The sequence below is a fragment of the Xanthobacteraceae bacterium genome (genome assembly GCA_019454205.1).
Taxonomy (GTDB): Bacteria; Pseudomonadota; Alphaproteobacteria; order Rhizobiales; family Xanthobacteraceae.
The window spans coordinates 1,478,797-1,535,185 of sequence record CP075369.1 but is presented as its reverse complement, the minus strand read 5'-3'; the positions used below and the strand labels follow the sequence as shown (position 1 = coordinate 1,535,185).

General features: G+C 61.9%; 56 protein-coding genes and 3 tRNA genes (2 of these 59 running past the window's edge). 50 read left to right on the top strand and 9 right to left on the bottom strand.

The features are described from left to right. A protein-coding gene (locus KF794_07535) for a DNA methyltransferase (GenBank protein QYK46510.1) crosses the window boundary here: on the top strand, positions 1 to 1,664 show its 3' portion. It extends 1,510 nt beyond the left edge of the window; 1,664 of the gene's 3,174 nt are visible here — the last part of the coding sequence; its start codon lies off the left edge, out of view; it ends in the stop codon at positions 1,662 to 1,664. A 5-nt stretch (positions 1,665 to 1,669) separates the two neighbouring features. Here the strand turns inward: KF794_07535 and KF794_07530 are convergent, their stop codons facing one another. From KF794_07530 to KF794_07520, 3 genes are read right to left on the bottom strand one after another with little or no spacing between them, the layout of a single operon-like run. Next, complete coding sequence (locus KF794_07530) at positions 1,670 to 2,209, bottom strand: CoA-binding protein (GenBank protein ID QYK46509.1); 540 nt, start codon at positions 2,207 to 2,209, stop codon at positions 1,670 to 1,672. Further along, a complete protein-coding gene (locus tag KF794_07525) occupies positions 2,206 to 2,841 on the bottom strand; it encodes a pyridoxamine 5'-phosphate oxidase family protein (GenBank protein ID QYK46508.1) in 636 nt (211 codons plus the stop codon). Before KF794_07525 ends, KF794_07530 begins: the two co-directional genes overlap by 4 nt. A gap of 44 nt (positions 2,842 to 2,885) precedes the next feature. Beyond that, entirely contained in the window at positions 2,886 to 3,713 is an 828-nt protein-coding gene (locus KF794_07520; GenBank protein ID QYK46507.1) for an enoyl-CoA hydratase, read from the bottom strand. Between the two features lie 98 nt (positions 3,714 to 3,811). Between KF794_07520 and KF794_07515 the strand changes: the two genes are divergently transcribed. The 6 genes from KF794_07515 (at position 3,812) to KF794_07490 (ending at position 8,424) form a co-directional block, all read left to right on the top strand. Continuing rightward, positions 3,812 to 4,237: a PaaI family thioesterase gene (locus KF794_07515; protein ID QYK46632.1), complete on the top strand. Its 426-nt coding sequence runs from the start codon at positions 3,812 to 3,814 to the stop codon at positions 4,235 to 4,237. A 139-nt stretch (positions 4,238 to 4,376) separates the two neighbouring features. Further along, positions 4,377 to 4,841 carry a 50S ribosomal protein L13 gene (gene rplM, locus KF794_07510; protein ID QYK46506.1) on the top strand — a complete coding sequence of 155 codons (465 nt, stop codon included), beginning with the start codon at positions 4,377 to 4,379 and terminating at the stop codon, positions 4,839 to 4,841. Then, entirely contained in the window at positions 4,841 to 5,317 is a 477-nt protein-coding gene (gene rpsI / locus KF794_07505; protein ID QYK46505.1) for a 30S ribosomal protein S9, read from the top strand. The genes rplM and rpsI overlap by 1 nt, the downstream gene beginning before the upstream one ends. A 182-nt stretch (positions 5,318 to 5,499) precedes the next feature. Further along, positions 5,500 to 6,840, top strand: a complete 1,341-nt coding sequence (locus KF794_07500) for a GGDEF domain-containing protein (protein ID QYK46504.1) — start codon at positions 5,500 to 5,502, stop codon at positions 6,838 to 6,840. Between the two features lie 104 nt (positions 6,841 to 6,944). Further along, entirely contained in the window at positions 6,945 to 8,180 is a 1,236-nt protein-coding gene (locus tag KF794_07495) for a GGDEF domain-containing protein (GenBank protein QYK46503.1), read from the top strand. Positions 8,181 to 8,217: 37 nt separating this feature from the next. Beyond that, a complete protein-coding gene (locus KF794_07490; protein ID QYK46502.1) occupies positions 8,218 to 8,424 on the top strand; it encodes a hypothetical protein in 207 nt (68 codons plus the stop codon). 170 nt (positions 8,425 to 8,594) lie between these two features. Here KF794_07490 and glnA read toward each other — a convergent pair whose 3' ends face one another. Together glnA and KF794_07480 are read right to left on the bottom strand one after the other, a co-directional pair. Next, positions 8,595 to 10,004 (bottom strand): type I glutamate--ammonia ligase, encoded by a 1,410-nt coding sequence (glnA, locus tag KF794_07485; protein ID QYK46501.1) that lies wholly within the window; start codon positions 10,002 to 10,004, stop codon positions 8,595 to 8,597. Positions 10,005 to 10,074: 70 nt separating this feature from the next. Next, positions 10,075 to 10,413: a P-II family nitrogen regulator gene (locus KF794_07480; GenBank protein QYK46500.1), complete on the bottom strand. Its 339-nt coding sequence runs from the start codon at positions 10,411 to 10,413 to the stop codon at positions 10,075 to 10,077. A 288-nt stretch (positions 10,414 to 10,701) separates the two neighbouring features. On the opposite strand from KF794_07480, the gene KF794_07475 reads away from it, so the two are divergent. Then, entirely contained in the window at positions 10,702 to 12,204 is a 1,503-nt protein-coding gene (locus tag KF794_07475; GenBank protein QYK46499.1) for an NAD(P)H-hydrate dehydratase, read from the top strand. Here the strand turns inward: KF794_07475 and KF794_07470 are convergent. Further along, the gene (locus KF794_07470; protein QYK46498.1) at positions 12,183 to 12,602 is read right to left on the bottom strand and encodes an NUDIX hydrolase; all 420 of its coding nucleotides are present in this window, start codon (positions 12,600 to 12,602) and stop codon (positions 12,183 to 12,185) included. The genes KF794_07475 and KF794_07470 overlap by 22 nt on opposite strands. A gap of 90 nt (positions 12,603 to 12,692) precedes the next feature. Between KF794_07470 and KF794_07465 the strand changes: the two genes are divergently transcribed. From KF794_07465 to KF794_07450, 4 genes are all read left to right on the top strand, one after another. Continuing rightward, positions 12,693 to 12,777, top strand: a tRNA-Leu gene (locus KF794_07465). A 46-nt stretch (positions 12,778 to 12,823) separates the two neighbouring features. Continuing rightward, complete coding sequence (tig, locus tag KF794_07460; protein ID QYK46497.1) at positions 12,824 to 14,224, top strand: trigger factor; 1,401 nt, start codon at positions 12,824 to 12,826, stop codon at positions 14,222 to 14,224. A gap of 65 nt (positions 14,225 to 14,289) precedes the next feature. After that, positions 14,290 to 14,925, top strand: a complete 636-nt coding sequence (locus KF794_07455; protein QYK46496.1) for an ATP-dependent Clp protease proteolytic subunit — start codon at positions 14,290 to 14,292, stop codon at positions 14,923 to 14,925. A gap of 106 nt (positions 14,926 to 15,031) precedes the next feature. Continuing rightward, positions 15,032 to 16,798: a cation:proton antiporter gene (locus tag KF794_07450; GenBank protein QYK46495.1), complete on the top strand. Its 1,767-nt coding sequence runs from the start codon at positions 15,032 to 15,034 to the stop codon at positions 16,796 to 16,798. A gap of 68 nt (positions 16,799 to 16,866) precedes the next feature. Here the strand turns inward: KF794_07450 and KF794_07445 are convergent, their stop codons facing one another. Then, positions 16,867 to 17,283 carry an FHA domain-containing protein gene (locus KF794_07445; protein QYK46494.1) on the bottom strand — a complete coding sequence of 139 codons (417 nt, stop codon included), beginning with the start codon at positions 17,281 to 17,283 and terminating at the stop codon, positions 16,867 to 16,869. A gap of 478 nt (positions 17,284 to 17,761) precedes the next feature. Between KF794_07445 and clpX the strand changes: the two genes are divergently transcribed. The 5 genes from clpX (at position 17,762) to KF794_07420 (ending at position 22,522) form a co-directional block, all read left to right on the top strand. Further along, the gene (gene clpX / locus KF794_07440) at positions 17,762 to 19,033 is read left to right on the top strand and encodes an ATP-dependent Clp protease ATP-binding subunit ClpX (protein QYK46493.1); all 1,272 of its coding nucleotides are present in this window, start codon (positions 17,762 to 17,764) and stop codon (positions 19,031 to 19,033) included. Positions 19,034 to 19,279: 246 nt separating this feature from the next. Beyond that, on the top strand, positions 19,280 to 21,712 hold the full coding sequence (gene lon, locus KF794_07435) for an endopeptidase La (protein QYK46492.1): 2,433 nt from the start codon (positions 19,280 to 19,282) through the stop codon (positions 21,710 to 21,712). Between the two features lie 175 nt (positions 21,713 to 21,887). Next, entirely contained in the window at positions 21,888 to 22,169 is a 282-nt protein-coding gene (locus tag KF794_07430) for an HU family DNA-binding protein (GenBank protein ID QYK46491.1), read from the top strand. Between the two features lie 46 nt (positions 22,170 to 22,215). After that, a tRNA-Val gene (locus tag KF794_07425) sits at positions 22,216 to 22,291 on the top strand. Positions 22,292 to 22,309: 18 nt separating this feature from the next. Continuing rightward, positions 22,310 to 22,522 (top strand): hypothetical protein, encoded by a 213-nt coding sequence (locus KF794_07420; GenBank protein ID QYK46490.1) that lies wholly within the window; start codon positions 22,310 to 22,312, stop codon positions 22,520 to 22,522. A 64-nt stretch (positions 22,523 to 22,586) separates the two neighbouring features. Here the strand turns inward: KF794_07420 and KF794_07415 are convergent, their stop codons facing one another. Further along, positions 22,587 to 22,889 (bottom strand): HU family DNA-binding protein, encoded by a 303-nt coding sequence (locus KF794_07415; GenBank protein ID QYK46489.1) that lies wholly within the window; start codon positions 22,887 to 22,889, stop codon positions 22,587 to 22,589. Between the two features lie 172 nt (positions 22,890 to 23,061). On the opposite strand from KF794_07415, the gene KF794_07410 reads away from it, so the two are divergent. The 3 genes from KF794_07410 to KF794_07400 all read left to right on the top strand — a co-directional run bounded on the left by KF794_07410 (position 23,062) and on the right by KF794_07400 (position 24,904). Then, positions 23,062 to 23,138 (top strand) — tRNA-Asp (locus KF794_07410). Positions 23,139 to 23,256: 118 nt separating this feature from the next. Further along, positions 23,257 to 23,877, top strand: a complete 621-nt coding sequence (locus tag KF794_07405; GenBank protein QYK46488.1) for a L,D-transpeptidase — start codon at positions 23,257 to 23,259, stop codon at positions 23,875 to 23,877. Further along, positions 23,861 to 24,904 carry an amino acid ABC transporter substrate-binding protein gene (locus KF794_07400; GenBank protein ID QYK46487.1) on the top strand — a complete coding sequence of 348 codons (1,044 nt, stop codon included), beginning with the start codon at positions 23,861 to 23,863 and terminating at the stop codon, positions 24,902 to 24,904. Before KF794_07405 ends, KF794_07400 begins: the two co-directional genes overlap by 17 nt. On the opposite strand, the gene KF794_07395 is transcribed toward KF794_07400, so the two are convergent. Continuing rightward, the gene (locus tag KF794_07395; GenBank protein ID QYK46486.1) at positions 24,901 to 25,527 is read right to left on the bottom strand and encodes a hypothetical protein; all 627 of its coding nucleotides are present in this window, start codon (positions 25,525 to 25,527) and stop codon (positions 24,901 to 24,903) included. The two genes, KF794_07400 and KF794_07395, sit on opposite strands and share 4 nt — an antisense overlap. 213 nt (positions 25,528 to 25,740) lie before the next feature. Here KF794_07395 and KF794_07390 point away from each other — a divergent pair, with 213 nt between their 5' ends. The 30 genes from KF794_07390 to KF794_07245 all read left to right on the top strand — a co-directional run. Next, positions 25,741 to 26,106, top strand: a complete 366-nt coding sequence (locus tag KF794_07390) for an NADH-quinone oxidoreductase subunit A (protein QYK46485.1) — start codon at positions 25,741 to 25,743, stop codon at positions 26,104 to 26,106. Between the two features lie 7 nt (positions 26,107 to 26,113). Beyond that, on the top strand, positions 26,114 to 26,674 hold the full coding sequence (locus KF794_07385; protein QYK46484.1) for an NADH-quinone oxidoreductase subunit B: 561 nt from the start codon (positions 26,114 to 26,116) through the stop codon (positions 26,672 to 26,674). Positions 26,675 to 26,682: 8 nt separating this feature from the next. Then, entirely contained in the window at positions 26,683 to 27,300 is a 618-nt protein-coding gene (locus KF794_07380; GenBank protein ID QYK46483.1) for an NADH-quinone oxidoreductase subunit C, read from the top strand. Next, on the top strand, positions 27,297 to 27,722 hold the full coding sequence (locus KF794_07375; protein ID QYK46482.1) for a thioesterase family protein: 426 nt from the start codon (positions 27,297 to 27,299) through the stop codon (positions 27,720 to 27,722). Before KF794_07380 ends, KF794_07375 begins: the two co-directional genes overlap by 4 nt. After that, positions 27,719 to 28,906, top strand: a complete 1,188-nt coding sequence (locus KF794_07370; protein QYK46481.1) for an NADH-quinone oxidoreductase subunit D — start codon at positions 27,719 to 27,721, stop codon at positions 28,904 to 28,906. The genes KF794_07375 and KF794_07370 overlap by 4 nt, the downstream gene beginning before the upstream one ends. Further along, positions 28,906 to 29,508 (top strand): NADH-quinone oxidoreductase subunit NuoE, encoded by a 603-nt coding sequence (gene nuoE, locus KF794_07365; GenBank protein QYK46480.1) that lies wholly within the window; start codon positions 28,906 to 28,908, stop codon positions 29,506 to 29,508. Before KF794_07370 ends, nuoE begins: the two co-directional genes overlap by 1 nt. 1 nt (position 29,509) lies before the next feature. Further along, positions 29,510 to 30,814: an NADH-quinone oxidoreductase subunit NuoF gene (nuoF, locus tag KF794_07360; protein ID QYK46479.1), complete on the top strand. Its 1,305-nt coding sequence runs from the start codon at positions 29,510 to 29,512 to the stop codon at positions 30,812 to 30,814. A 5-nt stretch (positions 30,815 to 30,819) separates the two neighbouring features. Further along, entirely contained in the window at positions 30,820 to 32,880 is a 2,061-nt protein-coding gene (nuoG, locus tag KF794_07355; protein ID QYK46478.1) for an NADH-quinone oxidoreductase subunit NuoG, read from the top strand. 12 nt (positions 32,881 to 32,892) lie between these two features. Further along, positions 32,893 to 33,918: an NADH-quinone oxidoreductase subunit NuoH gene (gene nuoH, locus KF794_07350; protein QYK46631.1), complete on the top strand. Its 1,026-nt coding sequence runs from the start codon at positions 32,893 to 32,895 to the stop codon at positions 33,916 to 33,918. Beyond that, on the top strand, positions 33,915 to 34,403 hold the full coding sequence (gene nuoI, locus KF794_07345; GenBank protein ID QYK46477.1) for an NADH-quinone oxidoreductase subunit NuoI: 489 nt from the start codon (positions 33,915 to 33,917) through the stop codon (positions 34,401 to 34,403). Before nuoH ends, nuoI begins: the two co-directional genes overlap by 4 nt. Positions 34,404 to 34,408: 5 nt before the next feature. Then, a complete protein-coding gene (locus KF794_07340) occupies positions 34,409 to 35,023 on the top strand; it encodes an NADH-quinone oxidoreductase subunit J (protein QYK46476.1) in 615 nt (204 codons plus the stop codon). A 2-nt stretch (positions 35,024 to 35,025) separates the two neighbouring features. Then, complete coding sequence (nuoK, locus tag KF794_07335) at positions 35,026 to 35,334, top strand: NADH-quinone oxidoreductase subunit NuoK (GenBank protein ID QYK46475.1); 309 nt, start codon at positions 35,026 to 35,028, stop codon at positions 35,332 to 35,334. 9 nt (positions 35,335 to 35,343) lie between these two features. Further along, the gene (nuoL, locus tag KF794_07330) at positions 35,344 to 37,284 is read left to right on the top strand and encodes an NADH-quinone oxidoreductase subunit L (GenBank protein QYK46474.1); all 1,941 of its coding nucleotides are present in this window, start codon (positions 35,344 to 35,346) and stop codon (positions 37,282 to 37,284) included. After that, positions 37,284 to 38,795 (top strand): NADH-quinone oxidoreductase subunit M, encoded by a 1,512-nt coding sequence (locus tag KF794_07325; protein QYK46473.1) that lies wholly within the window; start codon positions 37,284 to 37,286, stop codon positions 38,793 to 38,795. The genes nuoL and KF794_07325 overlap by 1 nt, the downstream gene beginning before the upstream one ends. Before the next feature lie 12 nt (positions 38,796 to 38,807). Further along, positions 38,808 to 40,232, top strand: a complete 1,425-nt coding sequence (gene nuoN / locus KF794_07320; protein ID QYK46472.1) for an NADH-quinone oxidoreductase subunit NuoN — start codon at positions 38,808 to 38,810, stop codon at positions 40,230 to 40,232. After that, a complete protein-coding gene (locus KF794_07315; protein ID QYK46471.1) occupies positions 40,232 to 40,996 on the top strand; it encodes a biotin--[acetyl-CoA-carboxylase] ligase in 765 nt (254 codons plus the stop codon). The genes nuoN and KF794_07315 overlap by 1 nt, the downstream gene beginning before the upstream one ends. 2 nt (positions 40,997 to 40,998) lie before the next feature. Further along, positions 40,999 to 42,669 carry a ribonuclease J gene (locus KF794_07310; GenBank protein QYK46470.1) on the top strand — a complete coding sequence of 557 codons (1,671 nt, stop codon included), beginning with the start codon at positions 40,999 to 41,001 and terminating at the stop codon, positions 42,667 to 42,669. 21 nt (positions 42,670 to 42,690) lie between these two features. Then, positions 42,691 to 43,095, top strand: coding sequence for a methylmalonyl-CoA epimerase (gene mce / locus KF794_07305; GenBank protein QYK46469.1), 405 nt, complete (start codon positions 42,691 to 42,693; stop codon positions 43,093 to 43,095). Between the two features lie 4 nt (positions 43,096 to 43,099). After that, entirely contained in the window at positions 43,100 to 43,375 is a 276-nt protein-coding gene (locus KF794_07300) for a DUF1467 family protein (GenBank protein QYK46468.1), read from the top strand. Positions 43,376 to 43,683: 308 nt separating this feature from the next. Then, entirely contained in the window at positions 43,684 to 45,006 is a 1,323-nt protein-coding gene (locus KF794_07295) for a proline--tRNA ligase (protein ID QYK46467.1), read from the top strand. Between the two features lie 26 nt (positions 45,007 to 45,032). After that, on the top strand, positions 45,033 to 46,301 hold the full coding sequence (locus tag KF794_07290) for a lipoprotein-releasing ABC transporter permease subunit (protein ID QYK46466.1): 1,269 nt from the start codon (positions 45,033 to 45,035) through the stop codon (positions 46,299 to 46,301). A gap of 5 nt (positions 46,302 to 46,306) precedes the next feature. Further along, positions 46,307 to 46,996, top strand: a complete 690-nt coding sequence (locus KF794_07285; protein QYK46465.1) for an ABC transporter ATP-binding protein — start codon at positions 46,307 to 46,309, stop codon at positions 46,994 to 46,996. Between the two features lie 84 nt (positions 46,997 to 47,080). Further along, complete coding sequence (gene dnaE / locus KF794_07280; GenBank protein QYK46464.1) at positions 47,081 to 50,545, top strand: DNA polymerase III subunit alpha; 3,465 nt, start codon at positions 47,081 to 47,083, stop codon at positions 50,543 to 50,545. 174 nt (positions 50,546 to 50,719) lie between these two features. Beyond that, complete coding sequence (locus tag KF794_07275) at positions 50,720 to 51,718, top strand: 30S ribosomal protein S2 (GenBank protein ID QYK46463.1); 999 nt, start codon at positions 50,720 to 50,722, stop codon at positions 51,716 to 51,718. Between the two features lie 30 nt (positions 51,719 to 51,748). After that, positions 51,749 to 52,672 (top strand): elongation factor Ts, encoded by a 924-nt coding sequence (locus KF794_07270; GenBank protein ID QYK46462.1) that lies wholly within the window; start codon positions 51,749 to 51,751, stop codon positions 52,670 to 52,672. A gap of 12 nt (positions 52,673 to 52,684) precedes the next feature. After that, positions 52,685 to 53,401, top strand: coding sequence for a UMP kinase (pyrH, locus tag KF794_07265; GenBank protein QYK46461.1), 717 nt, complete (start codon positions 52,685 to 52,687; stop codon positions 53,399 to 53,401). A gap of 49 nt (positions 53,402 to 53,450) precedes the next feature. Further along, positions 53,451 to 54,014 carry a ribosome recycling factor gene (gene frr / locus KF794_07260; GenBank protein ID QYK46460.1) on the top strand — a complete coding sequence of 188 codons (564 nt, stop codon included), beginning with the start codon at positions 53,451 to 53,453 and terminating at the stop codon, positions 54,012 to 54,014. A 12-nt stretch (positions 54,015 to 54,026) separates the two neighbouring features. Further along, on the top strand, positions 54,027 to 54,785 hold the full coding sequence (locus tag KF794_07255; protein ID QYK46459.1) for an isoprenyl transferase: 759 nt from the start codon (positions 54,027 to 54,029) through the stop codon (positions 54,783 to 54,785). Between the two features lie 2 nt (positions 54,786 to 54,787). After that, the gene (locus tag KF794_07250) at positions 54,788 to 55,624 is read left to right on the top strand and encodes a phosphatidate cytidylyltransferase (protein ID QYK46458.1); all 837 of its coding nucleotides are present in this window, start codon (positions 54,788 to 54,790) and stop codon (positions 55,622 to 55,624) included. Continuing rightward, a protein-coding gene (locus KF794_07245; GenBank protein ID QYK46457.1) for a 1-deoxy-D-xylulose-5-phosphate reductoisomerase crosses the window boundary here: on the top strand, positions 55,618 to 56,389 show its 5' portion. 410 nt of this gene lie beyond the right edge of the window; 772 of the gene's 1,182 nt are visible here — the first part of the coding sequence; its start codon is at positions 55,618 to 55,620; its stop codon lies off the right edge, out of view. Before KF794_07250 ends, KF794_07245 begins: the two co-directional genes overlap by 7 nt.

Below are 56,389 nucleotides of genomic sequence, written 5' to 3'. Positions count from 1 at the left end.
TGTGCGTGATCGGCAATCCGCCTTACAGTGGGATATCGCAAAATAGAGGCGCTTGGATTGAGAATTTAGTTGCAGCTTACAAAGTTGAACCCGGCGGAAGTGAGCGGCTCCAAGAACGGAAACATTGGCTCAACGACGACTACGTAAAATTCATTCGTATGTCTGAGGCTTTGATTGAGAGAAACGGCAGCGGCGTCTTAGGCTTCATCACCAATCATGGATATCTAGACAACCCGACATTCCGGGGTATGCGTTGGCGTCTCGCTACCACCTTCGACAAAATTTTTGTTATCGATCTTCACGGCAACTCCAATAAGCGCGAAGTCAGTCCGGACGGGCGACCAGATAAGAATGTCTTCGATATTCAGCAGGGCGTAGCGATTGTCGTAGCGATCAAACGGCCTGTTGAAAAACCGTCGTCACCGAGACTGGCGCAGATTTCGCACACTGAGCTTTGGGGGGATCGGCAATCAAAGTATGACTGGTTGTGGAACTCCTCACTTCAGGTGACCGATAAATCCCAGCTTGAAGATCTGAAGCCACCCTATTTTATGTTTGGAGGCGAAGACACGGGGCGAGCGGAGTATGAACGCGGCTTCGCTCTAAACGAGTTCTTTAATGTCTCTTGCACTGGAATCATCAGTGCGAGGGACGACTTAACTGTCGATTTTTCGTCGACCGATCTCCTAGCAAAATTGCAGCGTTTCCTCAGGGCCGACCGCAATCATGCTGACGTTCGACGTGAATTTTTCAGCGACCGAAAAGCAGGCAGCTACGCGCCTGGAGATAGCAGAGGATGGAAACTTGAACTGAAGCGCCCAATTCTTCAGCGACGAGGTGTAGGGGGGATCGAACTGCGTCCAATTTTGTATAGACCGTTTGATATGCGGGCTATTGCGTACGACGATGATATTGTTGATTGGCCGCGACGTGATCTTATGGGCTCGTTCGCATCGGGGCAGGATATTGCTTTGCTTAGTCCACGCATGACGTCGGATGACTATAGCCCGCTGGTTACCGACGCTTTGATAAGCAATAAAGCGGGCTCCCGGTACGATCAAACCTATTTCTTTCCGCTTCACATTGCGCCGCAGGGACTAGATCAAACGCGCCGCGTCAATTTCGACGAAAAACTTTATTCAAAGCTCCGCAAGATTGCGACGCGTGAAAAATCTAGCGAACCGGACGAAGTCGCCGTGTTCGACTACATCTACGGCGTGCTGCATTGCCCCGCCTATCGCGAAACTTATGCCGAGTTTCTGAAAATCGATTTCCCGCGCATTGCGTGGCCCGCGAGCGCGGACGTGTTCTGGGATGTCTCGGACAAGGGCGGGCAGCTTCGCCGCCTGCATCTCATGGAGGCGGAAGCCATCGGCGACACGTCTTATCCCTTCACCGGCGACGAGGGCGAGGGAAAAAGCAAAATCGAGAAGCCAGAATATCGCGGCGGCGCGGTCTGGATCAACAAGCACCAGCGCTTCGAGAACGCGCCGGAAGTCTCATGGAGTTTTTATATCGGCGGCTATCAGCCCGCGCAGAAATGGCTAAAGGACCGCAAGGGCCGCACGCTGGATTATAACGATGTGCAGCACTATCAGCGGATTTTAAAAATCCTCGCCGAGACCGACCGCATCATGAAAACAATCGAGATGCCGCTGGAATAATGCCGTCACCCCTTCGGCTCGATCTTCTGACCAATCGACAGCCGCTGCACGCCGCCTTCGAGACGTTTCGGGCGCTTTGACGAGAGTTTGCGCGTGTTGACGCCGGCCCAGTTGATCTCGCCGGAGAGGCGGCCGTATTCGATCTTCGGGCAACGGTCCATGACCACGCGCATGCCTGCTTCTTCCGCGCGCTGCGCCGCTTCGTCGTTGCGCACGCTCAACTGCATCCAGAACACCTTGGGGAGAGGCGAGAGCTTGAGCGCTTCGTCGAGCACGGCGGGTACTGCGTCGCTTGAGCGGAACACGTCGATCATGTCGATCGGCTCCGGCACGTCCGCAAGCCTCGCGTAGGCCTTAATGCCCGCGATCTCGCCGCCGCCCTGACCGGGATTGATCGGAAATACCTTGTAGCCGCGCTCGGCGAGATACTTCACGACGAAATGGCTGGGCCGGTTGTCCTTCGGAGACGCCCCGACAATCGCGACCGATTTCACGTCGTGCAGGATCGAACGGATGTAACTGTCGTCGTACTTGTCGTGGTTCATTGGTCTTCGAATTTCTTTCCGAGCGCCTCGTTAAGCGCTGCCCGTAATTGCTGGTTCTCGGTTTCCAGCGCAACGATTTTTTGCTGGATCTGGGCTATCGCAGCCTGAATCTCTTCTTTCGTGTACCGCTCGGCAATGTGCTGCGAGCAGTTCACGTCCCATGCTTCCACGGTAAACAACAACGCGCGCTCTGGCTTTGCTTTGTAGCCCTTGTCGAACAGCTTTTCGATCAGCGCGGCGTCGCCTTCGACGGCTTTCAGGCGGCCCCAAATCTTGATGCGGGCACGTGCCGCCGGGTCGAGCAGAAACAGAAACGCGCGGTCGTTGTTCTCGATGTTCGAGATCGTGATGTATTGGCGGTTGCCGCGATAATCCGCGAAGCCCAGCGTTTTCTCATCGACGATCTTGATGAAGCCGCGCGGCCCGCCGCGATGCTGGATGTAGGGCGAGCCATTTTCGGTGACGGTTCCGAGGAACGCCGTATCGATGCGCGCAATAAACTGAGCGAGATCGGCGGTAATGACGTCGGGAAAACCTTGCTCCACGCGGCCTGCATAGGCTCTGGCAGAACCGCGCTGTTCCTGTGCGCGCCGGGCGGCAGGAGGGAAAACCAGATCGCTGTTGTTGCTCATACCAACCTAAGTGGGCGCGTGTGGCAGTCCGCGCCAGTCACGGTTCAGCGATCTTCCCATTTCGGCGTGCGTTTCTCGACGAATGCGCCGATGCCTTCCTCGGCGTCGCGCGCCAGCATGTTTTCCGTCATCACCTGCGCGGTGTAGCGATACGCGCTTTCGAGGTCGAGTTCGCGCTGGCGGTAGAAGGCTTCCTTGCCGATTTTCAGCGTATGCGCGGACTTGGACGCAATCTGGTTCGCGAGTTCGAGCGCGCCGTGCCGTTCGCTGTCCGGATCGACCACGCGATTGACCAGCCCGATTTCATACGCGCGCTGCGCGGAGATCAGGTCGCCGGTGAGCAGCATTTCCATCGCGTGCTTGTTCGTGACGTTGCGCGAGAGCGCGACCATCGGAGTCGAGCAGAACAAGCCGATGTCCACGCCGGGCGTCGCGAAGCGCGCTTCCTTCGAGGCGACGGCGAGATCGCAGGAAGCGACCAGCTGGCAGCCCGCCGCGCTTGCCGCACCGCCGACCGCCGCGATCACCGGCTTCGGCAGGTTGACGATAGACATCATCATCGCGGCGCAACTCTTGAACATGTGTTCGAAGAAGGCGCGTCCGCGGTCGCTGTCCGTGCGGCGCGCGGTCATTTCCTTCATGTCGTGGCCCGCGCAAAAGCCGGGGCCGTTCGCGGCAATGATGAGCGCGCGCACGGCCTTGTCGTCGCGCACCTTTGCGATTTCCGCCGTAAGGGTGTCGATCATCGCCTGCGAGAGCGAGTTTCGCGCAGCGGGACGATTGAGAACGAGCATCGCGACCGGGCCGTGATCCTCGCGAAGTATGATGGGGGCGGCGTCAGGCTTCTGGGCGAGGGCGGTTTGCGGGGTCATTTGGCGTTTTGATTTGTCAGGTTGGCGGCTTCTCGTTTCCTGCTTCGCATTGTATCCGAAAAGAAAAGTCCGGGTGAGGAGGCAAGTTCGTGGCTGCCATGCAACTCAAAATGACGGTCGAGGAACTGCGCGAATACCTCGCGAAGGAGTTTCCGCAGGCCTATGGCCCAAGCAAGCCGAACAAGATCGTCTCGGTGGGGCCGGGGACTGCGGTGGTGCAGTTCACGGCGGGCGAACGCCACCTGCGTCCCGGCGGCACGGTATCGGGACCGACCATGATGGGCCTTGCGGACGGCGCGATCTATGTCGCGATCCTCGCCGTGATCGGGCCGGTCGCGCTGGCGGTGACGACCAGTTTTACATGCAATTTCCTCTCGAAGCCGCAGCCGGGCGATCTCCTCTGCGAGGTCAAGATCCTCAAGCTCGGCAAGCGCCTGGTGGTGGCCGAGGCCGTTATCCGGGGCGTCAACGACGAGGACCCGGCAGCGCATGTGGTCGCGACCTATTCGATTCCGCCGCGATAAGGCACTTAGCGGCAGGTATCAAAATACCATATTTATAAGCCATTGGAATTAAATAGCTTTATTTAATTCCTGCGCTTGACGCTGCCGCGCGACTTTCCTAGAACCCGCGCCAACGAATTCCCATCCAAGGAAGAACGTCATGACCACCTTTGTGGCGAAGCCCGCCGAGGTCGAGAAGAAATGGGTGCTGATCGATGCATCCGGTCTCGTCGTCGGCCGTCTCGCGACCATCATCGCCATGCGCCTGAAGGGCAAGCATAAGGCGATCTACACGCCGCACGTCGATTGCGGCGACAACGTCATCGTCATCAACGCCGAGAAGGTCGTCCTCACCGGCAAGAAACTGCAGGACAAGGTGTATTACCACCACACCGGCTTCCCCGGCGGCATCAAGGAACGCACCGCCAAGATGATCATCGAAGGCCGCTTCCCCGAGCGCGTGCTCGAAAAGGCGGTCGAGCGCATGCTCAAGCGCGGCCCGCTTCATCGCAAGATCATGGGCAACCTGCGCGTCTATAAGGGCGACAAGCACCCGCACGAAGCGCAGAACCCGGTGAAGCTCGACATCGCAAAACTCAACCGCAAGAATGTGAGGGCCGCGTGATGGCCGAGTCCGTTCAGTCTCTCGAAGGCCTCTCGGCGCTCAAGGGCGTGCAGCCGGAAGCGCCGGTTCACGTTCAGAAGCTCGACAAGCAGGGCCGCGCCTACGCGACCGGCAAGCGCAAGGACGCGGTTGCCCGCGTCTGGCTGAAGCGCGGCTCGGGCAAGATCCTCGTCAACGAGCGTACCGTCGAAGTCTACTTCGCGCGTCCGGTGCTGCGCATGATGATCCAGCAGCCGCTGGTCGCATCGAACCGCTCCGGCCAGTACGACGTGGTGTGCACCGTTTCCGGCGGCGGCCTTTCCGGCCAGGCCGGCGCGCTGCGCCATGGCCTGTCGCGTGCGCTCACCTTCTTCGAACCGGAGCTGCGTGGCGTGCTCAAGAAGGGCGGCTTCCTGACCCGCGACAGCCGCGTGGTCGAGCGCAAGAAGTACGGCAAGAAGAAAGCCCGCCGCAGCTTCCAGTTCTCGAAGCGCTAAGGCGAACCGGCAGGAAAGAGAATATGCGAGGGCGGGAGCGATCCCGCCCTCGGCTTATTTGGGAGTTCCGAGATGTTGCGCTCCCCGCCGTGAACCCTCAAATTTTAGGCATTGGGAGAGCGGTTCGGTAGGAGCTTCTGCTTAAGAGTGGCAGCCGCAAAAAATGCGGGAAGGCCGCGCCGGTGCAGTTTCTCGACCTCGACATCCGCACGCTTTTCATCGTGTCGATCTCCGTCACGATGGTTCTCGGCTTTCTGCTGTTGTTCGCGTGGTATCAGAACCGCGAAATCCGTGCGCTCGGCTGGTGGAGCACCAGCCATTTCGTCATGTGCGCGGGTGCGGCGTTGCTTGGCGCGCGCGGGCTAATTCCCGATGTGCTTTCCATCGACATCGCCACCGCGTTGATTCTAACCGCGGCTGGCATCGGTTGGGGTGGCGCGCGTCTGTTCGATGACCGCACCGTGCCGCTTTCCGGCGTGCTCGCCGGCGCAATCCTGTGGCTCCTCGCTTGCCAGCTTCCGGTCCTGAGCGACTCCGTCAACGCGCGGATTATGCTCTCGTCCGTCATCATCGCGGTCTATACGATCGGTACGGGTTGCGAAGTCTGGCGCGGACGTTCGATCGAGCCGCTGATTTCGCGCTGGCCGCTGAGCGCTACCTTGTTCGTGCATGGCTTTGTTTATGCGCTTCGGGTCTGGCTGGTGTTCGCGTTCCCGCTCGCACCGGGCGCTTCGTTCTTCTCGACGGCGTGGTTCAGCATCATCGGACTCGAGTCGCTGCTCTACCTGATCGTGTCGTCGTTCATGATCCTAGCGATGGCGAAAGAGCGGAGCGAACTGGTCCACAAGACCAATGCAATGCTCGATCCGCTGACCAACATTCCCAATCGCCGCGCGTTCCTCGACTCGGCGATGCGTCGGATGCGCCAGCGTTCGCGTACCAATGAGCCGGTCACCGCGCTGCTGTTCGATCTCGATTACTTCAAGTCGATCAACGACCGCTTCGGCCATGCGCTTGGCGACGAAGTGCTGCGGATCTTCACGATGAAGGCGGGCGCGGAATTCCGCTCGACCGACCTGATCGGCCGGCTCGGCGGGGAGGAATTCGGCGCGCTCCTGTTCGGCGCAGGCGAGAGCACTGCCGTGTCCACCGCGGAACGTATCCGCCGCGCGCTGATGGTCGCGACCGCCGAGATCGACGGAAAGCACGTCGATGCCACGGTAAGCGTCGGCGTCGCCGTGGCATCCGCCGAAGGCGACGAAGATGTTGCCGGATTGCTCGCGCGCGCCGACGAAGCGCTCTATGCAGCAAAGAAGAACGGCCGTAACCGCGTGGAAATAGCAGGCAAACTTTCGACTGCGGTACGCGCGGAAGTGCCTGCGCTGGGGGAACCCGTTATCGCAGGCGCGCAACTACGTGTCGTCAGTCCGGCGACGCAGCCGGATATGGATCCGTTCCGTGCCGGCGACGACCCCCGCAAGCTGTGGAATGCCCAGCCGCGCGTCCGTCCGGCAAGCGCATGAGCGGAACCGGTTTCTCAATTTTAAATAATGCGTCGAGGCTTCCGTAGGAAGATCGCGTCATACTCGGCGACTGAAAAGCGGCTCATAAGCAACAAGTAACGGCAATGGTTCTGGATATTCCGACGCTGGTCGTCGTCTCGATCTTCGTGACGGCGGTCCTTGGTGTTCTGCTCATCTTCGCCTGGTATCAGGACCGGAGCATCCATGCGCTTGCGTGGTGGGGCGGGGCGTACCTGCTCGGCGGCATTTCCGCAGGAATGCTCAGCCTGCAACAGTTCATTACCAGCGCGATCTCGATCGATCTCGCGAGCGCGTTGCTGTTCATCGCCTGCGGCATGTCGTGGAGCGGCGCGCGCGTGTTCGACGGCAAGAACGTGCAACCGTTCGCGATGCTGGCGGGCGCCGTGATCTGGATGCTCGCGTGCCAGATTCCGGGTTTCGCGGAATCCTCGCCGGGCCGCATCGTCGTCAGTTCGCTGATCATCTCGAATTACACGCTGTTCACTGCATTCGAGTTGTGGAACGGCCGTAGCGAACGGCTGCATTCGCGCTGGCCCGCGGTGATCGTGATTACGCTGCATGGCGTCGTATTCCCGTCGCAGATTCCGTTGACCATGGTGCTGCCGCATGACCGGTTGGCGGGCGCATTCTCGAACGGATGGGTTGCGACGCTAGCGCTGGAGTCGCTGCTCTATTCGATTGCGGCGGCATTCATCCTGCTGGAAATGGCCAAGGAGCGCACCGAACGCATCCATAAACAGGCGGCGATGATCGATCCGCTGACCGGCGTATTCAACCGCCGCGCGATCACAGAAGCCGCGAAGCAGATTCTCGCGCGTGAAGTGCGGCCGACCAAGCCGATGGCGATCCTCATGTTCGACATCGACAAGTTCAAGTCGATCAACGACCGCTTCGGCCATCCGGTCGGCGACAAGGTCATCAAGCTGCTGGCGACGACCGCGCGCAATACGCTTCGTCAGACCGACGTGTTCGGCCGCCTCGGAGGCGAAGAGTTCGCGGCGTTTCTAGCCAATACCGACGAGCGCTCCGCCGTGATCGCGGCCGAACGCGTGCGGCTTGCGTTCATGGCGGCCGCCGTGAATGTCGAGGGCATCGAAATCAACGGCACCGTCAGTATCGGCGTTTCGACCACCACGAACTACCAGGATGAGGTGGACACGCTGCTGGGCGAAGCCGACCAAGCCCTGTACGCGGCGAAGGAGAACGGGCGGAACCGTGTTTATGTCCGCGGCGCCGCGAAAGACCTTACGCCGTCGATCGTGCCTGATGCCGAAATTGCTGCGGCAGACGCGGAAGCGCTCGCGGTTACCAGTCGTTAACCGTCCCGGCCTTACGCTTTCCGGCATGACAAGTGCCGTGTCCCGCGATTCCGCCGCCGAAATCAGCCGCCTCGAGCATCTGGCGCGCGGAGCCGGCAGCGCACTGGCCTGTGTCCACCAATCCGCCGACGAATTGCACCGCGCGCTGGTACGCGACTATCTCGCGCGCAAGCAGGCGAGAGGTTTCTGGGGCCGCGTGCGTTCGCTGTCGATCTTCTCGGCGCTGCTGGTTCTCTTTATCTGAATCTGACGGGTTTCGTCCCGGCTGCCTGAGTCCGGCATACGGATAGCGGTGACCGTACGGTCAAGCTGTCGTTGTAAAAACTCCTGCACAAACAAAAAGGGCGCTTCTCGCGAAGCGCCCCTTGAAGTTGGACTGTGCGATCCCCCAACCGCACAGCCGGGAGGAACCCCTCAGTAAGAGTAATACATCTCGAACTCGACCGGATGCGGCGTCATTTCGAAGCGTGCCACGTCCTGCATCTTGAGTTCGATGTAGCTTTCGATGAAGTCGTCGTCGAACACGCCGCCGGCCTTCAGGAACTCGTTGTCCTTCTTGAGGCTGTCGAGCGCTTCGCGCAGCGAGCCGCAAACGGTCGGAATGCGCTTCAGCTCCTTCGGCGGCAGATCGTAGAGATCCTTGTCCATTGCCGAACCCGGATCCATCTTGTTCTTGATGCCGTCGAGACCGGCCATCAGCATCGCGGCGAAGGCGAGATACGGGTTGGCCATCGGATCGGGGAAGCGCACTTCGACGCGCTTCGCCTTCGGGTTCGAGGTGAACGGGATGCGGCACGACGCCGAGCGGTTGCGCGCGGAGTAGGCGAGCAGCACGGGCGCTTCGTAGCCCGGCACCAGACGCTTGTAGGAGTTCGTCGACGGGTTGGTGAAAGCGTTCAGCGCCTTCGCGTGCTTGATGATGCCCGCGATGTAGGAGAGGCAGGTATCCGAGAGGCCGGCGTACTTGTCGCCGGCGAACAGCGGGGTCGAACCTTTCCAGATCGACTGGTGGCAGTGCATGCCCGAACCGTTGTCGCCGTAGATCGGCTTCGGCATGAAGGTCGCGGTCTTGCCGTACATGTGCGCGACCTGATGGATGCAGTATTTGTAGACCTGCAGATGGTCGGCCATCGTGGTCAGCGTACCGAACTTGAGACCGAGTTCGTGCTGCGCGGAAGCCACTTCATGGTGATGCTTCTCGACCTTCGCGCCCATCTTCGCCATCGCGCCAAGCATTTCGGAGCGCATGTCCTGCGCGCTGTCCTGCGGCGGGACGGGGAAGTAGCCGCCCTTGGTGCGGATGCGGTGGCCGAGGTTGCCGGACTCGTATTCGGTCGAGGAGTTGATCGGCAGTTCGATGGAGTCGAGACGGAAGCCGGTGTTGTACGGATCGGCTGCATACTTCACGTCGTCGAACACGAAGAATTCCGCTTCCGGGCCGAAATAGACGTTATCGCCGACCCCGGACGACTTCACGAAGGCTTCTGCTTTCTTCGCGATGCCGCGCGGGTCGCGGTTATAGGGTTCGCCGGTGGTCGGTTCCAGCACGTCGCAGACGATCGACAGCGTGGTCTCGGCGAAAAACGGATCGATGCATGCGGTCGACGGATCCGGCATCAGGCACATGTCGGACTCGTTGATCGCCTTCCAGCCGGCGATGGATGAACCGTCGAACATCGTACCTTCGGAGAAGATTTCCTCGTCGATCATGCCGATGTCGAAGGTGACGTGCTGCCACTTTCCGCGCGGATCGGTGAAGCGGAGATCGACGTATTTTACGTCCTGATCCTTGATCAGTTTCAGGACATCCTTAGCGCTAGCCATTGCGGTAGTTCCCCTCGTGTTTGATTTCCCGGGCCCGGGAAATTCTTTTTGCTATGAGCTTGATTGAATCCTAAACGGCGTCGTCACCGGACTCGCCGGTTCGAATGCGGATCGCTTCCTCGATGTTGGAAACGAAAATCTTGCCGTCGCCGATGCGGCCGGTTTGCGCGGCCTTGCGAATGGCGTCGATCGCCTTCTCGACCATCGGGTCGGTCAGCACGATTTCGATTTTCACCTTCGGGAGAAAATCCACGACGTATTCCGCACCCCGGTAAAGTTCGGTGTGGCCCTTCTGGCGGCCGAAGCCCTTGGCTTCGGTTACGGTGATGCCCTGCAAGCCGACTTCCTGCAGCGCTTCTTTCACCTCATCGAGCTTGAACGGCTTGATGATGGCTTCGACCTTCTTCATTGGCTTCCATTCCTCTCCCGGGCATCGTCGCGCGAAAAGCGCGCACTTTCGAGCCGGGGTCGCATTAGCAGGTCTCGTGCCAGCCCCGTCCCGCAATGATCATGAGATTCCGCAAGGATTTGCGGCCTCGGCTACCATTCTCTTTATGCGGCCCGACTTGTCGCGACTATTTCGTAGGCAAATTGCCCATGCAATAGGCAGCCAAGCTGGCGCGGTCCGTTTCCGGGAGCGCGCTTCGTAGGCAAAGCGCGGAACACGAAGGCAGAAGCGCCGTGCTAAGGCATTGCCATGCTCGAACTCCTCACCCCCCGCGAAATGGCGGAAGCCGACCGGCTCACAATCGAGGACGGCACGCCCGGAATAGAACTGATGGAGCGGGCCGGGGCTGCGGTCGCCGAAGCCGTGTACGCGGACTGCAAATCCGTTGCGGAGATCGCCGTGGTCTGCGGGCCGGGCAACAACGGCGGAGACGGTTTCGTCGCCGCGCGTCTGCTTCGCGAGCACGGCCTGAAGGTATCCCTGTTTCTGCTGGGCGCGCGGGATGCGCTGAAGGGTGACGCCGCCATTGCCGCCGGGCGGTGGGGCGGGGAAGTCCTCCCTGTCGCGGACGCCGACTTCTCCCGCTTCGGTCTCATCGTCGATGCCTTGTTCGGCGGCGGGCTGTCGCGCGATCTGGAGGGCGAAGCGCGCGAGGCGGTGGAGCGCATGGACAGCGCCGGGTTGCCGGTCGTCGCGGTCGATCTGCCGAGCGGGATCGACGGCGCGACGGGCCAGGTTCGCGGCGCAGCCGTGCGCGCGAAGAAGACCCTCACCTTCTGCCGGATGAAGCCGGGGCATCTGCTGTTGCCGGGGCGGGTTCATGCGGGGGAGATCATCGTCGCCGGCATCGGGATTTCGGACGATGCGGTGATGCAGGCCGGTTCGCGCCTGACGCGGAATTCGCCGGACGAGTTTCTGGCCAAGCTGCGCTGGCCGCGTATCGATGGCCACAAATACCAGCGCGGCCACGCGGTCGTCGTCAGTGGTCCCGCCTACGCGACCGGGGCGGCACGGCTCGCCGCCACGGCGGCGCTGCGTGCCGGGGCAGGGCTGGTGACCGTGGCGGCGCCGAAGGCGGCCGTGCCGGTTCTTGCCGCCAGCCTGACGGCGGTGATGGTTCGAGAAGCGAGCGGTGCGGCGGGCCTGAAGAAGCTGCTTGCCGACAAGCGGATGAATGCGGTGCTGCTCGGTCCCGCGCAGGGCGTCGGCAAGGCGACCGTCGCCGCCATCGAGGCTGCCGGAAAAACCGGGCGGCCGCTGGTGCTCGACGCCGATGCCATTTCAAGTTTCACAGGAGAGTCCGGAAAACTGGCGAAGCTCCTGAAACTGAATCGAATTCGTGCGATCCTGACGCCCCATGAAGGGGAGTTCGCGAGACTCTTTGGGAGCGACTCAGCCGAAATCCTTGGAATTGAATCGAAAGTGGAGCGGGTGCGCGCGGCGGCGAAGTTTCTTCGCGCCGTCATCGTGCTGAAAGGCGCCGATACGGTAGTCGCGGCCCCCGATGGCCGCGCCACGATCTCCGACAACGCGCCGCCATGGCTTGGTACCGCCGGTTCCGGAGACGTGCTGGCCGGCATAATCGTCGCCATGCTGGCGCACGGCATGACCGGCTTCGACGCCGCCAATGCGGCGGTGTGGATGCACGGGGAAGCGGCGCGCGTGGCGGGGCCGGGTATGATCTCGGAAGACCTGCTGCCCGCGATCAGGACGGTGGTCGCAGGCCTCTATCAGCGGGCCGTCCGCGCCTGAACGAGTTTCAGTGCGTCCTGAACGACCTTGCCGTGGTCGAAGGCGAAGGCCTTGTTCGCATAATCCGCGACGAAGGCGGCTTCCGATGCGTCGTCGCCTGCAACCGGCTTATCGGTGAGCGCTTTGACGAGGAATACGACGCTGACCGTATGTCCGCGGGAATCACGCGAGGGGTCGGAATAAACGCCAACCAGCGCCTCGATTTCGGCCTCCATGCCGGTCTCCTCGCGCAGTTCGCGGAGTGCCGCGGCCTCGACCGTCTCGCCCACGTCAACGAAGCCGCCGGGCAGCGCGTAGTGGCCCTGAAAGGGCGGGTTTTTGCGGCGGATGAGCAGGAGCCTTCCGGCCCTGTCGAACAGCACGCAATCGACGGTCAGGGCGGGGCCTTTATGCGGCATCGGAGTAGCGCCTTTCTTCCTTGTACCCGGCAAGTGCCATGCTATATCCGCCCCGCCAATAAGGCGCTGGCAGCGCCCGAGCATTTTCCCGCGGGTGTGGCGGAACTGGCAGACGCACTGGATTTAGGTTCCAGCGCCGCAAGGCGTGGGGGTTCAAATCCCTCCACCCGCACCAGTTTTTCCTGCCACGGCGGCAATCAGAAACGAAGGCTTTGAGACCCATGCAAGTCAAGGAAACCCTCTCCGAAGGTTTGAAGCGCGAATACGAAGTGGTGGTTTCCGCCGCCGACCTCGACCAGCGCGTGAACGCGAAGCTCAACGAGATCAAGGATCGCGTGAACATCGCAGGTTTCCGCCCCGGCAAGGTGCCGCTGACCCACTTGAAGCGCGTCTACGGCAAGTCCGTCATGGGCGAGGTGATCCAGCAGGCGGTCAACGAGTCGAACCAGAAGATCGTTTCCGAAGGCGGTTTCAAGCTCGCGGTCGAGCCGCAGATCACGCTGGCCGCCGAAGGCGAAGCGGAAGTGAAGCAACTGGTCGAAGGCAAGAGCGATCTCGCGTTCAAGGTCGCGATGGAAATCCTCCCCAAGATCGACTTCCCGGATTTCAAGAGCATCAAGATCACGCGCCCGGTCGCGGAAGTGACCGACAAGGATCTCGATGAGGCGCTCGGCCAGATCGCCGATGCCAACAAGCCCTACGTCGAGAAGAACGGCCCGGCCGCCGACGGCGACCGCGTCATGATCGATTTCAAGGGCACCGTGGGCGGTGTCGCTTTCGACGGCGGCAGCGCGGAAGACGTGCCGCTGGTACTCGGCTCCGGCCAGTTCATTCCGGGTTTCGAGGAGCAGCTCAAGGGTGCCGCCAAGGGTGACGAGCGGACCGTGAAGGTCACATTCCCCGCCGAATACGGCGCGCCCGATCTCGCGGGCAAGGATGCCGAGTTCGCCGTGAAGGTGAAGGCGGTCGAAGCGCCGAAGCTGCCGGAGATCAACGACGAGTTCGCGAAATCACTCGGCGCCGAGTCCCTCGACAAGCTGAAAGAGCAGGTGCGCGAGCGCATCCGCCGCGACTTCGGCTCGATCTCGCGCGCGAAAGCGAAGCGTGCGCTGCTCGACGAACTCGACAAGGCGTTGCAGTTCAATGCGCCGGCTTCGATCCTCGATCAGGAATTCGGCACGATCTGGAAGTCGGTCGAGAATGACCTCCAGCGCACCGGCAAGACCTTCGCCGACGAAGGCACCACGGAAGAGGAAGCGCGCGAGGAATACCGCCGCATTGCCGACCGCCGTGTTCGTGTTGGCCTGGCCATTGCGGAACTGGGCGAGAAGAACAATATCCAGGTCAGCGAGGACGAGCTGACGCGCGCGCTGGTCGAACAGGCCCGCCAGTTCCCCGGTCAGGAGCAGCAGATCTGGGATCACTTCCGGAACAACCCGCAGGCCATGCAGGGCCTTCGCGCGCCGTTGTTCGAGAACAAGGTGATCGATTTCCTGCTCGAACTCGTGGACGTGACCGACAAGAAGGTTACCCGCGAGGAACTGACCAAGCAGGACGACGACGAGGATGAGGCAGAAAGCGGCAAGGCCAAGAAGGCCGCGAAGAAGGCTAACGCCGATTAACCCCTCGCTGCGCACGCCCGGCTAAGATCGCTTCGCGATTCGAACAGGATGTGACGGAGACAACAATGCGTGACCCGATCGAAACCTACATGAACCTCGTGCCGATGGTGGTCGAACAGACCAACCGCGGCGAACGGGCCTACGACATTTTCTCGCGTCTCCTGAAAGAGCGCATCATCTTCATTACCGGCCCGATCGAGGACGGCATGTCGACGCTGGTCGTCGCGCAGCTTCTGTTCCTCGAAGCGGAAAATCCGAAGAAGGAAATCTCGATGTACATCAACTCGCCGGGCGGCGTGGTGACATCGGGCATGGCGATCTACGACACGATGCAGTTCATCCGTCCGCCGGTCTCGACCCTTTGCACGGGGCAGGCGGCGTCGATGGGTTCGCTGCTGCTTGCGGCCGGCGAAAAGGGCCAGCGCTTCGCGTTGCCGAACGCGCGCATCATGGTCCACCAGCCCTCCGGCGGTTTCCAGGGGCAGGCCACCGACATCATGCTGCACGCGCAGGAAATCCTCGCGCTGAAGAAGCGGCTGAATGAAATCTATGTGAAGCACACCGGCCAGCCGCTGAAAGTGATCGAGGAAGCGCTGGAGCGCGACAAGTTCCTGACCTCGGAAGCGGCAGCGGAATTCGGCATCGTCGACAAGGTGATCGACAAGCGTCCGACCGAGGAGCCGCTCGCGAAAGCGTCGTAAAATCCTCAACGAAAACGCGGGTTTGTGAACCGGGGCCGCTTGGCGGCCCCGGTTTTTCTATTTAGCATTTATGCCTGCCGCGAAATTGATCGCCGGGGGCGCCGACGTGTCGCATTTTTCAGATCCCAAATTCGTATTGCTCCTGCAAATCCTAGCGGTGGTGGGCGTTCCGTTACTGTTGTGGCGCTATTTCCGCCTTGGCCGCTTTTTTCCGCTCGCGATCATTCAGATTTTCGCCGGCATCGCACTCGGACCATCGATCCTCGGTGCGCTATGGCCGGCCGGCTATGAAACGCTGTTCGGCGCTAAATACCTGAAGGAAGGCATCGACGTCCTGAAGGAAGTCGGCAAGACGCTTCCCTATACCGGCCCCGAACTCACCGCGCTGTCGTTACGCGCGGGGATCGAAACCATCGCGCAGATCGCGGTCGTGCTGTTCGTGTTTCTCGCCGGTTGCGAGGCCGACAAGCAGGTGCTGAGCAGCTCCGCGGGAATGGTGTTGCGCATCGGCATTACCGGCGTGTTTCTGCCGCTCGTGCTTGGCGCGGGGGCGGCGTGGTATCTCGCGGGACTGGCGCGCGCGACCGGGCCGTCGATCATGCTGCTGCCGTACGGGCACCTGCTGTATTCGATCGCTTTCGGTCTCTGCATGGCCGTCACGGCGCTGCCGATCCTCGTAATCGTGCTGCGCGAGCTTGGCTTCAACCAGAAACCGATCGGCACCGTCGCGCTTGCCGTGGGCGGCGTGGACGATGCGCTGCTGTGGGGTTCGCTCGCGATCCTCTTGCCGCTCGCGCCGAGCGCGGCGGCGATTGCAGCAGGCACGAGCGGTAACCTGATGCAATCGGCCGTGGACTTCGGCAAGGCCATCGGTGGCGGCGTGGTTGCGGCGGCAGCGATCTACTTCCTGCTGACGCCGTTACTTGAGCGGTTGCTCAAGGAGAACGCCCCCGAACGCCTGTTGATGTCTACTGTCATCATCGGGCTGTTCGCTGCTTCCGCGATTACCGAGTTCACCGGACTGCATGCGGTGTTCGGTGCGTTTCTCGTGGGCCTCATGATCCCGGAAAAGCTGCGCCACCTCGCGCAGGACCGTTTCGACGTTCCGGTGAGCCTGCTGCTCCTGCCGTTCTTCTTCCTCTCGACCGGCCTGAAGACCAGCTTCGCGTTCGGCGACACTTCGATGTGGACGATCTTCTCCATTGCCATGGTCGTTTGCATCACCGGCAAGTTTCTCGGCATTTCCATTCCTGCTTACATGTCCGGCCAGTCGATGGCTTTCTCCATCACGCTGGGCACGCTGATGCAGTGCAAGGGGCTGATGGAAATCGTCGTCGTGACGTTGCTCTACAACCGCGATGTGTTCGGCCCCGCCACCTTCACGGCGCTGGTGCTGGTCGCGCTCGTCTCGACTGCGATTACAGCGCCGCTATCCAAGCTGGCGCAATGGTATTTCGGCGATGCCGCCACCAAGACGCGCGAAGAGGAGAAGGTCGAGGTCAGCGTTCCGACGGTTCCGGACCTGCCGAAGGACGAGCAGGCGGGCAAGGTGGTTGCCGAAAGTGCCAAGGTCAAAGGCGCGGCGCTGGAGTTCGAGCACGCGCTTGGCAAGGTGGTCGTCACCAATCCGGACATCGTCATCGGGCGGCACAAGGAAGACGGCATTCGCGTCAACGATGTGCGCGTTTCGCGCGGTCACGCGCGTCTTCAGAAACTCGGTGACGGCAGCTATGAGATCACCAACCTGACGGCAACACGTTCCGAACCGAACCCGATTACGATCAACGGCGAGGAAAAGGAAAAAGCGATCCTTCATGACGGCGACACCGTCTCGCTGAATGGTGTGAACTTCAAATTCCGGAACGCCGCCTAGTCGGTACTTCACGGACGCAAAAAAAAACGCCGCCCCAAGGGCGGCATTTTTCATTGAAGGCGTCTGGTTTACGGCGCTTCGAAGCGGAATGTCGTCTCGCCGAGCTTGATGTTGTCGCCGTACTTGATGGTCTGGCTTTCGCTTACGCGTGCGCCGTTGACCCATAGGCCGCCGGGCTTGCCGCCGTCATAGATACGCGCTTCCAGCAGTTTCGAGTCGTAGGTGATGATGGCGTGCTGATGCCGCGAGATGGTGTCATCGCCGAAATTGAGCTGCACGCGCTGGTCGTCGCCGCGGCCGACCTGATTGGTCCCGGAATAGACCTTCACGGATTTGTCGGTGCCCGGACCCTCGATCACGGTGAGGCGGCCGATGACCTGATTGGACTTGTCGCGCAGCAACTGGGTCGAGATATCGTCGAGGTCGGCCTCGCGGTTCTCGCCAAGCCCCTTGATTCTGGTCTGGCTGCCTTCGTCCCCGGACATCGTATTCCCCTGCGTCTGCTCGGTGGCGTTCCCCGCCACTTGAATGTGCCGCAGGATAACGCATGTAAGCCGGGTCGGTCATCCCGGCGGTTCACTTCACCGCGAGGGACGATTCGCCTTCAAGACAGGACGGGCAGGTACGTCTCACCCCATCCGGGCGACCGTTCGTCGCAATCGGGCCTGCTCTGGCAGCAGGTGCCGGGTTCCCGGGCGGTCCCGCCCTTGCATGGTGATAGGCGCCAGAGTCTGCGGTTCCGATAGCACTTTCGATAGAATTTCGGTCGTAGAATTGTCGCCTGACGATTCGGAGAGGTCCGGAGCGGTAGGCTTAATGAAATCTTGATCCCGGCGCGGGTAGCGTGCTTCGCTGTTGCAGTGCAGGGTGGTCGAGGGGAATTCAATCCGGCCGGATCAGGGTAGGCTGGGGTAAAGTACGGCAGGAACAGAAGTTCCGGCCGGCGCAAGAACGGAGAAGCGAATGAGCAAGGCCAGCGGCGGAGAATCCAAGAGCACGCTTTATTGCTCATTCTGCGGCAAGAGCCAGCACGAGGTCCGGAAGCTGATCGCCGGTCCGACCGTCTTCATCTGCGATGAATGCGTCGAACTCTGCATGGACATCATCCGCGAGGAGAACAAATCCTCGCTGGTGAAGTCGCGCGACGGCATCCCGACCCCGAAGGAAATCCGCAAGGTCCTCGACGACTACGTAATCGGGCAGGACCAGGCGAAGAAGGTGCTCTCGGTCGCGGTTCATAACCACTACAAGCGGCTGAACCACGCCACCAAGCACAACGACGTCGAACTCGCGAAGTCGAACATCCTCCTGATCGGACCGACCGGTTCGGGCAAGACGCTGCTCGCGCAGACGCTGGCCCGCATCCTCGACGTGCCGTTCACGATGGCCGATGCCACGACGCTAACCGAAGCCGGTTACGTCGGCGAGGACGTCGAAAACATCATTCTCAAGCTGTTGCAGGCCGCCGACTACAACGTCGAGCGCGCCCAGCGCGGCATCGTCTACATCGACGAAATCGACAAGATTTCCCGCAAGTCCGACAACCCGTCGATCACACGCGACGTGTCGGGCGAGGGTGTGCAGCAGGCACTCCTGAAGATCATGGAAGGCACCGTTGCCTCCGTGCCTCCGCAGGGCGGCCGCAAACACCCGCAGCAGGAGTTCCTGCAGGTTGACACCACGAACATCCTGTTCATCTGCGGCGGTGCCTTCGGCGGCCTCGACAAGATCATCGCGGCGCGCGGCCAGAGCACTTCGATCGGCTTCGGCGCGATGGTGCGTTCGCCGGAAGACCGCAAGCCGGGTGAAGTGTTCCGCAATGTCGAGCCGGAAGATCTGCTCAAATACGGGCTGATCCCCGAATTCATCGGCCGTCTGCCGGTGCTCGCGACGCTCGGCGATCTCGACGAGGACGCACTGAAGAAGATTCTCACCGAGCCGAAGAATGCGCTCGTGAAGCAGTATCAGCGCCTGTTCGAGATGGAGAACGTACACCTCACGATCCACGAGGAAGCGCTCGGCGCGATCGCCCGCAAGGCGATCGAACGGAAAACCGGCGCGCGCGGCCTGCGTTCGATCATGGAAGGCATCCTGCTCGAGACCATGTTCGACCTGCCGAGCCTTGAGGGCGTGGAAGAGGTCGTGATCTCGCGTGAAGTGGTCGAGGGTGGTGCGCGGCCGCTCTACACCTACTCGGACCGGGCAGGCGAGCAGAGCGCCCCCGCCAGCGCCTGACGGCCATACAGGCTGGAACCATTGAAAACGGGGCCGCGAGGCCCCGTTTTGCTATCCGGGTGCGTTAGCCAAATTGACCGAAAATCCGTGGAAAATGGCCCAAAACATGCATTTTTCAGGGAGCTTGAAACCCCTATGCTGCATCGCCAAGTATGCTCCGAACAAGATTCCGGCAGGAATCGCCCGTAATTCATCTGTAGATACCCGAGGGCAGATTCCCATCCCGGAACCCAAGAAAGGTCCGTAATGACCGCCCAGAAGCCGCGTCCCCCTCTCGTTCCGGGTCAGAGCCAGAACTATCCCGTCCTTCCGCTGCGCGACATCGTGGTGTTTCCCCACATGATCGTGCCGCTCTTCGTCGGCCGCGAGAAATCCATCCGCGCGCTCGAAGAGGTGATGAAGAACGACGCCTACATCCTGCTCGCGACCCAGATGAATGCGAGCGATGACGAGCCGAAGCCGGATGCCATCTTCAAGGTTGGCACGCTCGCGAGCGTGCTCCAGCTTTTGAAGCTCCCCGACGGCACCGTGAAGGTGCTGGTCGAAGGCGTCGAGCGCGCGGACATCAAGGAATACACCGACCGCCCGGAATATTTCGAAGCGGAAGCCGTGATGGTTCCCGCCGAAACCGGCGAGCACGTCGAGGTCGAGGCGCTCGCACGCTCGGTCGTCAACGAATTCGAAAACTACGTGAAGCTGAACAAGAAGGTGTCGCCGGAAGTAGTCGGCGTGGTCTCGCAGATCGACGACCACTCGAAGCTTGCCGATACCGTCGCTTCGCACCTCGCGGTCAAGATCGCCGACAAGCAGGCGGTGCTTGAACTGACGAGCGTTGCCGCACGCCTCGAAAAAGTGCTTGCGCTGATGGAAAGCGAAATCTCGGTCTTGCAGGTCGAGAAGCGTATCCGCACGCGCGTCAAACGCCAGATGGAGAAGACGCAGCGCGAGTACTATCTCAACGAGCAGATGAAGGCGATCCAGAAGGAACTCGGCGACGAGGACGGCAAGGACGAACTTCAGGAACTCGAAGACAAGATCAAGCGCACCAAGCTCACCAAGGAAGCGCGCGACAAGGCGATGCATGAGCTGAAGAAGCTCCGCCAGATGTCGCCGATGTCCGCGGAAGCGACCGTCGTGCGCAACTATCTCGACTGGCTGTTGTCGATCCCCTGGAACAACAAGAGCAAGATCAAGAAGGATCTCAAATTCGCGCAGGACATTCTCGATGCCGACCACTACGGCCTCGACAAGGTCAAGGAACGCATCGTCGAGTATCTCGCGGTCCAGCAGCGCGCGAACAAGCTGTCCGGCCCGATCCTGTGCCTCGTCGGCGCCCCCGGCGTCGGCAAGACTTCGCTTGGCAAGTCGATCGCGAAGGCGACCGGCCGCGAGTTCGTGCGCGTGTCGCTCGGCGGCGTGCGTGACGAAGCCGAAATCCGCGGTCATCGCCGGACTTACATCGGCTCCATGCCCGGCAAGATCATCCAGTCGATGCGGAAGGCGAAGAAGTCGAATCCGCTGTTCCTGCTCGACGAGATCGACAAGATGGGCGCGGACTTCCGCGGCGATCCGTCGTCGGCTTTGCTTGAGGTCCTCGACCCCGAGCAGAACTCGACGTTCGCGGACCACTATCTGGAGGTCGATTACGACCTCTCGAACGTGATGTTCGTGACCACGGCGAACACGCTCAACATCCCGCCGGCATTGCTCGATCGTATGGAAGTGATCCGCATCGCGGGTTACACCGAGAACGAGAAGGTCGAGATCGCCCGCCGCCACCTTATTCCCGAGGTGACCGCCAAGCACGGCCTGAAGCCGGAGGAATGGTCGATCAGCGAAGATGCGCTGCTCACCGTGATCCGCCGCTACACCCGCGAGGCGGGCGTGCGTTCGCTGGAGCGCGAGCTTGCGACGGTTATCCGCAAGGGCGTGAAGGAGCTGATCACCGAGAACAAGGAAAAGGTCTCGGTCACGGCGGACAATCTCGAAGGCTATCTCGGCGTGCCGAAATATCGCTACGGCGAAGCCGAGCTAGAGGACATGACCGGTGTCGTGACCGGTCTCGCCTGGACGGAAGTCGGCGGCGAGTTGCTCACGATCGAAGGCCTGATGATGCCCGGCAAGGGCAAGATGACGGTCACCGGCAACCTGCGTGACGTGATGAAGGAGTCGATCTCGGCGGCGGCGTCTTATGTCCGTTCGCGCGCCATCGACTTCGGCATCAAGCCGCCGCTGTTCGAGAAGCGGGACATCCACGTCCACGTTCCCGAGGGCGCAACCCCGAAGGACGGCCCGTCGGCGGGTGTCGCGATGGTTACGGCCATCGTTTCGGTGATGACCGGTATTCCGGTTCGCCGCGACGTTGCGATGACCGGCGAAATCACGCTGCGCGGGCGGGTGCTTCCGATCGGCGGCCTCAAGGAGAAGCTCCTTGCGGCGCACCGCGGCGGCATCAAGAAGGTGCTGATCCCGGAGGAGAACGCGAAGGATCTGACCGAGATTTCGGATCAGATCAAAGGCGGTCTCGAGATCGTGCCAGTGTCGCGGATGGACGAAGTGCTCGCACAGGCGTTGGTCCGCAAACCGGAACGGATCGAATGGGACGAGGCGGCAGAAGCCGCTGCGGCCAAGCCGGTCGCTGGCAAGGATGACGACTCTTCTTCCGTCATCGCGCACTAACCATTCCGGAAATTATCGCCCGCGGCGGGGAAACCTGCCGCGGGCGAAGCGTTTCAGTTTTCCGGTGCAAATCGCATCGTCCGCCCGCCCGGCGCTTGCATTTCGGTTCGAAAGATTGAACCTCAAGCGGCAGGCGGGCGGGGCGGTGAAACAGGGCTAAGGGAAGGAAGCTCGAATGACCAAGAACGATCTCATCGTGCAGGTCTCGGAACTCTCGAACCTGACGCGGCTTCAGGCGACGGCTGCGGTCGAGGCGACCTTCGACCTCATCACCAAGGCGCTCAAAGCCGGCGACGAGGTGAAGATCATCGGCTTCGGTACCTTCACGGTGGCCAACCGCGCGGCAAGGGAAGGGCGTAACCCGCGCACCGGCGAACCGGTGCAGATTGCGGCGTCGAAAGCGCCGAAATTCTCGGCGGGCAAGGGCCTGAAAGACGCCATCAACCGCGACTTCTGACGGCGGTTGATCGGCGCGCGCGAAGCGCGTAAACGGCGCCGGGTTAGCGCGGTTAGCTCAGTTGGTAGAGCATCTCGTTTACACCGAGAGGGTCGGCGGTTCGAGCCCGTCACCGCGCACCATTTCCTCAAACAGAAACCATGCTTCGTAGACTGAGCCATTCTGCCGGTTATCTCGCACTGCTGCTGACAGCGATTGCGGCTTGTGTGGTCTCGTATGCGTTCGTCACGTTGTACGCCACTGAATTGATGGCCAACGTGGCCTATTACTCGCTGATCGTTGCGTTTGGCTGTTTCGTATTTTGGGCTGTCAACGCGACCTATCTTGTCATTCAAAAGCGCCAGCAAAAATAAAACGGCGACGCGCTTTCGCGCATCGCCGCTTTGAACTCTGCTACGTCGCTAGAACGAAAGAAGCTTAGATCGCTTCCTTCAGTTCCTTGGCGGCGCGGAAGGCGACCTTCTTGGAAGCCTTGATCTGAATCTGCTCGCCGGTCGCCGGGTTGCGGCCCATGCGGGCAGCGCGCTTGCGTACCTGAAGGATGCCGAGGCCGCTGAGGCGGACGCGGTCACCCTTCTTGAGCAATTTGGTGATCAGGGTAACGAGATCGTTCAGGATCGCTTCGCCCTGCTTCTTCGAAAGCTGGTGGTCTTCCGCGAGCTGCGCCGCGAGATGCTTCAACGTATGCGTCGGGGCAGTCGCCGGCTTCTTATCTGCCATGGGTGTCTCCTCATCAGGCGGCTTGAAGGAAAGCGCGTAATAGCTGGCGTTTAGATGATTCTTGCAGAACGGGCCACGCAAAAAGCCCTATTTTCAGGGGTTTTTCGCACTTTCGAAGCGGGAAACCGTCTTGACTAAGGGGGGGGCGGTCTTTATCCCGGCGTTCTCCCTAGGGGGCGTAGCTCAGTTGGTTAGAGCGCCGGCCTGTCACGCCGGAGGCCGCGGGTTCGAGTCCCGTCGCTCCCGCCATATCAATCAAATCATTGCAAATTATAACATTTCCGCCTTGCTTTGACGGCTGGCGGGAACCGTGTTCCGCTCCGCCCGGCAGGTTACTTAGTCTCGGAATCAGGGCGGAGGTCGTTCGATGCGGCTGTGGCGATTGTCCCTTTTCGCAGTTGCACTCTCGTTTCTCGTTCCCGGCGGAATTTCCGCCCAGGCACAGCAACGCGGGCCGCAGGTCATCTACGCGCAGGACGAACTTCCCGACGGCGAGACCCCCGGCGTTGTGCCCGATCAGCAGGAGGCCTCCACCGAATTCCAGAAGCAGGTGGTCTTTTTCCGCACCAACGAACCGCCGGGAACACTGATCGTCCACACCAGCGAGCGTTTCCTCTATCTCGTGCTCGGCAATAACAAGGCGCTGCGCTACGGCGTCGGCGTCGGGCGAGATGGCTTCACGTGGCAGGGACTACACAAGATCACGCGGAAGCAGGAATGGCCCGACTGGCGGCCGCCGCCGGAGATGATCGAGCGCCAGCCGTACCTGCCGCGCTTCATGGCGGGCGGGCCGGGCAATCCGCTCGGCGCGCGAGCGCTCTATATCGGCAACACGATCTATCGCATTCACGGCACCAACCAGCCGCATACGATCGGTCACGCGGTATCGTCGGGCTGCTTCCGGCTAGTGAACAACGACGTCATCGATCTCTTCGAGCGCGTCGAAGTCGGCACGCGCGTGATCGTGCGTCATGCGCCGCAGATGTGAAGGGGGAATGATCTTGAAACTTCGGCAAATCTTTCTCGCCGCTCTGTTCTGTGTCATCGCTATCGCCGCGGCAGATGCGCAAACGCTGAAATCGATTCAGGCGCGCGGGCATATCCTGTGCGGCGTGAGCCAGGGCCTGCCCGGATTTTCGCAGGACGATGGCAAGGGCAACTGGAGCGGCTTTGATGTCGATTTCTGCCGCGCGCTTTCCGCTGCGATTTTCAACGACCCTTCGAAGGTGCAGTTCGTGCCGCTGAATGCCGCCGAACGCTTCGATGCGCTGAAAGACAAGAAGATCGACATTCTCTCGCGTAACTCGACCTGGACGATTTCGCGTGAGGCCGATTACGGCATCGTTTTCGCCGGCATCACCTATTATGACGGGCAGGGCTTCATGGTGCGGAAATCCCGCAACGTGATGACCTCGATGGATCTGCAGAACGTGAAGATCTGCGTGCAGACCGGCACCACGACCGAAATCAACATCACCGACTACTTCAACCAGAACGGGATGCGCTTCGAGATCGTGAAATTCCCGGAGGTCACGAGCCTGCTGAAAGGATACGACGCCGGAAATTGCGATGTACTCACCGCAGACGTGTCGCAGCTCTACGCGCTGAAACTAGAAACCACGAAGCCCGGCGAACACACCATCCTTGCCGACATCATCTCGAAGGAACCACTAGGCCCGGCGGTGCGGGCCGGGGACGAGCAATGGCTGGGCATCGTGAAGTGGACGCATTTCGCCTTGCTCAATGCCGAAGAACTCGGCGTTGGCGCGAAGAACATCGACGATGCGCTCAAATCGGAGAAGCCGGACATCAAGCGGCTTACCGGACGGGACGGCGACTATGGCGAAAAGCTCGGCCTCTCGCGTGACTGGGTGGTTCGCGTCGTTCGTCACACCGGAAACTATGGCGAAGTCTTCGAGCGCAACATCGGGGTCAAGTCGCGCGTCGGTATTCCGCGCGGGCTGAACCATCTCTGGAGCGCGGGCGGCATCCAGTACGCGCCGCCGATCCGCTAGTTCGCGGGCTGATCGGGTTCGTCCGGCTCGTCGGGTTCCTGGCCCGGCGGCGCCATGAAGACGGGGCCTTTCTGCTTTTGCGCAGGAGGGGCCTTGGCCTTGGATTTGGCCGCTTTCGGAGCGGCCTTTTTCTTTGCCTTCGCGGGCGGGGTATCGCACTTTACATAGATGGACGTGCCATAGCGCGCGGCGACTTCGGTATCGACCCAGCGCATCACCATGATCCTGCCGTCGAACGATACGATTTCCCGATCCTGTTGACCGCCTGCTTCGCCCTGCGGACCGACGAAGGTCTTGCCGCCGGCCAGGCCTTTCAGAACAAGTTCTTCAGGTTGCGCGGAATCGGCCAGATGCATGAGCACCCCGCCGTTCGGTCCGCGCGCGATTTCGTAGGCCTGACGGCACTGCCTGCGCGCTTCGAGTTCGGTGCGGTTACGGTCTTCCTCGCGCTGGTAGGCGGCCAGACCCCAGCGCCCGACCAGAGCCTCGGCCGGGATGCTCGGCGGCTCCGCCGCAGGGCCAATCAGGTTGTTCATGCTCGTGTTGGCGCAGGCCGCAATCAAAAGTGTCGCAGGCAGCCACAAGAGCAATGCGCCCTTGGTCGCAAGTCGGGGGGTCCGCATCCGATTCCTTCCCATGCCAGCCGTGTGACAGAGTAACGCCGTTCGCGCAGGGCGGGAAGTCATTGGAAATAGCCCTGATTTACGCCCTTTGCGCCCTTGCTTCGCATGGGTGGCTGGTTTAACCACCTAGCGTCTTTCGAATTATTCGCATGTGCGAGGCGGAAGACCCGCCTTCGCCCGAAGGCGTTGTGTGTGCCCCGTGAGGGTTATCGGATGGCCGCCTTAATCAACGACTATCTTCCGGTCGTCATCTTTATCGGCGTGGCAGCCGTGATCGGGCTGGCGCTGCTGATCTCGCCTTTTTTGCTGGCCTACCAGAACCCCGACCCGGAGAAGCTTTCCGCCTACGAGTGCGGATTCAACGCTTTCGACGACGCACGCATGAAGTTCGACGTGCGCTTCTACCTGGTCGCCATCCTTTTCATCATCTTCGACCTTGAGGTCGCGTTCCTGTTCCCCTGGGCCATCGTGTTCGGGGAACTCGGCTCGCTCGGCTTCTGGTCGATGATGATCTTCCTCGGCGTGCTGACCGTCGGCTTCTTCTATGAATGGCGCAAGGGTGCGCTGGAATGGGATTGAGCCGCGCATGACCCTCGTCGCACCCGCGCCGAAAGGCATCCTCGACCCGAAGACCGGCAAGCCGGTCGGCGCGGACGACCCGTTCTATCAGGGGCTGTCCAACGAGCTCGCCGACAAGGGCTTCATCGTCACCGCCACCGACGACCTCATCAACTGGGCGCGCACCGGTTCGCTCATGTGGATGACGTTCGGGCTGGCGTGCTGCGCCGTCGAGATGATGCAGCTTTCCATGCCGCGCTATGACGTCGAGCGCTTCGGCTTCGCGCCGCGCGCATCCCCGCGCCAGTCGGATGTCATGATCGTCGCCGGTACACTGACCAACAAAATGGCGCCGGCGCTGCGCAAGGTCTACGATCAGATGCCGGAGCCGCGTTACGTCATCTCGATGGGGTCGTGCGCGAACGGCGGCGGCTATTACCACTACTCCTACGCAGTTGTCCGGGGTTGCGACCGTGTTGTGCCGGTCGATATCTACGTCCCCGGTTGTCCGCCGACCGCGGAGGCGCTGCTCTACGGCGTATTGCTGTTGCAGCGGAAGATCCGCCGCACCGGCACTATCGAGCGCTGAGAATTGTCATGGCCGACGAAGCGCTGCACGAACTCGGTGAACACACCGCCCGATCGCTGAAAAGCGCGATGCGCGGGTTCAAGGTTGCCTATGGCGAACTGACCATCGAGGCGGAAGCCGAGCGCATCGAAACGGTGATGAAGTTTCTGCGCGACGACAAGAAGTGCCAGTTCATCAATATCATCGACGTGTGCGGTGTGGACTATCCGACCCGCGAGAAGCGTTTCGATGTCGTCTATCACCTGCTGTCGCCGTCGAAGAACCTGCGCATCCGCGTGAAGCTGCAGACCGACGAGCAGACGCCGGTGCCTTCGATCTGCGGCGTATTCCCCGGCGCTAACTGGTTCGAGCGCGAAGCCTACGACATGTACGGCATCCTGTTCACCGGGCATCCCGAACTTCGCCGCCTGCTGACCGACTACGGCTTCGAGGGTTATCCGCTGCGCAAGGATTTCCCGCTCACCGGATTCGTCGAGGTGCGCTGGGACGACGAAGCGAAGCGCGTCGTGTACGAGCCGGTGCGGCTCGCGCAGGAATTCCGCAATTTCGATTTCCTCTCGCCGTGGGAAGGCACCGACTACGTGCTGCCCGGCGACGAGAAGGCCAAAGCGGAGGCGAAGAAGTGAAAGCCTCGCTGAAGCCCGGCCTCAAGCATCGCATCACGTTCAAGGTGACGGACAGCAAGACCGTGCCCGCGCTCTATCCGGAATCGGGCGAGTTCGGCCAAATGCCGGCCGTGTTCGCGACCGGATACATGGTTGGCCTGTTCGAGTGGTGCTGCACCGAGCTGTTGCAGATGCATCTCGAAGAAGGCGAGGGCAGCCTCGGCACCGTCGTCAATTTCACCCATGACGCCGCGACGCCGCCGGGCCTCACGGTCACCGTCGATTGCGAGATCACGGAAGTCGATGGCAAGCGCGTGAAGTTCACGGTAGTTGGCCATGACGGCGTGGACAAGATCGGCGGCGGGACGCACGAGCGTTTCGTCATCAACCGCGCGAAGTTCGACGAGCGCGTGGCCGCGAAAGCGGCAAAGGCGGCGGCATGACCGAACAGCAGCCGACCCGCAATTTCACGATCAACTTCGGCCCGCAGCACCCGGCAGCGCACGGCGTGCTGCGCCTCGTGCTCGAACTCGACGGCGAAATCGTCGAGCGCGTGGACCCGCATATCGGGCTGCTCCATCGCGGCACCGAGAAGCTGATCGAGGCGAAAACCTACTTGCAGGCGATCCCGTATTTCGACCGGCTCGATTACGTCGCGCCGATGAACCAGGAGCACGCCTTCTGCCTCGCGATCGAGAAGCTGCACGGCATGGAAGTGCCGATCCGCGGACAGCTGATCCGCGTGCTGTATTCCGAAATCGGACGGCTGCTTTCGCATCTCCTCAACGTCACCACGCAGGCGATGGACGTCGGCGCGCTGACGCCGCCGCTATGGGGCTTCGAGGAACGCGAAAAGCTCATGGTGTTCTACGAGCGCGCGTCCGGCTCGCGGATGCACGCGGCATATTTCCGTCCGGGCGGCGTGCATCAGGATATTCCGCAGGCGCTGGTCGATGACATCCGCGCGTTCTGCAATCCGTTCTTCAAGGTGGTGGACGATCTAGACCGGCTGCTTTCCGAGAACCGTATCTTCAAGCAGCGCAACGTCGATATCGGCATCGTGTCGCTGGAAGATGCGTGGAAGTGGGGCTTCTCCGGCGTGATGGTGCGCGGGTCCGGCGCGGCGTGGGATCTGCGCAAGTCGCAACCCTACGAGTGCTACGCCGACATGGATTTCGACATTCCCATCGGCAAGAACGGCGACTGCTACGACCGCTATCACATCCGCATGGAAGAGATGCGCCAGAGCACGCGCATCATGCAGCAGTGCCTCGACCGTCTCGACAAAGAGAAGGGTCCGGTCACGACGCGCGACCAGAAGATCGTGCCGCCGAAACGCGGCGAGATGAAGCGCTCGATGGAGGCGCTCATCCATCACTTCAAGCTCTACACCGAAGGCTTCCACGTTCCGGCCGGCGAAGTGTATACGGCGGTCGAAGCGCCGAAGGGGGAGTTCGGCGTTTTCCTCGTCGCTGACGGCACCAATAAACCCTACCGCTGCAAGATTCGCGCGCCGGGTTTCGCGCACTTGCAGGCGATGGATTATCTCTCGCGCGGCTTCATGCTCGCGGACGTGTCGGCGATCCTCGGCTCGCTCGACATCGTGTTCGGGGAGGTTGACCGCTAATGGCCGTTCGTCGTCTCGCCGCTGAGCAGCCCAAGACTTTCTCGTTCAACAAGAAGAACGAGGAATGGGCGAAGAAGCAGATCGCAAAGTATCCGGAAGGCCGCCAGGCTTCCGCCGTCATCCCGCTGTTGTGGCAGGCACAGAAGCAGGCGGGCGGCTGGTTGCCGGAAGTCGCGATCCGTTACGTCGCCGACATGCTCGGCATGGCGCATATCCGCGTGCTGGAAGTCGCGACGTTCTACACGATGTTTAACCTGGAGCCGGTCGGCAAATACTTCATACAGGTTTGCGGCACGACGCCGTGCGCGCTGCGCGGCGCGGAAGGACTGATCAAGGTCTGCAAAAAGCGGATCGGCGAGCAGCGCGAAGTGTCGAAGGACGGCAACTTCTCGTGGCTCGAAGTCGAATGCCTTGGTGCTTGCGTGAATGCGCCGATGGTGCAGATCAACGACGACTACTACGAAGACCTGACACCCGAATTGCTCGAGAAGCTGATGGACGATCTCGCGGCGGGCAAGAAGGTGAAGGTCGGTCCGCAGACCGAGCGCCAGTATTCCGCGCCGTCGGGCGGTCTCACGACCCTGAAAGGCGAGGAGAAGTAACATGCTCGCCGACAAGGACCGCATCTTCCGCAATCTCTACGGCGTCCACGACTGGGGGCTGAAAGGCGCCATGCAGCGGGGCGCGTGGGACGGTACCAAGGGCCTGATCGCGAAGGGCCGCGACTGGATCATCAACGAGATGAAAGCGTCCGGCCTGCGCGGGCGCGGCGGCGCGGGTTTCCCGACCGGTCTCAAATGGTCGTTCATGCCGAAGGAATCGACCGACGGGCGTCCGAGCTATCTGGTGGTCAACGCCGACGAGTCCGAACCCGGCACCTGCAAAGACCGCGAGATTATGCGGCACGATCCGCACCTTCTGATCGAGGGCTGCCTGATCGCCGGTTTCGCGATGAACGCAAACGCCGGATACATCTATGTACGCGGCGAATACATCCACGAGCGCGAGCGACTGGAAGCCGCGATCGAGCAGGCTTACGAGGCGAAGCTGCTCGGCAAGAAGAACAAGTGCGGCTGGGATTTCGATCTCTACGTTCATCACGGCGCAGGTGCCTACATCTGTGGCGAAGAAACCGCGCTGCTGGAAAGCCTCGAAGGCAAGAAGGGCATGCCCCGCCTGAAGCCGCCGTTCCCCGCGAACGTCGGTCTCTATGGCTGCCCGACCACGGTGAACAACGTGGAGTCGATTGCGGTCGCGCCGGATATTCTCCGTCGTGGTGCTGCGTGGTTTTCAAGTTTCGGCCGTCCGAACAACGCGGGCACCAAACTCTTCTGCGTCTCCGGCCATGTGAACCAGCCGTGCAACGTCGAAGAAGCGATGAGCATTCCGTTCCGCGAACTCGTCGACAAGCATTGCGGCGGCATTCGCGGCGGCTGGGACAACCTGCTTGCGGTCATTCCGGGCGGTTCTTCCGTTCCCGTCGTTCCGGCAGCGCAAATCGTCGATACGCCGATGGACTTCGACGCTTTGAAAGAACTCAAATCCGGTCTCGGCACCGCGGCCGTGATCGTGATGGACAAGTCCACCGACATCGTCCGCGCGATTGCGCGCATCTCCTATTTCTACAAGCACGAGAGTTGCGGCCAGTGCACGCCGTGCCGCGAGGGCACCGGCTGGATGTGGCGCGTGCTGACGCGCATGGCTGAAGGCCGCGCGCAGAAGAAAGAGATCGACCTCCTGCTCGACGTTGCGGGGCAAGTCGAAGGCCACACCATCTGTGCGCTCGGCGATGCCGCCGCGTGGCCGGTGCAGGGCCTCATCCGGCACTTCCGGCATGAAATCGAAAAGCGCATCGACGACTATGCGGCGAACCCGCATTCCGAGTCCGTGCTTCAGGCGGCGGAGTAGGCGCGATGGCGAAGCTGATCGTCGACGGAAAAGAAATCGAAGTGCCGGCCGAGTACACGCTGTTGCAGGCGTGCGAGGCGGCGGGTGCGGAGATTCCGCGCTTCTGTTTCCATGAGCGCCTTTCGATTGCCGGCAACTGTCGCATGTGCCTCGTCGAGGTGAAGGGTTCGCCGAAGCCGGTTGCATCCTGCGCGTGGGCCGTGCGCGATTGCCGTCCCGGCCCGAACGGCGAGCCGCCGGTCGTCAACACCAAAACGCCGCTGGTGAAGAAGGCACGCGAAGGCGTGATGGAGTTCCTGCTCATCAACCATCCGCTCGATTGCCCGATCTGCGATCAGGGCGGCGAGTGTGATCTGCAGGATCAGGCGATGGCCTACGGCGTCGACAAGTCGCGCTATCAGGAAAACAAGCGCGCGGTCGAAGACAAATATATCGGTCCGCTGGTGAAGACGATCATGACGCGCTGCATCCATTGCACGCGCTGCGTCCGCTTCACCACGGAAGTCGCGGGTGTCGCCGAACTCGGCGCAATCGGCCGCGGCGAGGACATGGAGATCACCACCTATCTCGAACAGGCGATGACCTCCGAGTTGCAAGGTAACGTCATCGACCTGTGCCCGGTCGGCGCGCTGACGTCGAAGCCTTATGCGTTTCAGGCGAGGCCGTGGGAACTGACCAAGACCGAGTCCATCGACGCGATGGATGCGGTCGGTTCCAATATCCGCGTCGACGTGCGCGGCCGCGAAGTGCAGCGCATCCTGCCGCGCCTGCATGAAGGCGTGAACGAGGAGTGGATTTCCGACAAGACGCGCTTCGTCTGGGATGGTCTTCGCACGCAGCGCCTCGACAAGCCGTATGTGCGCATCAAGGGCAAGCTGGTACGTGCAAGCTGGGCCGATGCCTTCGCCGCCATCGCGGCGAAGATGAAGACCGCCGTGCCGGAGCGTGTCGGTGCGATCGTCGGCGATCTTGCGACCACGGAAGAAGCCTTCGCGCTCAAAGCGCTGATGGACAAGATCGGCTCGAAGAACATCGATTGCCGTCAGAACGGTTCGATCCTCCATCCTTCGATGGGCCGCGCTTCCTATCTCTTTAATTCAACTATCGCCGGCATCGATCAGGCCGAAGGCCTCATGATCATCGGCGCGAACCCGCGCCGCGAAGCGCCGGTGCTGAACGCGCGTATCCGCGAGCGCTGGCGCACGGGCGGCCTGAAGATCGGGGTGATCGGCGAGAAGGCCGACCTCACGTACGACTACGCCTATCTCGGCGCTGGCCCGGAGACGCTCTCCGAGTTTACGAAACACAAGAAGGCGCAGACCAAGAACCAGATCTGGATGATCGGTCAGGGCGCGCTTGCGCGCAAAGACAGCGCGGCCGTGCTCTCCATGTTCGCGAAGTCGGTGATTTCGGTCGGCGGCATCGCGGACGGCTGGAACGGTTTCTCGGTGCTGCACACGGCGGCTTCGCGCGTCGGTGCGCTCGATGTCGGCGCAGTACCGGGCGAGGGCGGGCTGACCGCCCCGCAGATGGTGAAGTCGAAGGCGCTCGACGTGCTGTTCCTGCTTGGCGCGGACGAGATCGAAGTCGAGAGCGACGCTTTCGTGGTTTACGTCGGCACGCATGGCGACCGCGGCGCACATCGCGCGGATGTCATTCTTCCGGCCGCCGCTTACACTGAAAAGTCAGGCATCTTCGTCAATACCGAAGGCCGTCCGCAGCTTGCGAAGCGCGCTGCGTTCGCGCCGGGTGATGCGCGCGAGGACTGGGCGATCCTGCGCGCGCTGTCGGAGAGCATCGGCAACAAGCTGCCGTGGGATTCGCTTTCCGAGTTGCGCCGCCAGATGTTCGCAGCGTTCCCGCATCTTGCGAAGATTGACCAGATCACGCCGGCCGATGCCGGCGACATCGCAAAACTTACGAAACTCGGCGGCGACGCCATGAAGACCGGCTTCAAGTCGCCGGTGACCGACTTTTATCTCACCAACCCGATCGCGCGCGCGTCCGCCGTCATGGCGGAATGTTCGCGGCTGGCCGCCGGCAGGGTGCCGGAAGCGGCGGAGTAACGCGCGATGACGTTGATGGATTTCTTCTGGCAGTCGATCTGGCCGATCGTGATCATCGTGGCGCAGAGCGTGCTGCTGCTCGTCGCGTTGCTGATCTTCATCGCCTACATCCTGCTGGCCGACCGCAAGATCTGGGCGGCGGTGCAGATGCGCCGTGGCCCGAACGTGGTCGGGCCGTTCGGTCTGTTGCAATCCTTCGCCGATCTTCTGAAGTTCGTACTGAAAGAGCCGGTGATCCCGTCCGGCGCGAACAAGGGTGTTTTCCTGCTCGCGCCGCTCGTTACCTGCGTGCTCGCGCTCGCGGCATGGGCCGTGATCCCGGTGCATCCGGGCTGGTCGGTCGCGGAGATCAATGTCGGCGTACTTTATATCTTCGCGATCTCGTCGCTCATGGTCTACGGCGTGATCATGGCGGGCTGGGCTTCTAACTCGAAGTATCCATTCCTCGCCGCACTGCGTTCCGCCGCGCAAATGGTTTCCTACGAAGTCTCCATCGGCTTCGTCATCATCACCGTCTTGATGTGCGCGGGCTCGCTCAACCTGACCAAGATCGTCGAGGCGCAAAACGGGCCTTACGGCATGTTGCAGTGGTACTGGCTGCCGCTGCTGCCGATGTTCGTCGTGTTCTTCGTTTCCGCGCTGGCGGAAACCAACCGCCCGCCGTTCGATCTGGTGGAAGCGGAGTCCGAACTCGTCGCGGGTTTCATGGTCGAATATTCGTCTACGCCGTATCTCCTGTTCATGCTCGGCGAGTACGTGGCGATCATGACCATGTGCGCGATGGGCACGATCCTGTTCCTTGGCGGCTGGCTGCCGCCGTTCCCGGTCGCGCCGTTCACCTGGGTGCCGGGTGTTATCTGGTTCGTGCTCAAGCTCTGCTTCATGTTCTTCCTGTTCGCGATGGCGAAGGCCATCGTGCCGCGCTACCGCTACGACCAGTTGATGCGTCTCGGCTGGAAGGTTTTCCTGCCGCTTTCGCTCGCGATGGTCGTGGTCGTCGCTGCCGTACTGCATTTCAACGGATGGGCGCCGAAATGAAATTGGACCGCGCCGCACGCAGCATCTTTCTGTGGGAGTTCGTCTCGGCGTTCTTCCTCGCGATGCGTTATTTCTTCGCGAAGAAATCGACGCTGAACTATCCGTTCGAGAAGGGCTATCTCTCGCCGCGTTTTCGCGGCGAGCATGCGCTGCGCCGTTATCCGAACGGCGAGGAGCGCTGCATCGCCTGCAAGCTGTGTGAGGCGATCTGTCCCGCGCAGGCCATCACCATCGAGGCCGGTCCGCGCCGCAACGACGGTACGCGCCGTACCACGCGTTACGACATCGACATGGTGAAGTGCATCTATTGCGGGCTGTGTCAGGAAGCGTGCCCGGTCGACGCCATCGTCGAAGGTCCGAACTTCGAATTCGCGACCGAGACGCGCGAAGAACTCTATTTCGACAAGGAACGGTTGCTCGCGAACGGCGACCGCTGGGAGCGCGAGATCGCGAAGAATATTTCGCTCGACGCGCCGTACAGGTAGAGACGATGGTAATTCCCGCACTCTTTTTCTATCTGTTCGCCGGCATCGCGGTGGCGAGCGCGTTCATGGTGATCGCCGGACGCAACCCCGTGCACTCCGTGCTTTGGCTGATCCTGACCTTCGTGAACGCGGCCGGGCTGTTCCTGCTGATCGGCGCTGAATTCCTCGCGATGATTTTGATTGTCGTGTACGTCGGCGCGGTCGCGGTGCTGTTCCTGTTCGTCGTGATGATGCTCGACGTGGATTTCACGGAACTGCGGCAGGGCTTCCTGCAATATCTTCCCGTGGGCGTGCTGGTCGGCCTCGTGTTCCTTGTCGAGTTGCTATTGGTCGTCGGCGCGTGGGTTACCGGCCCAGGCATTTCCAATGCAATCAAGGCGCCGATCCCGGCTGCGAATGTGGCGACCAACACCGAAGCCATCGGCCGCGTGCTGTACACGACCTACATCCATTACTTCCAGCTTGCGGGCGTCGTTCTGCTGGTCGCGATGATCGGTGCGATCGTGCTGACGCTGCAGCACCGCGTGAACGTGAAGCGTCAGAACGTCAGCGCGCAGAACGCGCGCACACGCGACACGGCCATCGAAGTCGTGAAGGTCAAGACGGGCGAGGGGATCTGAGCATGACCATCGGCCTTTCCCATTATCTCGCGGTCGGCGCGATCCTGTTCACGCTGGGCACGCTCGGAATCTTCCTGAACCGGAAGAACGTGATCGTCATTCTGATGTCGGTCGAACTGATCCTGCTCGCGGTGAACGTAAACCTCGTCGCGTTCTCGGCGTTCCTCGGCGACATCGTCGGCCAGATTTTCGCGCTGCTCGTGCTTACCGTGGCGGCGGCAGAAGCGGCCATCGGGCTTGCGATCCTCGTGGTCTTCTTCCGCAACCGCGGCTCGATTGCGGTCGAAGACATCAACATGATGAAGGGCTGACGGCGGACGATGTATTACGCAATCGTATTCCTGCCGCTCGCCGGCGCACTGATCGCGGGATTGTTCGGCCGCGTGCTGGGCGCGCGCGTATCGGGCATCCTCACCAGCGCGTTGCTGGTCATCGCTGCGATCCTGTCCTGGGTCGCGTTCTTCGACGTCGGTTTCATCGGCAAGGCACAGTATTTCCGCGTGCCGCTGTTCACCTGGATTTCCGCGGGCGACGTGAAGGTCGATTGGGCGCTGCGCGTCGATACCATGACGGTCCTGATGCTGATCGTCGTGAACAGCGTGTCCGCGCTCGTGCACATCTATTCCATCGGCTACATGCACGAAGACCCGCACCAGCCGCGCTTTTTTGCCTATCTCTCGCTGTTCACATTCGCGATGCTGTCGCTGGTGACCGCCGACAACCTCGTGCAGTTGTTCTTCGGCTGGGAAGGGGTGGGCCTCGCCAGTTATCTGCTGATCGGCTTCTGGTACCAGAAGCCGGAAGCCAATGCGGCGGCGATCAAGGCCTTCGTCGTCAACCGTGTCGGCGACTTCGGTTTCGCGCTCGGCATCTTCGCCGTGTTCGCAATGATCGGCTCTATCGGCTTCGAGACGATTTTTGCAGAGGCGAAATCTCTCACCGGCAAGACCATTCACATTTTCGGCGGCGACTTCGACGCGCTGACCGTGATCTGCCTGCTCCTGTTCGTTGGCGCGATGGGCAAGTCCGCGCAGTTCCTGCTGCACACCTGGCTGCCCGACGCGATGGAAGGGCCGACGCCGGTTTCCGCACTCATCCACGCCGCGACCATGGTGACCGCGGGCGTGTTCATGGTCGCGCGGCTGTCTCCGCTGTTCGAGCTTGCGCCGACCGCGCTCATGGTCGTGACGCTATTCGGTGCAGTTACGGCGTTCTTCGCTGCCACGGTCGGCCTCGTGCAGAACGACATCAAGCGCGTCGTTGCGTATTCGACCTGTTCGCAGCTTGGCTACATGTTCGTCGCGATGGGCGTCGGCGCGTATTCGGTCGGCATGTTCCACCTGTTCACGCACGCGGCTTTCAAGGCGCTCCTGTTCCTCGGTGCCGGTTCGGTGATCCATGCGATGCATCACGAGCAGGACATGCGGAACATGGGCGGGCTGTGGCGGAAAATTCCGTTCACCTACGCGATGATGCTGATCGGTACGCTGGCGCTGACCGGGTTTCCGTTTACCGCAGGCTATTATTCGAAGGACGCGATCATCGAGGCGGCCTATGCGGGGCACAATTACTTCGCGCCGTTCGCCTTCTACATGACCGTGATCGCGGCGGCGCTGACCTCGTTCTATTCGTGGCGTCTCGTGTTCCTGACCTTCCACGGCAAGACGCGCGCCGATCACCACACCTACGATCACGCCCACGAGTCGCCGCTTGTGATGACGGTGCCGCTCGCGATCCTCGCGGTCGGTGCGTTGGTGCTCGGCTTCGCGTTCAAGAAAGCCTTCATCTACGAAGAGGGCGTGATGGCGTTCTTCCGCCAGTCGCTGTTCTCGCATGACGGCTGGAAGATACTCGAACACATGCACCATCTTCCCGCGTGGGTGCCGTGGCTGCCGACCGTGATGATGGCGGGCGGCTTCATCGTCGCCTACTGGTTCTATATCCGCGACCCGTCGATTCCGCCCGCGCTCGCGAAGCAGAACGACCTCCTGTACCGCTTCCTGCTCAACAAGTGGTACTTCGATGAGCTGTACGACTTCCTGTTCGTGCGCCCCGCGAAATGGCTGGGTCGCACGCTTTGGAAGCGCGGTGATGGCTGGCTGATCGACGGCTTCGGGCCGGACGGCATCTCCGCGCGTGTGCTTGACGTGACGCGCAACGTGGTGCGGCTGCAGACCGGCTATCTCTATCACTACGCCTTCGTCATGCTGATTGGCGTTGCCGCGCTGATCACCTGGTTCATGATCGGAGGGACCAAGTGATGGCAAGCTGGCCCGTCCTTTCCGTCACCACGTTCCTGCCGCTGGTCGGCGTTGCGTTCATTCTTCTGCTGCGCGGCGGCGATGCCGCGGCCGAGCGCAATGCACGTTGGGTCGCGCTCTGGACCACCATCGTCACCTTCGCGGTGTCGCTATTCCTGATCGCGGGCTTCGACAAGACGAACTCCGGCTTCCAGTTCGTCGAAAGCTCGCCGTGGCTCGGTGGCGCCATCAATTACAAGATGGGCGTCGACGGCATTTCGCTGCCCTTCGTGATCCTCACCACCGCGCTGATGCCGGTTGCGATCGTCGCTGGATGGTTCTCGATCGAGAAGCGGGTGAAGGAATACCTGATCTGTTTCCTGCTCCTCGAAACGCTGATGATCGGAACGTTCTCGGCGCTCGATCTCGTGCTGTTCTACTGCTTCTTCGAGGGCGGCCTGATCCCGATGTTCCTCATCATCGGCGTGTGGGGCGGCAAGCGGCGCGTCTATGCCAGCTTCAAGTTCTTCCTCTACACGCTGCTCGGCTCGGTCTTGATGCTGCTCGCCATCATGGCGATGTATTTCCAGGCCGGAACGACCGACATTACCAAGCTGCTCACCTTCGGTTTCCCGCGCGGGATGCAGACATGGCTCTGGCTCGCCTTCTTCGCGTCGTTCGCGGTGAAGCTGCCGATGTGGCCGGTGCATACTTGGCTGCCCGATGCGCACGTCGAGGCGCCCACCGCAGGCTCAGTCATTCTGGCGGCGGTGCTGCTGAAGATGGGCGGCTACGGCTTCCTGCGTTTCTCGCTGCCGATGTTTCCGCTGGCGTCCGAATTTTTCGCGCCGATGATGTTCGTGCTCTCGGTGGTGGCCATCGTCTACACCTCGCTGGTCGCGCTGATGCAGGAGGACATCAAGAAGCTGATTGCCTATTCGTCGGTCGCGCACATGGGCTTCGTCACGCTTGGCATCTTCACGTTCTCGAACGAGGGCGTGCAGGCGGGCGTGTTCCAGATGATTTCGCACGGCGTGGTTTCCGGTGCGCTCTTCCTTTGTGTCGGCGTGGTCTATGACCGCATGCACACGCGCGAGATTGCGGCCTATGGCGGCCTCGTGAACCGGATGCCGGTTTATGCAGCCGTGTTCATGGTGTTCACGATGGCGAATGTGGGCCTGCCGGGAACGAGCGGGTTCGTCGGCGAGTTCCTCTCGCTGCTTGCCGCGTTCAAGGCGAACACGATGGTCGCGGTATTCGCGACGCTCGGCGTCATTCTCTCGGCGGGTTACGCGCTGTGGCTCTACCGCCGCGTCGTGTTCGGCGTGCTGGAGAAAGAAAACCTGAAGAACATCGCCGATCTGGACAAACGCGAGATCGCGCTGCTCGCGCCGCTGGTCGTGCTGACCATCCTGCTCGGTGTTTGGCCCGCGCCCGTGCTCGATACCAGCGCGGCGGCGGTCGCCAATCTCGTCGCGCATACCAAGGCCGCCATCGCGCCGGTGAAAGCCGCGCTCGGCGCGATGCAATAGGGGAGCGCCGCGATGATCTGGTCCATGCTCGCGCCGGTACTGCCCGAACTCGTCATTATTATCGGAGCGCTGATCCTCGTCGGAATCGGCGCAGGGTGGGGCGAGAAGACGACGCCACTGATCGACATGCTCGCGCTCGTTATCCTTACGGCGGCCGTCGTGCTTGTCGTGATGATGCCGGCTGGAAGGGTCGAAGCGTTCGGCGGCAGTTTCGTGATCGACGGCTTTGCCCGCTTCTTCAAGGTGCTGACGCTGATCGGCGCGGCTGCTTCGCTGCTCATGTCCATCGACTACTGGAGCGAGAAGAAGCTGCGCCGTTACGAGTTCTCGATCCTCGTGCTGCTCTCCGTTGCCGGCATGATGGTGATGGTGTCGGCGCGCGACCTGATCGCGCTTTATCTCGGCATCGAGCTGATGTCGCTCGCGCTCTATGTCGTCGCGGCCATCGACCGCGATAACGTACGCTCGACCGAAGCGGGCCTGAAGTATTTCGTGCTCGGCGCGCTCTCCTCCGGCATGCTGCTTTACGGCTCGTCGCTGATCTATGGCTTTACCGGCACGGTCGAATTCGCAGGCATCGCGCAGGCGGCGAAGTCGCCGTCCCTCGGCCTGATCTTCGGCATCGTGTTCCTGTTCGCTGGACTTGCGTTCAAGGTTTCGGCAGTGCCGTTCCATATGTGGACGCCGGACGTCTACGAAGGCGCGCCGACGCCGGTCACGGCGTTCTTTGCCGCCGCGCCGAAAGTAGCCGCGATTGCGCTGTTCGTACGCGTCTCGATCAGCGCGTTCCCGAATGCCGTACCGCAATGGCAGCAGATCGTGGTGTTCATCTCGCTCGCGTCCATGATCCTCGGCGCGTTCGCGGCCATCGGCCAGAAGAACATCAAGCGCCTGATGGCGTATTCCTCCATCGGCCATGTCGGCTACGCATTGGTCGGCCTTGCAGCCGGTACGCCGAACGGCGTTTCGGGCGTGATGATCTATATGTCGGTCTATCTTGCGATGACGCTCGGCACCTTTGCCTGCATTCTTTCCATGCGCCGCAAGGAAGGACACATCGAGGATATCGACCAGCTTGCCGGTCTGGCGCGCACGCAGCCGGTGATGGCCTTCGTGTTCGCGGCGCTCCTGTTCTCGCTCGCGGGTATTCCGCCGCTGGCCGGTTTCTTCGCGAAGTTTTACGTCTTCCTCGCCGCCATCGAAGCGAAGCTCTATGCGCTCGCCGTGATCGGCGTGATCGCGAGCGTAGTCGGCGCGTATTATTATCTGCGCATCGTGAAGATCATGTACATCGACGAGCCGGTAGCCGGTTTCCTGCCGATGCCACGCGCGGTCGCTGGTGTGCTGGCCATTGCAGGCGTGTTCGTGATCCTGTTCTTCGTCTATCCGGCGCCGCTGGTGGCAGCGGCCAATGCCGCGGCGAAGTCGCTGTTCTGATGCAAGGTGTCCCGACCGTCGCAGGCGGGTTGCCGGTCACGGCATTCGGAGAAATCGGTTCCACCAACGCAGAGGCGTTGTCGCGCGCATCACAAGGTGCACATGAACAATGGGTCGTCTCGGAAATCCAGACCGCAGGACGTGGCCGCCGCGGCCGCGAATGGATTTCGGAAGCAGGAAATCTCTATTCGTCTTTGCTGCTCTACGATCCCGCGCCGCCGGCGCTGACCCCGCAGATTTGCTTCGTTGCGGCGCTGGCATTGCACGACGCGGTTCGTGATGCCGCTCCCAACCTCGACGCAGAAAAATTGCGCCTGAAATGGCCGAACGACCTTCTGTTCGGCGGTAAAAAGCTGGCGGGGATTCTGGTCGAAGGTCTGCAAAGTCCCGACAGGCATGCGGTCGTCACCGGCATCGGCACGAACTGCAAACATCATCCGGATAACGCGGCCTATCCGGCAACCGATTTGGCCGCGGAAGGATTTGTGGTCGAACCGAAGGATCTGTTCCCGCATCTCGCGGCGCGAATGATGGAACGTCTCGCGCAATGGCGGCGCGGCGAGGGCTTCAGGGCCACGCGCGAGGCCTGGCTTTCTCGTGCCGATGGCGTCGGGAGTGAAATCGAGGTGCGGCTGCCAGAGCGCAGCTTGCGCGGCACCTTCACGGAGATTGATGGAGACGGCGCGCTGATACTCGGTTTGCCGGGCGGGCAAAAAGAAACCATCCGCGCCGGCGATGTGTTTCCGCTCCAGGCAAAGGGATAGCCGTGGCGAAACCCGCACAGGAATTGCTGTTTGCACCGCTCGGCGGTGTCGGCGAGATCGGGATGAATCTCGCGCTCTACGGCCTTCGCGTGGGTAACAACCGCGAATGGCTTTGCGTCGATATGGGCGTTTCCTTCGGCGACGAGGCGACGCCGGGCATCGACCTCATCATGGCTGACATCGCCTTCGCCGAGGAAGAACGCCGCGACATCAAGGGCATCGTGCTGACCCACGGCCATGAAGATCATGTCGGCGCACTGTTCGATCTCTGGCCGAAGCTGCGAGTGCCGGTTTACGCCACGCCATTCACCGCCACGCTGGTCGAGACCAAGCGCGCGAACGAGCCGGGCGCGCCGCTCATTCCCATCACGGTCGTGCCGGTCGGCGGGCGGGTGAAGATCGGTTCGTTCGACGTCGAGTTCGTGCCGGTCGCCCATTCCATTCCGGAGAGCCATTCGCTCGCGATCCGTACGCCCGCCGGCATGGTGGTGCATAGCGGCGACTGGAAACTGGATGCGACACCAGTCGTCGGCACCACGACCGACGAGAAGAAATTCCGCGCGCTCGGCGACGAAGGCGTGCGTGCTTTCGTTTGCGACTCCACGAATGCGGTGCGTGATGGCCAGTCGCCGTCCGAAGCGGATGTTGCGGAGAGCCTGAAGGAAATCATCGCCCGTGCGAAAGGGCGCGTGGCGCTTACCACCTTCGCCTCGAATGTCGCGCGCATTCGTTCCGCTGCGGAAGCGGCCGAAGCGGCGGGCCGGGAAGTGGTCGTCGCGGGGCGTGCGATGGAGCGCGTGATCGGGGTCGCGCGCGAACTCGGGTATCTCGACGGCATTCGGCCGTTTCGCGGGCTGGACGCCTATGCGGTGCTGCCGCCGAACAAGGTCGTGGTTCTGCTGACAGGCAGTCAGGGCGAGCCGCGCGCGGCGCTGGCGCGTATCGCGAACAACGACCATCCGGCAATCAAGCTCTCGCCGAGCGACATGCTCATTCTTTCGTCGCGCACCATCCCCGGCAACGAGAAGGCCGTGAACCGGATCGTGAATGCCATTGTTTCCAAGGGCATCGAGATCGTCGCGGATCGCGATGCGTTGGTCCATGTCTCCGGCCATCCGCGGCGCGGCGAACTGAAACAGATGTATTCCTGGCTGCGGCCGCAGCTTGTGGTGCCGGTGCATGGTGAGGCACTGCATCTTTCCGAAAACGCCGAGGTCGCCCGCGAGATGGGTGTCGGTGAGGTGCTCACCTGCCGGAACGGCGACATCGTGCGGCTCTCGCCGGGACCGGCCGAAATCGACGACCAGTTCCAGTCCGGGCGCATTTACAAGGATGGCCGCCTCCTGATCTCGGCCGATGACCGCGTGGTGCCGGAGCGGCGCAAGCTCTCCTTCGCGGGCGTCATCTCGATTGCAATTGCGTTTGACTCCAAAGGCGAACTGGCCGACGAGCCGATCGTGGAATTCGCCGGAATTCCCGAACAGGCGAGTGCAGGCGAGAGCATGTTCGACCTGATCGTCGATGCGGTTCATTCCGGCATCGAAAGCCTGCCCAAGCCGCGCCGCCGTGACCCGGATGCTGTAGTAGAAGCCGTTACGCGCAGCGTGCGCGGAGCGGTGAACGCCGCATGGGGCAAAAAGCCGATATGCCACGTGCTGGCGCTGCACGTATAATCGCGGAAAAGGAGCAGGCCCATGATCGGACGTCTCAACCACGTCGCCATCGCCGTCAAAGACATCAAGGCCGCGTCGGAAGTCTACAAGGCCAAGCTGGGCGCCGAAGTCTCCGAGATCGTGCCGCAGCCGGAGCACGGGGTTTCCACCGTGTTCATTACCCTGCCGAACACCAAGATCGAATTGCTGGAGCCGCTCGGCGAGAATTCGCCCATTGCGAAATTCCTCGAACGCAATCCGGACGGCGGCGTGCATCACGTCTGCTACGAAGTAGACGACATCCTCGCCGCGCGCGACCAGTTGAAAGCGACCGGCGCACGCGTGCTCGGCGACGGCAATCCGAAGATCGGCGCGCACGGCAAGCCGGTGCTGTTCCTGCACCCGAAAGATTTCCTGGGCACACTTACCGAGATCGAGCAGGCATAACGCCATGAACACGACGCTCGCCGTCGCGATCTATTTCATCCTGTGGTGGACGGTGCTGTTCGCCGTGTTGCCGTGGGGCGTGCGTTCGCACAGGGAAGCCGGGCAGGGCGTGCCGGAAGGATCGGACCCCGGCGCGCCGGTGGTGCCGCAGCTTATTAAGAAGGCGCTCGCGACCACGCTGATTTCGGCGGTGCTGTTTGCGGCAGGTTGGGGTGCATGGCGAGCGGGCTGGGTCTCGCTGGACCGTATCCCGATGCCCTTCAACGATGTGAAGTTCTAGGCCGGAAAAGCGAACGGGCGAGCCTGAAACAAGCCCGCCCGCTTCTTTTGGCCCCGGTTTCGTCCGTCGCCACAGGGGCGCCTGAACATCCTTCCGGGGCTTCTCTTCCTCCCGAGACTTGGGCGTCGGCTTATCCCCCGCCGACTTTCCCGATCGGTTCGTGACAGTAGAACATCTTGATTGCGCTTGTCATTCTTGCGCCGCAATAAAATTGCCATCCCAAGAGCCTGTCTCCGCCGCAGGGGCTTGTGCTTACCCGCCGGTATGCGTTGATGCCCCGCCGTCCCGCCCTGAACTGAGTCGAACGAATGCGTCTCTCCCGCTATTTCCTGCCCATTCTCCGCGAAGCGCCGCGCGAAGCCGAAATCGTTTCCCACCGGCTGATGCTGCGCGCGGGCATGATCCGGCAGGAGGCCGCGGGTATTTACGCTTGGCTCCCGCTAGGGTTGCGGGTGCTCGACAAGGTGACCCGCATCATCCGCGAGGAGCAGAATCGCTCCGGCGCGATCGAGATGCTGATGCCCACGATCCAGTCGGCGGATCTCTGGCGCGAGAGCGGCCGGTACGACGACTACGGCAAGGAGATGCTGCGCATCAGGGACCGCCACGAGCGCGAGATGCTTTACGGCCCGACCAACGAAGAGATGATCACGGAAATCTTCCGGGCCTATGTGAAGTCCTACAAGAGCCTGCCGCTCAATCTCTATCACCTGCAATGGAAATTCCGCGACGAATTGCGGCCGCGCTTCGGCGTCTACCGCTCGCGCGAGTTTCTCATGAAGGACGCCTACAGCTTCGACACGGATGCGGCGGGCGCGAAGCACTCCTACAACAAGATGTTCGTCGCCTACCTGCGCACCTTCGCGCGGATGGGCCTGCGCTCGATTCCGATGCAGGCGGATACCGGCCCCATCGGCGGCGACCTCAGCCACGAATTCATCATCCTCGCCTCGACCGGCGAGAGCGAAGTGTTTTGCCACAAGGACTATCTTTCCTTCGACGTTCCGTCCGCGAATGTTAATTTCGACAATGCGGCCGAACTGGAAAGCCTCGTCGGCAAATGGACGTCGCTCTATGCCGCGACTTCCGAGAAACACGATACAAGCGCGTTCGGCGCTATCCCAGCCGAGAAACAGATGTCCGCGCGCGGGATCGAGGTCGGCCATATATTCTATTTCGGCATCAAGTATTCCGAACCGATGAAGGCGGCCGTCGCGATGCCGGACGGCACTACTGCGCCAGTGCACATGGGTTCCTACGGCATCGGCCCGACGCGCCTGGTTGCGGCGCTGGTGGAAGCGAGCCACGACGAAGCCGGGATCATCTGGCCGGAGGAGGTCGCGCCGTTCAAGGTCGCGATCCTCAATCTCAAGCAAGGTGACAGCGCAACGAACGGTGCGTGCGAGAAACTTTATCGCGACTTCGCGGCGCGCGGCATCGACGTTCTCTACGACGATACCGAAGATCGTGCGGGCGCGAAGTTTGCGACCGCCGACCTGATCGGCGTGCCGTATCAGTTGCTGGTTGGCCCCAAGGGGCTGGCGGAAGGCAAGATCGAACTGAAGCTGCGCGCCGGCGGGGCGCGCGAGATGATGACGCCTGAAGATGCGGTACGGCGGATCGCGGGTTAGCGCGGCTGCCGTCTGAGGGAGGGATCATGGCTGCGAAGCGCGGAACGCTTCCGTTCTCGCCGTTCGAGTGGATGATTTCGCTGCGCTATCTGCGTGCGCGGCGGAAGGAAGGATTTATCTCGGTCATTGCCGGGTTTTCGTTCCTCGGCATCATGCTCGGCGTCGCGACCCTCATCATCGTCATGGCGGTGATGAACGGATTTCGATTCGAACTGCTGAATAAGATTCTCGGCCTCAACGGCCACATGCTGGTACAGCCCATCGGTACGCCGCTGACCGATTATGCGCAGGTCGCCGAGCGCCTCAACAAGATCAAGGGCATCACCCACGCCATCCCGCTGGTTGAGGGGCAGGCGCTGGCGTCCTCGCCCAATTTCTCCGGCGGCGTGCTGGTGCGCGGCATGCGCGAGGAAGACATCAAGAAACTTCCCGCCATCGGTCCGAATATCCGCGCAGGCACGCTCGAAGGATTCGACGGCGGACAAGGCGTCATCATCGGGCGCAGGCTTGCGGACAGTCTCGTGGTACGCGCGGGCGACAACATTACGCTCATCTCGCCACGCGGCGCGGTGACGCCGTTCGGCGTGACGCCGCGCACGAAGACCTACAAGGTCGCGGCGGTGTTCGAGATCGGCATGTCCGAATACGACAGCGCGTTCGTGTTCATGCCGCTCGCCGAAGCGCAGGCGTATTTCAACCGCAACAACGACGTGAGCGCGATCGAGGTTTACACCGAGAACGCGGACCGCATCGCGCTCTACCGCGAGCTGGTTAACAAGAACGCGGGCCGCGAAATCTACATCGTCGACTGGCGGCAGCGTTATTCGCAATTCTTCACCGCGCTCCAGACCGAGCGCTGGGTGATGTTCGTGATCCTCACCCTCATTGTGCTGGTGGCGGCGCTAAACATCATCTCCGGCCTGATCATGCTTGTGAAGGACAAGGGCCACGACATTGCGATCCTGCGCACGATGGGCGCCAGCAAATATTCGGTGATGCGGATTTTCCTCATCACCGGCTCGGCCATCGGTATCGTCGGCACGCTGGTCGGCTTTATCGTCGGCGTGGTGTTTTGCTACTACATCGAGGAAATCCGGCAGTTCGTGTCATGGGTGATCGGGCAGGAGGTGTTCTCCGCCAAAATCTATTACCTCAGCCGCTTGCCGGCGCGGATCGACAATACCGAGACCGCGATAGTGATCGGCATGGCGCTGACGCTTTCCTTCATCGCGACGATCTATCCGGCTTGGCGTGCGGCGCGGCTCGATCCCGTCGAAGCGTTGCGGTACGAGTGAGCGGAATGGCAAAAGAAACGCCGGCGCTCCATCTTGAAGCAGTCGAACGCGGCTACCGGCAGGGCGACTCTGTCCTCGAAATCCTGCGCGGCGTGATGCTTTCGATCTGGCCGGGAGAGTCGGTTGCGTTGATTGCGCCGTCGGGCGCGGGTAAATCCACGCTCCTCCATCTGGCCGGTTTGCTGGAGCATCCGGACAGCGGGGAAATCTTCATCAACGGCAAGCCGACCGCGCGGTTGTCGGACGGCGCCCGTACGGCGCTGCGGCGTACCGACATTGGTTTCGTCTATCAGTTTCACCACCTGCTTCCCGAATTCAACGCGGTCGAGAATGTCGTGCTGCCGCAAATGATCGCGGGGCTGGACCGCGGTGAGGCGAGCGCACGCGCCAAGGAACTTCTGAAATTTCTCGGCCTCGGAGAACGTTTCGATCACCGCCCGTCGGAACTCTCGGGCGGCGAGCAGCAGCGCGTCGCGATTGCCCGCGCGGTTGCCAATGCGCCCCGGCTCCTGCTCGCGGACGAGCCGACCGGAAATCTGGACTCGAAAACCGGCGAGCATGTATTCGATACGCTCTCCAAACTGGTTTCCGCGACCAAACTTGCGGCATTGATCGCGACCCATAACCTCGATCTCGCCGCGCGCATGACGCGGCGCGTGACGCTGCGCGACGGTAAACTGGTGGAACTGGAATAGTATCCACAGTCGCCTGTGCGTTGCTTTTTTGAAGGTTTACGCAGCCGTCTACGCGGCGCACCATTCATTTTTTCAGAATCGAGAGTGCCTTCCGTGAAGCCCGGTTTCGTTCATCTCCATCTCCACTCGTCTTACTCGCTGCTCGAAGGTGCGCTGCCCATCGCGCGCCTTGCGAAGCTCGCTGCGGGTGACCGCCAGCCTGCGCTGGCGCTGACCGATACCGGAAACCTGTTCGGCGCGCTCGAATTCTCCGAGAAGATGTGGGACGCGGGCGTGCAGCCCATCGTCGGCTGTGCGCTGGCGGTTGTCTTCGGCGACGAGCCTCCGCTGCGCACGGGCGCGCAGCCGCCTGAATTGCCGCGCATCGTGCTGCTGGCCGCGAGCGAACAGGGCTACCGCAACCTGATGACGCTGACCTCGCGCAGCTTCATGGATAGCGGCGACAACGAAACCGCGCATGTGAAGGGCGATTGGCTCGCGCAATATAGCGAAGGACTGATCGCGCTGACCGGCGGGCCGAATGGCCCGGTTGATCGCTTCATCATCGACCGCCCCGAGCTTGCGCGTGCGCGGCTCGAAAACCTCGCCGCCATCTACGGCGACAGGCTTTATATAGAATTGCAGCGTCACCGTACGCCGCAGGAAATGCGCGCTGAGCCTGCGTTGCTTGCGCTTGCGGACGAACTCGACATTGCACTGGTCGCAACCAACGAACCGTTCTTCGCGACGCGCGACGACTACGAAGCGCAGGACGCACTGCTTGCGATTGCGGAAGGCCGCCGCGTGGCGGAAAGCGACCGGCGGCAACTCACGCCGGAACACTATTTCAAGTCGCGTGAAGAAATGGCTGCATTGTTCGCGGATTTGCCGGAAGCGATCAGCGCGACCATGGAGATCGCGCGGCGTTGTGCGTATCGGCCGACGCAACGCAAGCCGATCCTGCCGCATTTCGGAGACAAGAAAGCCGACGAATCCGCCGAACTGCGCAGGCAGGCGGAAGATGGATTGCGCGCACGCCTGAAAGCCTTCGGTCCTGCCGAAGGCCAGACCGAAGCGGATTATCGCCAGCGGCTCGAATTCGAGCTGAGCGTGATCGAGAAGATGAAGTACGCGGGTTATTTCCTGATCGTCGCCGACTTCATCGTTTGGGCCAAGAACAAGAATATTCCGGTCGGGCCGGGCCGCGGCTCCGGTGCGGGTTCGCTGGTCGCCTATGCGTTGCGGATCACCGATCTCGATCCGATCCGCTTCGGTTTGCTGTTCGAGCGTTTCCTGAACCCGGAACGCGTGTCGATGCCAGACTTCGACATCGACTTCTGTCAGGACCGCCGCGACGAAGTGATCCGTTACGTGCAGGAGCGCTACGGGCGCGAGATGGTCGCGCAGATCATCACTTTCGGCTCGCTACAGGCGCGCGGTGTGTTGCGCGACGTGGGCCGCGTGCTGGAAATGTCCTATGGGCATGTCGACCGGCTATGCAAACTGGTTCCAGTCAACCCGACCAACCCGGTCACGCTGAAAATGGCGATCGACGGCGACCCGCAGTTGCAGGCTGCCGCCGAGCAGGAACCAATCGTGCAACGCGCGTTCGACATCGCGTTAAAACTGGAAGGCTTGCACCGCCACGCTTCGACGCATGCGGCCGGTATCGTGATCGGCGACCGTCCTCTCGGCGAACTGATCCCGCTCTATCGCGATCCGCGTTCGAACATGCCGGTCACCCAGTACAACATGAAATGGGTGGAGGCGGCAGGCCTTGTGAAGTTCGACTTCCTCGGCCTGAAGACGCTCACCGTCATCCGCACCGCGACAGAGCTGCTGAAACAGCGCGGCGTTGACGTGGACATCGACAAGATTCCGCTCGACGACAAGAAGACCTACGAGATGATGGCGCGCGGCGAAACCGTCGGCGTGTTCCAGGTCGAAGGTCAGGGCATGCGGCGCGCGCTGGCCGACATGAAGCCCGATCGCTTCGAGGACATCATCGCGCTGGTTGCGCTCTATCGTCCCGGCCCAATGGCGAATATTCCGACCTACTGTTTCCGCAAGCTCGGCAAGGAGAAGCCCGAATATATCCATCCCAAGCTGGAGCCGGTGCTGAAAGAAACCTTCGGCGTCATCGTTTATCAGGAACAGGTGATGGAAGCCGCGCGCGTGCTCGCGGGCTATTCGCTCGGCGAAGCCGATCTTCTGCGCCGCGCGATGGGCAAGAAGATCAAGAAGGAAATGGCCGCGCAGCAGGACCGCTTCGTGAAAGGCGCGGTCGAGCAGGGCATCGACAAGTCGCAGGCCAATGCGATCTTCGACCTGCTCGCGAAGTTCGCGGACTATGGCTTCAACAAGAGCCACGCCGCTGCCTACGCGCTGGTCGCGTATCAGACCGCCTACCTGAAAGCGAACTATCCGGTCGAGTTCATGGCCGCGTCGATGACGCTGGACACCGGCAATACCGATAAGCTCTCGGAATTCCGCCGCGAGGCGCAACGGCTCGGCATCAAGGTCGAGCCGCCTTCGGTCAACCGCTCCGGCAAGGCGTTCGAGGTGTCCGGCAATACGATCTTCTATTCGCTTGCGGCGTTGAAAGGCGTCGGCGGGCAGGCAGTGGAAGCCATCGTGCAGGCGCGCGGCGATAAGCCATTCAAGGATCTCTCCGACTTTGCGAACCGAGTCGATCCGCGCGCGATCAACAAGCGGATGCTGGAGAGCCTCGCTGGCGCGGGTGCGTTCGACGAACTGGAGAAGAACCGTGCGAGGGTTTTTGCTTCCGCCGAAGCGATCCTGCGTCATGCGCAAAGGCGCGGCGAGGACCGCGCTTCCGGCCAGAATGAGTTGTTCGGGGGACCCGCGGCCGCAAGCGCGTTGCGGTTACCCGAAGCCGAGCCGTGGCTGCCGACCGAGCGTCTTGCGCGCGAGTTCGATGCGGCGGGGTTCTTCCTCACCGGCCATCCGCTCGACGATTACGCGAATACGCTGAAGCGCCTGAACATCCAGTCCTATGTCGAGTTCGTCCAGAGCGTGCGCGCGGGCGCGGCGGCGGGAAGGCTGGCGGCGACAGTGGTGTCCCGGCAGGAACGGCGCACGAAAGCAGGCGCGCGCATGGCCAATATCCGCCTTTCCGATGCAACCGGCCATTTCGAGGCGGTGATCTTTCAGGAAGGTCTGGTGCAGCACCAGAAGCTGCTGGAGCCGGGCAATGCGGTGCTCCTGCAACTCGGCGCTGATGTACAGGGCGACGAAGTGCGGCTCCGAATCTATGGAGCGGAGTCGCTGGAGAAGGTCGCCGCGCAAAGTCAGCGCGGGCTTTTGCTCCGCGTGCAACCGGAAGCCTCCATCGACCAGATCGCGAAGCGGCTGGAGAACGGCGGCAACGGGAATGGCAACGGCAAAGCGGACGCCAACGAGGCCAAAGGCGAAGTCAGCATGATCATCGCGCTGGACGACGATTCCGCCGAGGTGCAGGTGCGCCTGCCGGGCCGCTACCCCGTATCGCCGCGGATGGCGGGTATCCTGCGTAGCATGCCCGGCGTGCTAGAAGTCCAAGAAGCGTAATAATATCAATATATTAGACAAGATTCCTGCCGCGCGGACATTTTCTTGCGCGGGCCAGCAGCAGCGCCTATAAGCCTCGCCATCTCGCACGCGAGCTAATCGATCCCGAGAGGGATCATCCGGTGCAAGGCATGACGCCTTGTGCGGCTCGCGGAGGCAAACCGGAGTTTGGAAATGGCGCTGCCCGATTACAGCATGCGTCAGCTTTTGGAAGCTGGCGTCCACTTTGGCCATCAGGCCCATCGTTGGAATCCGAAGATGCAATCGTACATCTTCGGCACCCGCAACAACATTCACATCATCGACCTCGCGCAGACCGTGCCCGCGCTTACGCGCGCGTTGCAGGCGGTCTCCGATGCGGTCGCGAAGGGCGGCCGCGTGCTGTTCGTCGGCACCAAGCGGCAGGCGGCAGATTCTATCGCCGATGCCGCGAAGAAGAGCGCGCAGTATTTCGTCAATTCGCGCTGGCTTGGCGGCACGCTGACCAACTGGAAAACCATCTCGAACTCGATCGCGCGTCTGAAGAAGATCGAAGAGATGCTGAATTCCAACGAGTCCGGCGGCTACACCAAGAAAGAAAAGCTCACGCTTTCGCGCGAGAAAGAAAAGCTGGAAACCGCGCTCGGCGGCATCCGCGACATGGGCGGCATCCCCGACCTCCTGTTCGTGATCGACACGAATAAGGAAGACATCGCGATCAAGGAAGCGCGCCGTCTCGGTATTCCGATTGCGGCAATCGTCGATACCAACTGCGATCCCGATGGCATCACCTATCCGATCCCGGGCAACGACGACGCCACCCGCGCCATCAGCCTCTACTGTGACCTGATCTCGAAGGCGGTGATCGACGGCATTTCCCGCGCGCAGGGTGAAGCCGGCGTCGATCTCGGCGCTGCCGAAAAGCCGATGGCAGAGGCAATTCCCGCCGCTGCCACGGAATGGGAAAAGCTCGAGCCGCTGCCGGGTCCGCGCGGCGCGCCGGACGATCTCAAGAAGCTCGGCCACGTCAGCCCGGACGTCGAAAAACAGCTCAACGATCTCGGCATCTTCCACTATTCGCAGATCGCCGAACTGACCCAAGCCGACGCGCATCGCGTGGGCGAAGAGGTCCGTCTGCCCGCGCGCGTCGCGGGCTGGATCGAGCAGGCGAAGAAGCTGTCCGCCGACGAATAACCGCGCCGCACAGGCGAACGGAGAAACGAAATGGCTGAAATCACCGCGAGCGCGGTCAAGGAACTGCGCGAACTCTCGGGCGCCGGCATGATGGACTGCAAGGCCGCGCTCAAAGAAACCAATGGCGACGTGCAGGCCGCCGTCGACTGGCTCCGCAAGAAGGGCCTGTCGAAGGCTGCAAAGAAGTCCGGCCGCGTGGCGGCTGAAGGCCTCGTCGGCATCGCCGTCGAGGGCAAGAAGGGCGTGGTCGTCGAGGTCAACTCCGAGACCGATTTCGTCGCGCGCAACGACCACTTCCAGGGCCTCGTGAAGCTGATCGCACAGGCGGCGCTCCACAACGGCACCGACGTCGAAAAGCTCAAGGCCGTGAAGGCCGGTTCCTCGACCATCGAGGAAGCGATCACCTCGGCCATCGCCACCATCGGCGAAAACATGACCTTCCGCCGCGCGGCCGAGATTTCGGTCGGCGAGGGCGTGATCGGCCAGTACATGCATGGTGCGATCTCGGACGGCCTCGGCAAGATCGGCGTACTGGTTGCGCTGGAGTCGAAGGGCGACGCTACCGAGCTGACGCGGCTCGGCCGAATGGTTGCGATGCACATCGCCGCTGCGAACCCGCTTGCGGTCGATGCCAAGGGCATCGACGCCAGCGCCGTCGAGCGCGAGCGCGGCGTGCTCGCCGAGAAGGCACGTGCCTCTGGAAAACCCGACAACGTGATCGAGAAAATCGTCGATAGCGGCCTCAAGACCTTCTACAAGGAAGTCACGCTGCTCGATCAGCCGTTCGTGCACGATCCCTCGAAGTCGGTCGCACAGGCGCTGAAGGAAGCGGAAGGCAAGGTGGGCGGACCGATTGCCGTGAAAGGCTTCGTCCGTTTCGCGCTCGGCGAAGGCGTCGAGAAACAGGAACAGGACTTCGCCGCGGAAGTCGCAGCCGCGGGCGGAAAAGCCTAAAGAGCTTCATCCATGTCCAAGAAACGTTTCGCCCGGGTACTCGTCAAAGTCTCGGGCGAAGCTTTGATGGGCGGCCGCGATTTCGGTCTCGACCCCAAAACGCTGGAACGCATCGGCAAGGATCTCGCGAAGGCGCGCAAGGCGGGTACGGAAATCGCAGTCGTCGTCGGCGGCGGTAACATCCTGCGCGGCGCTGAACTCGCCACCACCGGCATGCCGCGCGCGACCGCCGACCAGATGGGCATGCTGGCGACGGTCATCAACGCGCTCGCGCTGGAGCGCGCAATCGAAGCGGCGGGCGCGCCGGCCCGCGCGTTCTCGGCGCTCGATATGCCGACCGTGTGCCAGCCCTACGCTCGTCAGCCCGCCATCAAGGACCTCTCCGAAGGCCGCATCGTGGTGCTCGCGGGTGGTACCGGCAATCCGTACTTCACGACCGATACGGCCGCCGCATTGCGCGCCGCCGAACTGAACTGCCAGGCGATCTTCAAGGCGACCGACGTGGATGGAATCTACGATTCCGATCCGAACCGGAATCCGAAGGCCAAGCGCTTCAAGACCCTGACCCACAGTGACGCTTTATCGAAGAATCTCAAGGTGATGGACGCTGCCGCGTTCGCCCTTGCGAGAGACGCCAAGCTGCCGATAATCGTGTTCTCGATCAAGGACGCGGGAGCGATCTCCGCGGCGATTGCCGACCCCTCGCGCGGCACGATCGTAACGGCCTAAGTTTACGAACACCCGGCCTCGCGGCCTTCAAGAAACCGGAAGAAGAAACATGGCAGCGCAAGCGTTCGATCTCGCAGACCTCAAGCGGCGCATGCAGGCCACGCACGGCGTACTGAAGGGCGAGCTTGCGGGACTTCGCACCGGCCGCGCGACGCCCTCGCTGGTCGAGCCGATCACGGTCGAGGCTTACGGCTCCAACATGCCGCTGTCGCAGGTCGCGACCGTCGCCATTCCGGAGCCGCGCCTGATTTCGATTCAGGTCTGGGACAAGTCGGTGGTGAGCGCAGTCGAAAAAGCGATCCGCGATTCCAACCTCGGCCTCAACCCGAATACCGAAGGGCAGGTTATTCGCCTGCGCATTCCCGATCTCAACGAGGAACGCCGCAAGGAGCTGGTGAAGGTCGCACACAAATATGCGGAGGCCGCGAAGGTCGCGATCCGCCATGTGCGGCGCGACGGCATCGACCTCCTGAAAAAGTCGCAAAAGGACGGTCACGTTTCGGAAGACGAGACCAAGCGCCACGAAGCGGACGTACAGAAAGCGACCGACGCTGCCATCGCGGACGTCGATCAGATGCTGGCGCAAAAGGAAAAGGAAATCCTGTCGGTCTGACGGGGACACCGGATGTCGATGCCAGACGCCGCGCCAATCCGGAAAGCCGGCGTTTCCGCGCCACCGGTTCATGTCGCCATCATCATGGACGGTAACGGCCGCTGGGCCGCGGCGCGCGGGCTGCCGCGCCGCGAAGGACACCGCCGTGGCGTCGAGGCGCTGCGCGGCATTGTGAAAGCCGCGGGCGAACTCGGCATCCGCTATCTCACGATCTACAGTTTCAGCGCCGAGAACTGGACGCGGCCCGCAGACGAAATCAGCGACCTCATGGGCCTGCTGAAACGCTTCGTCCGCAACGACCTCGCGGAGCTTCACCAGAACGACGTGCGCGTGCGCGTAATCGGCGAGCGCGAGACGTTGAAGCCTGACATCCGTGCATTGCTGGTCGAGGCGGAAGAACTCACGAAAGAGAACAAGGGGCCGACGCTCGTCATCGCGTTCAACTACGGCGCGCGGCAGGAAATCGCGAAAGCGGCGCGCAAGCTCGCGGCGGAAGTTTCGCGCGGAGCGCTTCGCCTCGAACAGATCGACGAGGCAGCGGTGGCTGGCAGGCTGGAGACGCACGATATCCCTGACCCCGACCTCATCATCCGCACCAGCGGCGAGATGCGGCTCTCGAATTTCCTGCTGTGGCAGGCGGCCTATGCGGAGTTCGTGTTCACGCCGGTACACTGGCCCGACTTCGACCGCGCCGCGCTCGAAGCAGCGCTTGAGGAATTCGCGCGCCGCGAGCGGCGCTTCGGCGGTCTGACCGCACGGGCGGGCGCGTAGAAATGGCGGACTCGACACTCGCAGCCGATCTGAAACGGCGCGTGCCGTCCGCGGTCGCGCTCGGCCTGCTGGCGCTCGCCGCGACCTGGTACGGCGGTTTTCCGTTTCTCCTGTTCTGGGCGATTGCGGGCACGGGTATCTGGTTCGAGTGGGCGACGCTGATGCAGGTCAGTCCGCGCACGACCGTGCTCGGCGCGGGCGCGCTGGCGGTCGTCACGGTCGCGGTGCTGCTCAGCGTGAAATTGCCGGCGCTCGCGGTTGCCGCGGCGCTGGCGGGTGTCCTCATCATCGGCCTGCTGGTGCGCGCCGCGAACATGGAGCAACGCACATGGGCGGGCGCGGGTATCGTGTATGGCGCGCTCGCATTTTTGCCGATCGTGCTGCTGCGCGAGGACGCGAAGTTCGGTCTCTACGCTGCGATCTGGATTTATGCCGTGGTGTGGCTGACGGACATTGCCGCATACTTCGTAGGAAAGGCATTTGGTGGGGCGAAACTGGTGCCGAACATCAGCCCCGGCAAAACCTGGTCGGGCGCAATCGGCGGCCTCGTTTTCGGCGCGCTCGGCGGCATGGTGGTCGCGCTATACGCGACCGCGACATTCTCGGTCATGCACATCGTCATCGCAGCTTTGGTGTCGGCGTTCTCGCAGGCCGGTGACGTTTTCGAATCCTATGTGAAGCGTTCGCGCGGGCAGAAGGATTCCAGCAGCATCATTCCGGGCCACGGCGGCCTGATGGACCGCCTCGATGCCTTCATTGCCGCGTCACTGCTGGCGCTGCTGATCGGCATTGCGCATGGCGGGGTACCCGAACCCGCGCGGGGCCTGCTGCAATGGTGAAGCGCGTTAGTATTCTCGGCGCGACCGGCTCCATCGGCGCCAGCGCGCTCGATCTTTTCCGCCGCGATCCTTCGCACTACCGCGTGGTTGCGCTGACTGCGCATCGGGACGCGAAAAAGCTCGCCGCGCTTGCGCGCGAGTTCGACGCGGAAATTGCCGCCATCGCGGACGAGAAGTGCCATGCCGAATTGAAAGACGCTTTGTCGGGGAGCCGCACGCGCGTACTCGCGGGAGCCGGAGGCGTTGCCGAAGCAGCAAGCGTTGACAGCGATCTTGTCGTTGCGGCCATCGCAGGCGCTGCCGGACTGGAGCCGACGCTTGCCGCGCTCGCACAAGGCCGCACCGTCGCGCTTGCCAACAAGGAATGCCTTGTGACCGCGGGCAGGTTGTTCATGGCGGCGGTGCAGGAGCACAAGGCAACATTGTTGCCGGTCGACTCCGAGCACAATGCAGTGTTTCAGGCGCTCGCCTGCGGCGCGCATGACACGGTCGCGAAAGTGACGCTCACCGCGTCCGGCGGACCGTTCCGCACCTATAGCGCCGAGCGGCTTCGTTTCGTCACGCCGGAAGAGGCGGTGAAGCATCCGAACTGGTCGATGGGCGCTAAGGTCTCCATCGACTCCGCGACGCTGATGAACAAGGGGCTGGAACTGATCGAGGCCCATCACCTGTTCGGCCTCGCGCCGTCGCAGCTCGACGTGCTGATCCATCCCCAATCGCTGGTCCACGCGCTGGTCGAATTTCACGACGGTGCGGTGATCGCGC

Excerpts from the sequence above, each read along its gene's own strand:
- nuoK (QYK46475.1), top strand. The coding sequence starts at position 35,026 with ATGACCATCGGCCTTTCCCATTATCTCGCGGTCGGCGCGATCCTGTTC.
- KF794_07370 (QYK46481.1), top strand. The coding sequence starts at position 27,719 with ATGACCGAACAGCAGCCGACCCGCAATTTCACGATCAACTTCGGCCCG.
- KF794_07480 (QYK46500.1), bottom strand. The coding sequence starts at position 10,413 with ATGAAGAAGGTCGAAGCCATCATCAAGCCGTTCAAGCTCGATGAGGTG.
- KF794_07250 (QYK46458.1), top strand. The coding sequence starts at position 54,788 with ATGGCGGACTCGACACTCGCAGCCGATCTGAAACGGCGCGTGCCGTCC.
- KF794_07455 (QYK46496.1), top strand. The coding sequence starts at position 14,290 with ATGCGTGACCCGATCGAAACCTACATGAACCTCGTGCCGATGGTGGTC.
- KF794_07295 (QYK46467.1), top strand. The coding sequence starts at position 43,684 with ATGCGTCTCTCCCGCTATTTCCTGCCCATTCTCCGCGAAGCGCCGCGC.
- KF794_07315 (QYK46471.1), top strand. The coding sequence starts at position 40,232 with ATGCAAGGTGTCCCGACCGTCGCAGGCGGGTTGCCGGTCACGGCATTC.
- KF794_07255 (QYK46459.1), top strand. The coding sequence starts at position 54,027 with ATGTCGATGCCAGACGCCGCGCCAATCCGGAAAGCCGGCGTTTCCGCG.
- tig (QYK46497.1), top strand. The coding sequence starts at position 12,824 with ATGCAAGTCAAGGAAACCCTCTCCGAAGGTTTGAAGCGCGAATACGAA.
- rplM (QYK46506.1), top strand. The coding sequence starts at position 4,377 with ATGACCACCTTTGTGGCGAAGCCCGCCGAGGTCGAGAAGAAATGGGTG.
- KF794_07525 (QYK46508.1), bottom strand. The coding sequence starts at position 2,841 with ATGAGCAACAACAGCGATCTGGTTTTCCCTCCTGCCGCCCGGCGCGCA.
- rpsI (QYK46505.1), top strand. The coding sequence starts at position 4,841 with ATGGCCGAGTCCGTTCAGTCTCTCGAAGGCCTCTCGGCGCTCAAGGGC.
- KF794_07405 (QYK46488.1), top strand. The coding sequence starts at position 23,257 with ATGCGGCTGTGGCGATTGTCCCTTTTCGCAGTTGCACTCTCGTTTCTC.
- nuoN (QYK46472.1), top strand. The coding sequence starts at position 38,808 with ATGATCTGGTCCATGCTCGCGCCGGTACTGCCCGAACTCGTCATTATT.
- KF794_07530 (QYK46509.1), bottom strand. The coding sequence starts at position 2,209 with ATGAACCACGACAAGTACGACGACAGTTACATCCGTTCGATCCTGCAC.
- nuoF (QYK46479.1), top strand. The coding sequence starts at position 29,510 with ATGCTCGCCGACAAGGACCGCATCTTCCGCAATCTCTACGGCGTCCAC.
- nuoL (QYK46474.1), top strand. The coding sequence starts at position 35,344 with ATGTATTACGCAATCGTATTCCTGCCGCTCGCCGGCGCACTGATCGCG.
- KF794_07285 (QYK46465.1), top strand. The coding sequence starts at position 46,307 with ATGGCAAAAGAAACGCCGGCGCTCCATCTTGAAGCAGTCGAACGCGGC.
- KF794_07475 (QYK46499.1), top strand. The coding sequence starts at position 10,702 with ATGCTCGAACTCCTCACCCCCCGCGAAATGGCGGAAGCCGACCGGCTC.
- frr (QYK46460.1), top strand. The coding sequence starts at position 53,451 with ATGGCAGCGCAAGCGTTCGATCTCGCAGACCTCAAGCGGCGCATGCAG.
- KF794_07420 (QYK46490.1), top strand. The coding sequence starts at position 22,310 with ATGCTTCGTAGACTGAGCCATTCTGCCGGTTATCTCGCACTGCTGCTG.
- KF794_07340 (QYK46476.1), top strand. The coding sequence starts at position 34,409 with ATGGTAATTCCCGCACTCTTTTTCTATCTGTTCGCCGGCATCGCGGTG.
- KF794_07520 (QYK46507.1), bottom strand. The coding sequence starts at position 3,713 with ATGACCCCGCAAACCGCCCTCGCCCAGAAGCCTGACGCCGCCCCCATC.
- KF794_07400 (QYK46487.1), top strand. The coding sequence starts at position 23,861 with ATGCGCCGCAGATGTGAAGGGGGAATGATCTTGAAACTTCGGCAAATC.
- KF794_07300 (QYK46468.1), top strand. The coding sequence starts at position 43,100 with ATGAACACGACGCTCGCCGTCGCGATCTATTTCATCCTGTGGTGGACG.
- KF794_07445 (QYK46494.1), bottom strand. The coding sequence starts at position 17,283 with ATGTCCGGGGACGAAGGCAGCCAGACCAGAATCAAGGGGCTTGGCGAG.
- KF794_07270 (QYK46462.1), top strand. The coding sequence starts at position 51,749 with ATGGCTGAAATCACCGCGAGCGCGGTCAAGGAACTGCGCGAACTCTCG.
- KF794_07470 (QYK46498.1), bottom strand. The coding sequence starts at position 12,602 with ATGCCGCATAAAGGCCCCGCCCTGACCGTCGATTGCGTGCTGTTCGAC.
- KF794_07325 (QYK46473.1), top strand. The coding sequence starts at position 37,284 with ATGGCAAGCTGGCCCGTCCTTTCCGTCACCACGTTCCTGCCGCTGGTC.
- nuoG (QYK46478.1), top strand. The coding sequence starts at position 30,820 with ATGGCGAAGCTGATCGTCGACGGAAAAGAAATCGAAGTGCCGGCCGAG.
- nuoE (QYK46480.1), top strand. The coding sequence starts at position 28,906 with ATGGCCGTTCGTCGTCTCGCCGCTGAGCAGCCCAAGACTTTCTCGTTC.
- KF794_07515 (QYK46632.1), top strand. The coding sequence starts at position 3,812 with ATGCAACTCAAAATGACGGTCGAGGAACTGCGCGAATACCTCGCGAAG.
- lon (QYK46492.1), top strand. The coding sequence starts at position 19,280 with ATGACCGCCCAGAAGCCGCGTCCCCCTCTCGTTCCGGGTCAGAGCCAG.
- nuoI (QYK46477.1), top strand. The coding sequence starts at position 33,915 with ATGAAATTGGACCGCGCCGCACGCAGCATCTTTCTGTGGGAGTTCGTC.
- clpX (QYK46493.1), top strand. The coding sequence starts at position 17,762 with ATGAGCAAGGCCAGCGGCGGAGAATCCAAGAGCACGCTTTATTGCTCA.
- KF794_07275 (QYK46463.1), top strand. The coding sequence starts at position 50,720 with ATGGCGCTGCCCGATTACAGCATGCGTCAGCTTTTGGAAGCTGGCGTC.
- glnA (QYK46501.1), bottom strand. The coding sequence starts at position 10,004 with ATGGCTAGCGCTAAGGATGTCCTGAAACTGATCAAGGATCAGGACGTA.
- KF794_07395 (QYK46486.1), bottom strand. The coding sequence starts at position 25,527 with ATGCGGACCCCCCGACTTGCGACCAAGGGCGCATTGCTCTTGTGGCTG.
- KF794_07290 (QYK46466.1), top strand. The coding sequence starts at position 45,033 with ATGGCTGCGAAGCGCGGAACGCTTCCGTTCTCGCCGTTCGAGTGGATG.
- KF794_07430 (QYK46491.1), top strand. The coding sequence starts at position 21,888 with ATGACCAAGAACGATCTCATCGTGCAGGTCTCGGAACTCTCGAACCTG.
- KF794_07415 (QYK46489.1), bottom strand. The coding sequence starts at position 22,889 with ATGGCAGATAAGAAGCCGGCGACTGCCCCGACGCATACGTTGAAGCAT.
- KF794_07385 (QYK46484.1), top strand. The coding sequence starts at position 26,114 with ATGACCCTCGTCGCACCCGCGCCGAAAGGCATCCTCGACCCGAAGACC.
- KF794_07380 (QYK46483.1), top strand. The coding sequence starts at position 26,683 with ATGGCCGACGAAGCGCTGCACGAACTCGGTGAACACACCGCCCGATCG.
- KF794_07390 (QYK46485.1), top strand. The coding sequence starts at position 25,741 with ATGGCCGCCTTAATCAACGACTATCTTCCGGTCGTCATCTTTATCGGC.
- pyrH (QYK46461.1), top strand. The coding sequence starts at position 52,685 with ATGTCCAAGAAACGTTTCGCCCGGGTACTCGTCAAAGTCTCGGGCGAA.
- KF794_07495 (QYK46503.1), top strand. The coding sequence starts at position 6,945 with ATGGTTCTGGATATTCCGACGCTGGTCGTCGTCTCGATCTTCGTGACG.
- mce (QYK46469.1), top strand. The coding sequence starts at position 42,691 with ATGATCGGACGTCTCAACCACGTCGCCATCGCCGTCAAAGACATCAAG.